The 43,471-nt window shown below is 45.0% G+C and carries 47 protein-coding genes, 1 tRNA gene and 1 other RNA gene; 25 read left to right on the top strand and 24 right to left on the bottom strand.

Annotation, left to right across the window (positions count from 1 at the left end; all coding sequences use genetic code 11):
• The 6 genes from ACYQZ0_RS00460 to gatC all read right to left on the bottom strand — a co-directional run.
• Positions 1-1,409: DNA methyltransferase (locus ACYQZ0_RS00460; RefSeq protein ID WP_459774408.1), on the bottom strand; the 1,409-nt coding region annotated here is incomplete at its 3' end.
• Entirely contained in the window at positions 1,406-1,951 is a 546-nt protein-coding gene (locus tag ACYQZ0_RS00455; protein ID WP_459774407.1) for a CDP-alcohol phosphatidyltransferase family protein, read from the bottom strand. The genes ACYQZ0_RS00455 and ACYQZ0_RS00460, both read right to left, overlap by 4 nt.
• Positions 1,920-2,588 carry a (d)CMP kinase gene (gene cmk, locus ACYQZ0_RS00450; protein ID WP_459774406.1) on the bottom strand — a complete coding sequence of 223 codons (669 nt, stop codon included), beginning with the start codon at positions 2,586-2,588 and terminating at the stop codon, positions 1,920-1,922. Before cmk ends, ACYQZ0_RS00455 begins: the two co-directional genes overlap by 32 nt.
• Position 2,589: 1 nt before the next feature.
• Complete coding sequence (locus tag ACYQZ0_RS00445; RefSeq protein WP_459774405.1) at positions 2,590-3,699, bottom strand: PilT/PilU family type 4a pilus ATPase; 1,110 nt, start codon at positions 3,697-3,699, stop codon at positions 2,590-2,592.
• Positions 3,653-4,699, bottom strand: coding sequence for a recombinase RecA (gene recA / locus ACYQZ0_RS00440; RefSeq protein WP_459774404.1), 1,047 nt, complete (start codon positions 4,697-4,699; stop codon positions 3,653-3,655). Before recA ends, ACYQZ0_RS00445 begins: the two co-directional genes overlap by 47 nt.
• Before the next feature lie 3 nt (positions 4,700-4,702).
• Positions 4,703-4,987 (bottom strand): Asp-tRNA(Asn)/Glu-tRNA(Gln) amidotransferase subunit GatC, encoded by a 285-nt coding sequence (gatC, locus tag ACYQZ0_RS00435; RefSeq protein WP_459774403.1) that lies wholly within the window; start codon positions 4,985-4,987, stop codon positions 4,703-4,705.
• A gap of 93 nt (positions 4,988-5,080) precedes the next feature.
• On the opposite strand from gatC, the gene amrS reads away from it, so the two are divergent.
• Positions 5,081-6,130, top strand: coding sequence for an AmmeMemoRadiSam system radical SAM enzyme (gene amrS, locus ACYQZ0_RS00430; RefSeq protein ID WP_459774402.1), 1,050 nt, complete (start codon positions 5,081-5,083; stop codon positions 6,128-6,130).
• 8 nt (positions 6,131-6,138) lie between these two features.
• On the opposite strand, the gene ACYQZ0_RS00425 is transcribed toward amrS, so the two are convergent.
• Positions 6,139-7,410 (bottom strand): hypothetical protein, encoded by a 1,272-nt coding sequence (locus ACYQZ0_RS00425; protein ID WP_459774401.1) that lies wholly within the window; start codon positions 7,408-7,410, stop codon positions 6,139-6,141.
• A gap of 196 nt (positions 7,411-7,606) precedes the next feature.
• On the opposite strand from ACYQZ0_RS00425, the gene ACYQZ0_RS00420 reads away from it, so the two are divergent.
• Positions 7,607-7,816: a cold shock domain-containing protein gene (locus tag ACYQZ0_RS00420; RefSeq protein ID WP_459774400.1), complete on the top strand. Its 210-nt coding sequence runs from the start codon at positions 7,607-7,609 to the stop codon at positions 7,814-7,816.
• 43 nt (positions 7,817-7,859) lie between these two features.
• Positions 7,860-8,573: a menaquinone biosynthetic enzyme MqnA/MqnD family protein gene (locus ACYQZ0_RS00415; RefSeq protein WP_459774399.1), complete on the top strand. Its 714-nt coding sequence runs from the start codon at positions 7,860-7,862 to the stop codon at positions 8,571-8,573.
• Here the strand turns inward: ACYQZ0_RS00415 and ACYQZ0_RS00410 are convergent, their stop codons facing one another.
• Positions 8,574-9,683 (bottom strand): inositol-3-phosphate synthase, encoded by a 1,110-nt coding sequence (locus tag ACYQZ0_RS00410; RefSeq protein WP_459774398.1) that lies wholly within the window; start codon positions 9,681-9,683, stop codon positions 8,574-8,576. It lies immediately after the preceding gene.
• A 151-nt stretch (positions 9,684-9,834) separates the two neighbouring features.
• Here ACYQZ0_RS00410 and ACYQZ0_RS00405 point away from each other — a divergent pair, with 151 nt between their 5' ends.
• Genes ACYQZ0_RS00405 through ACYQZ0_RS00390 form a run of 4 tightly spaced genes read left to right on the top strand, consistent with a single transcriptional unit; the run spans position 9,835 to position 14,147 of the window.
• On the top strand, positions 9,835-10,269 hold the full coding sequence (locus ACYQZ0_RS00405) for a pyridoxamine 5'-phosphate oxidase family protein (protein ID WP_459774397.1): 435 nt from the start codon (positions 9,835-9,837) through the stop codon (positions 10,267-10,269).
• An 11-nt stretch (positions 10,270-10,280) separates the two neighbouring features.
• Positions 10,281-12,317, top strand: coding sequence for a hypothetical protein (locus ACYQZ0_RS00400; RefSeq protein WP_459774396.1), 2,037 nt, complete (start codon positions 10,281-10,283; stop codon positions 12,315-12,317).
• Positions 12,318-12,338: 21 nt separating this feature from the next.
• A complete protein-coding gene (locus ACYQZ0_RS00395; protein ID WP_459774395.1) occupies positions 12,339-13,184 on the top strand; it encodes a family 1 encapsulin nanocompartment shell protein in 846 nt (281 codons plus the stop codon).
• 12 nt (positions 13,185-13,196) lie between these two features.
• The gene (locus ACYQZ0_RS00390; RefSeq protein WP_459774394.1) at positions 13,197-14,147 is read left to right on the top strand and encodes an RluA family pseudouridine synthase; all 951 of its coding nucleotides are present in this window, start codon (positions 13,197-13,199) and stop codon (positions 14,145-14,147) included.
• Here ACYQZ0_RS00390 and exbB read toward each other — a convergent pair.
• On the bottom strand, positions 14,114-14,557 hold the full coding sequence (gene exbB / locus ACYQZ0_RS00385) for a TonB-system energizer ExbB (RefSeq protein ID WP_459774393.1): 444 nt from the start codon (positions 14,555-14,557) through the stop codon (positions 14,114-14,116). The genes ACYQZ0_RS00390 and exbB overlap by 34 nt on opposite strands.
• The gene (locus ACYQZ0_RS00380) at positions 14,557-15,405 is read right to left on the bottom strand and encodes a prephenate dehydrogenase (RefSeq protein WP_459774392.1); all 849 of its coding nucleotides are present in this window, start codon (positions 15,403-15,405) and stop codon (positions 14,557-14,559) included. The genes exbB and ACYQZ0_RS00380 overlap by 1 nt, the downstream gene beginning before the upstream one ends.
• A 43-nt stretch (positions 15,406-15,448) precedes the next feature.
• Between ACYQZ0_RS00380 and ACYQZ0_RS00375 the strand changes: the two genes are divergently transcribed.
• Positions 15,449-16,495 carry a DegT/DnrJ/EryC1/StrS family aminotransferase gene (locus ACYQZ0_RS00375; RefSeq protein WP_459774391.1) on the top strand — a complete coding sequence of 349 codons (1,047 nt, stop codon included), beginning with the start codon at positions 15,449-15,451 and terminating at the stop codon, positions 16,493-16,495.
• 19 nt (positions 16,496-16,514) lie between these two features.
• Positions 16,515-18,320, top strand: a complete 1,806-nt coding sequence (gene lepA, locus ACYQZ0_RS00370) for a translation elongation factor 4 (RefSeq protein WP_459774390.1) — start codon at positions 16,515-16,517, stop codon at positions 18,318-18,320.
• On the opposite strand, the gene ACYQZ0_RS00365 is transcribed toward lepA, so the two are convergent.
• From ACYQZ0_RS00365 to ACYQZ0_RS00350, 4 genes are read right to left on the bottom strand one after another with little or no spacing between them, the layout of a single operon-like run.
• Positions 18,297-19,223, bottom strand: a complete 927-nt coding sequence (locus ACYQZ0_RS00365; protein ID WP_459774389.1) for a ketopantoate reductase family protein — start codon at positions 19,221-19,223, stop codon at positions 18,297-18,299. The two genes, lepA and ACYQZ0_RS00365, sit on opposite strands and share 24 nt — an antisense overlap.
• 1 nt (position 19,224) lies before the next feature.
• Positions 19,225-19,572 carry a DsrE family protein gene (locus tag ACYQZ0_RS00360; RefSeq protein WP_459774388.1) on the bottom strand — a complete coding sequence of 116 codons (348 nt, stop codon included), beginning with the start codon at positions 19,570-19,572 and terminating at the stop codon, positions 19,225-19,227.
• Between the two features lie 6 nt (positions 19,573-19,578).
• A complete protein-coding gene (locus ACYQZ0_RS00355; protein WP_459774387.1) occupies positions 19,579-19,884 on the bottom strand; it encodes a DsrE family protein in 306 nt (101 codons plus the stop codon).
• Entirely contained in the window at positions 19,881-20,120 is a 240-nt protein-coding gene (locus ACYQZ0_RS00350; RefSeq protein WP_459774386.1) for a sulfurtransferase TusA family protein, read from the bottom strand. Before ACYQZ0_RS00350 ends, ACYQZ0_RS00355 begins: the two co-directional genes overlap by 4 nt.
• Positions 20,121-20,160: 40 nt before the next feature.
• On the opposite strand from ACYQZ0_RS00350, the gene pheT reads away from it, so the two are divergent.
• The 5 genes from pheT to ACYQZ0_RS00325 all read left to right on the top strand — a co-directional run bounded on the left by pheT (position 20,161) and on the right by ACYQZ0_RS00325 (position 26,061).
• Positions 20,161-22,488: a phenylalanine--tRNA ligase subunit beta gene (gene pheT, locus ACYQZ0_RS00345; RefSeq protein ID WP_459774385.1), complete on the top strand. Its 2,328-nt coding sequence runs from the start codon at positions 20,161-20,163 to the stop codon at positions 22,486-22,488.
• Positions 22,486-22,647: non-coding RNA, 6S RNA (gene ssrS, locus ACYQZ0_RS00340), on the top strand. The genes pheT and ssrS overlap by 3 nt, the downstream gene beginning before the upstream one ends.
• Positions 22,648-22,684: 37 nt before the next feature.
• The gene (locus ACYQZ0_RS00335) at positions 22,685-23,245 is read left to right on the top strand and encodes a 5-formyltetrahydrofolate cyclo-ligase (protein WP_459774384.1); all 561 of its coding nucleotides are present in this window, start codon (positions 22,685-22,687) and stop codon (positions 23,243-23,245) included.
• Positions 23,232-24,899, top strand: a complete 1,668-nt coding sequence (gene rny / locus ACYQZ0_RS00330) for a ribonuclease Y (RefSeq protein WP_459774383.1) — start codon at positions 23,232-23,234, stop codon at positions 24,897-24,899. Before ACYQZ0_RS00335 ends, rny begins: the two co-directional genes overlap by 14 nt.
• 79 nt (positions 24,900-24,978) lie before the next feature.
• Entirely contained in the window at positions 24,979-26,061 is a 1,083-nt protein-coding gene (locus ACYQZ0_RS00325) for a DnaJ C-terminal domain-containing protein (protein ID WP_459774382.1), read from the top strand.
• Here the strand turns inward: ACYQZ0_RS00325 and ACYQZ0_RS00320 are convergent.
• Positions 26,047-26,790, bottom strand: a complete 744-nt coding sequence (locus ACYQZ0_RS00320; protein ID WP_459774381.1) for a PHP domain-containing protein — start codon at positions 26,788-26,790, stop codon at positions 26,047-26,049. The two genes, ACYQZ0_RS00325 and ACYQZ0_RS00320, sit on opposite strands and share 15 nt — an antisense overlap.
• A gap of 120 nt (positions 26,791-26,910) precedes the next feature.
• On the opposite strand from ACYQZ0_RS00320, the gene ACYQZ0_RS00315 reads away from it, so the two are divergent.
• The 3 genes from ACYQZ0_RS00315 to tatC all read left to right on the top strand — a co-directional run bounded on the left by ACYQZ0_RS00315 (position 26,911) and on the right by tatC (position 29,238).
• The gene (locus tag ACYQZ0_RS00315) at positions 26,911-28,140 is read left to right on the top strand and encodes a porin (RefSeq protein WP_459774380.1); all 1,230 of its coding nucleotides are present in this window, start codon (positions 26,911-26,913) and stop codon (positions 28,138-28,140) included.
• A gap of 68 nt (positions 28,141-28,208) precedes the next feature.
• Positions 28,209-28,553 (top strand): twin-arginine translocase TatA/TatE family subunit, encoded by a 345-nt coding sequence (locus tag ACYQZ0_RS00310; protein ID WP_459774379.1) that lies wholly within the window; start codon positions 28,209-28,211, stop codon positions 28,551-28,553.
• Complete coding sequence (gene tatC / locus ACYQZ0_RS00305) at positions 28,489-29,238, top strand: twin-arginine translocase subunit TatC (protein WP_487247134.1); 750 nt, start codon at positions 28,489-28,491, stop codon at positions 29,236-29,238. The genes ACYQZ0_RS00310 and tatC overlap by 65 nt, the downstream gene beginning before the upstream one ends.
• Here tatC and ACYQZ0_RS00300 read toward each other — a convergent pair.
• Positions 29,235-29,648: a hypothetical protein gene (locus ACYQZ0_RS00300; protein WP_459774378.1), complete on the bottom strand. Its 414-nt coding sequence runs from the start codon at positions 29,646-29,648 to the stop codon at positions 29,235-29,237. The genes tatC and ACYQZ0_RS00300 overlap by 4 nt on opposite strands.
• A 32-nt stretch (positions 29,649-29,680) precedes the next feature.
• Positions 29,681-31,006 carry a glutamate-5-semialdehyde dehydrogenase gene (locus ACYQZ0_RS00295; RefSeq protein WP_459774377.1) on the bottom strand — a complete coding sequence of 442 codons (1,326 nt, stop codon included), beginning with the start codon at positions 31,004-31,006 and terminating at the stop codon, positions 29,681-29,683.
• Between the two features lie 19 nt (positions 31,007-31,025).
• On the opposite strand from ACYQZ0_RS00295, the gene ACYQZ0_RS00290 reads away from it, so the two are divergent.
• The 3 genes from ACYQZ0_RS00290 to ACYQZ0_RS00280 are packed head-to-tail and all read left to right on the top strand — an operon-like array spanning position 31,026 to position 33,655.
• A complete protein-coding gene (locus tag ACYQZ0_RS00290) occupies positions 31,026-31,934 on the top strand; it encodes a DNA polymerase III subunit (protein WP_459774376.1) in 909 nt (302 codons plus the stop codon).
• A gap of 49 nt (positions 31,935-31,983) precedes the next feature.
• Positions 31,984-32,877, top strand: a complete 894-nt coding sequence (locus tag ACYQZ0_RS00285) for a PSP1 domain-containing protein (protein WP_459774375.1) — start codon at positions 31,984-31,986, stop codon at positions 32,875-32,877.
• The gene (locus ACYQZ0_RS00280; RefSeq protein ID WP_459774374.1) at positions 32,849-33,655 is read left to right on the top strand and encodes a radical SAM protein; all 807 of its coding nucleotides are present in this window, start codon (positions 32,849-32,851) and stop codon (positions 33,653-33,655) included. The genes ACYQZ0_RS00285 and ACYQZ0_RS00280 overlap by 29 nt, the downstream gene beginning before the upstream one ends.
• Here ACYQZ0_RS00280 and ACYQZ0_RS00275 read toward each other — a convergent pair.
• The 4 genes from ACYQZ0_RS00275 to def are packed head-to-tail and all read right to left on the bottom strand — an operon-like array spanning position 33,645 to position 37,056.
• Positions 33,645-34,709 carry a M24 family metallopeptidase gene (locus tag ACYQZ0_RS00275; RefSeq protein ID WP_459774373.1) on the bottom strand — a complete coding sequence of 355 codons (1,065 nt, stop codon included), beginning with the start codon at positions 34,707-34,709 and terminating at the stop codon, positions 33,645-33,647. The genes ACYQZ0_RS00280 and ACYQZ0_RS00275 overlap by 11 nt on opposite strands.
• A gap of 1 nt (position 34,710) precedes the next feature.
• Positions 34,711-36,006 (bottom strand): 3-phosphoshikimate 1-carboxyvinyltransferase, encoded by a 1,296-nt coding sequence (gene aroA, locus ACYQZ0_RS00270; RefSeq protein WP_459774372.1) that lies wholly within the window; start codon positions 36,004-36,006, stop codon positions 34,711-34,713.
• Positions 36,007-36,016: 10 nt separating this feature from the next.
• Positions 36,017-36,547 carry a hypothetical protein gene (locus tag ACYQZ0_RS00265; protein WP_459774371.1) on the bottom strand — a complete coding sequence of 177 codons (531 nt, stop codon included), beginning with the start codon at positions 36,545-36,547 and terminating at the stop codon, positions 36,017-36,019.
• The gene (def, locus tag ACYQZ0_RS00260; RefSeq protein ID WP_459774370.1) at positions 36,547-37,056 is read right to left on the bottom strand and encodes a peptide deformylase; all 510 of its coding nucleotides are present in this window, start codon (positions 37,054-37,056) and stop codon (positions 36,547-36,549) included. The genes ACYQZ0_RS00265 and def overlap by 1 nt, the downstream gene beginning before the upstream one ends.
• An 18-nt stretch (positions 37,057-37,074) precedes the next feature.
• Between def and ACYQZ0_RS00255 the strand changes: the two genes are divergently transcribed.
• On the top strand, positions 37,075-37,653 hold the full coding sequence (locus tag ACYQZ0_RS00255; RefSeq protein ID WP_459774369.1) for a phosphotransferase: 579 nt from the start codon (positions 37,075-37,077) through the stop codon (positions 37,651-37,653).
• Here the strand turns inward: ACYQZ0_RS00255 and dut are convergent.
• The 3 genes from dut to rpsO are packed head-to-tail and all read right to left on the bottom strand — an operon-like array spanning position 37,646 to position 40,685.
• Positions 37,646-38,098, bottom strand: coding sequence for a dUTP diphosphatase (gene dut, locus ACYQZ0_RS00250; RefSeq protein WP_459774368.1), 453 nt, complete (start codon positions 38,096-38,098; stop codon positions 37,646-37,648). The genes ACYQZ0_RS00255 and dut overlap by 8 nt on opposite strands.
• Positions 38,095-40,410 carry a polyribonucleotide nucleotidyltransferase gene (locus ACYQZ0_RS00245; RefSeq protein WP_459774367.1) on the bottom strand — a complete coding sequence of 772 codons (2,316 nt, stop codon included), beginning with the start codon at positions 40,408-40,410 and terminating at the stop codon, positions 38,095-38,097. Before ACYQZ0_RS00245 ends, dut begins: the two co-directional genes overlap by 4 nt.
• Positions 40,411-40,412: 2 nt before the next feature.
• A complete protein-coding gene (gene rpsO / locus ACYQZ0_RS00240) occupies positions 40,413-40,685 on the bottom strand; it encodes a 30S ribosomal protein S15 (RefSeq protein WP_459774366.1) in 273 nt (90 codons plus the stop codon).
• Between the two features lie 100 nt (positions 40,686-40,785).
• On the opposite strand from rpsO, the gene ACYQZ0_RS00235 reads away from it, so the two are divergent.
• The 4 genes from ACYQZ0_RS00235 (at position 40,786) to ACYQZ0_RS00220 (ending at position 43,433) form a co-directional block, all read left to right on the top strand.
• Positions 40,786-40,857, top strand: a tRNA-Thr gene (locus tag ACYQZ0_RS00235).
• 7 nt (positions 40,858-40,864) lie between these two features.
• Entirely contained in the window at positions 40,865-42,460 is a 1,596-nt protein-coding gene (gene recN, locus ACYQZ0_RS00230) for a DNA repair protein RecN (RefSeq protein WP_459774365.1), read from the top strand.
• Positions 42,439-42,912 (top strand): SsrA-binding protein SmpB, encoded by a 474-nt coding sequence (gene smpB, locus ACYQZ0_RS00225; protein WP_459774364.1) that lies wholly within the window; start codon positions 42,439-42,441, stop codon positions 42,910-42,912. Before recN ends, smpB begins: the two co-directional genes overlap by 22 nt.
• Positions 42,912-43,433: a YqhA family protein gene (locus tag ACYQZ0_RS00220; RefSeq protein WP_459774363.1), complete on the top strand. Its 522-nt coding sequence runs from the start codon at positions 42,912-42,914 to the stop codon at positions 43,431-43,433. The genes smpB and ACYQZ0_RS00220 overlap by 1 nt, the downstream gene beginning before the upstream one ends.
• The last annotated feature ends 38 nt before the right edge of the window (positions 43,434-43,471 follow it).

Below are 43,471 nucleotides of genomic sequence, written 5' to 3'. Positions count from 1 at the left end.
TTTCCGAATATTTCGTTCATTAAAAGCTTTACATACATATTTCCGTTGTAATCACACCTCACGAAAATGCTTCCTGTATCCTTCAAAAATTCCCTTGCAAGCCTTAACCTGTTTTCCAGCATCGTTATCCATGTGGCGTCCTTATACTTTACCGAGTAAAAGTAATCAGCCTCCTGTTCTTTATTAAAGGGAGGGTCTATGTAAATTGTTTGAACTTCTCCCTTGAACTTCGGAAGAATTGTATTAAGTGCTTGATAATTTTCGCTTTTTATAAGCCATCCGTCAAGAGCTTCATCAAGATTATCAAAAAGCGAAATTATTTCCCCTTCTAAATCCTTAAAATATTTTGTATCAACAGGTAAAAACCTGTATTTATCGTTCAGCTTTCCTTCAAATATAATATCTTCTCCTCTGAATTTTTCATCAACTATTTTTAAGCTTTTCCATTCCTGAACTTGTTTTTCAAAATTTTTATGTTTTATAATTTTTTCTATAACTTTTAGACCGCCTTCTCTTTCTGCAATTCTGTTAAGCGTAATTACGTAGTTAGAATTAAGAACAAATCTCGGTTTGTTCCATACTTTTACTAATTCCTCTTCAAATTGAGATATAAAGTTTATAATTTTAAGTGCTATATCCCTTAGGACTTGGATTTGTTTAATTCTTTTTTCATTCCATACGTTTGAACCTTTAAAAAGGTATCTGTATAGCCAGAGTTCAAACTGCTCTCTTAAGAACTCCCTTGGGTTTTTATTCAGGAAAAAATCTACCTCCCCCTGTTTCTCAAAAATTCTGAATGCTCTTTCAAGCTCCTCTTCACCTAAATCTATTCCATTTTTCTTTAATTCTTTTAAAATCTCTTTTTTATTCGTTTTCCTTCCTCTTTCCGAGTATTTAACTGAAAAAATAACATTCTTATCATCACTTATCTCTTTAAGTTCATAAATTAATTCCCTTTTCTCATTAGCCTTTTTATATTCAATATCTGAGGCATCAAAATGAAATCTAATGCCATTCAATTCTAAATTAAGACTTTTAAAAATTTTATCGGTTTTTATGTAATATAATCCACGAGTTTTCCAAAATAGAATTACATCCCTCTCATCGGTATATATCTTTTCGTAAATATCCTTATAAAGCGGTGTTTTAGCAAAGTATATGGAACCGCTTTCGGAAAAATACACGCTGAAGAAATCGTACAGCTTATCAAAGAGCTCCTCCCTGAATTCGGGAAACTCTTTTAAAGCTTCTTCTATATCCCGCTTAAGTCTTGGATATACAACTTTTTCGTAATATTTTGATTTTATCTTCATTAAGTTTATATAGCCTGACTTTCCTTCTACCTTTTCTCCTATAAAAAGTTCTTTTAAAGCTTTAAAAAACTTTCTCTCCTTATCATCACTTTTCATAAATTAATCCTCCCAGATACATATTTATAATACCTGAATAGGTAATGAAAGAGCGATATCACTATGAATAATACGGTTAATGGTTCTAAAACCATAAGAAGATTTTGTAAAATTGGAATGGCGTTTACGTTTAAAGTTGCCGTTAATACTAAACATATAGATACGAAAAAGGTTGTTAATTTTCCGTAAACGGACGGTGAAGGAATTAAGTTCTTCCTTAGAAGTATAATTCCTCCCGTGATTAAGAGAGTATCCCTAAACAGAAGCAAAAAGAAAATTATAGGATTTAAGGTGTAGTTGGATAGGAAAGTGTATGAAAATAGGGAAAAAGCCGTAAAAATTTTATCACCCAGAGGGTCAAGAATTTTTCCTTCTTTTGTTTCTTGTTTTAATTTCCTGGCTATATATCCGTCGAGGAAGTCTGTTAATGCGAGAGATGATATGAGAATGAGAGAAAATAAATAATTTTCCTTTAATACGAGTAGGGGAATAAAAGGTGAGAGAAGAATTCTAAGTATGCTTAGAGTATTCGGGATGTTCATATATTATCTTCATTACTTTTTTAAATACTTCTTCGATATTCATTCCCGTAGTATCAACAATTATAGCATCTTCAGCAGGTCTGAAGGGATACTTGGGTCTTTCCATATCCCTTTTATCCCTTTCAAGAATTTTTTGTAAAACTTCTTCGTAAGAAATATCAATTCCCATTTCCCTCAGTTGTTCGTATCTCCTTTTAGCCCTTTCCTCGGGGGAAGCGGTTATAAAAATCTTCACATCCGCTTCGGGGATTATATGTGTTCCAGCGTCCCTTCCTTCAACAACCATTTGTTTCTCATCTATTATCTCCCTGAACAGCTTATTTATCCTTTCCCTGAACTCGGGAATGGCGCCCAGTTCAGAGGCTCTTTTTCCTACTTCCTCGGTTTTCAATAAATTTTCCTTCAGTTCTTCTCCTTTAATCTTTACGATAGTCTTACCTATTTCTGGTATCACCTCAAAGCTTTTCTTAAAAACTTCTTCAAAATTCTCGGGGGGGATATTTTCTTTAACGGATATATAGGCTAATGTCCTGTAAACGAGGCCCGTTTCCAAATAAGGTATTCCCAACTTTTCGGAAATATACTTCGCTATCGTACTCTTCCCGCTTGCGGAAGGTCCGTCTATTGCTATCTTCATATTATGTAATGAATATATCATCTTCTCCCGATACGCTTTCGCTACTTATACCTTTCAGCCTGAGTTCAAGGTCCGCGGGTCTTCTCGCATAAAGGAGTGCGGTATCGAGGTCTATCAATCCTTTTTTATAAAGCTCTTCAAGGTGCTGGTCAAAGGTTTGAGAGCCGTAAACAGACTTACCTTTTTCTATTAGCTCGGGAATTTCGTGGAGTCTGTTTTCCAGAATGGCTTCCTTTATTGATTGGGTCATAATCATAATTTCAACTGCGGGGATTTTACCTCCCCCTTTCTTCGGAATTAATCTTTGCGAGTAAACCGCTATAAGCGTGGATGCGAGCATCTGTCTTATCTGCTCTCTATGTTCTAAGGGAAACATTCCAACAAACCTGTTAATAGTTTCTACAGCGTCAAGGGTGTGAAGGGTTGAGAAAACGAGGTGTCCCGTCTCCGCAGCGTGGAGTGCAGTTTTCGCGGTTTCGGGGTCCCTGATTTCACCCACCATTATTACGTCTGGGTCCTCTCTCAGTGCTGCCCTAAGCCCAAGGAAAAAGCTTTCCGTATCCCATCCAACTTCTCTTTGAATAATAAAGGACATAATATCCTTGAAAAGGAACTCTATCGGATCCTCAATCGTTATTATAACTTTCCTGAAACGTTTGTTTATCTCGTTAATAATTGCTGCGAGGGTTGTTGATTTTCCCGAACCTGTAGGTCCCGTAACCAGAATAAGCCCTGCCGAATGTTTTAAGGCGGTTTGTAACATTACAGGAGGCAAGTTAAGTTTTTTGAACTCGGGTATTTCAAAGGGAATGACTCTCAGGGCCATACCGAAAGTTCCCCTCTGTTTGTAAAGGTTTACACGGAACCTTGAGACCTTAGGTATAGAGTAAGAAAGGTCAACTTGACCTTCTTCCTCAAGTTCTCTCCTCTTTTTTGGTTGATTTTTCAGTATATCGTTTATAAAGATTTCAAAAAGTTCTATGGAAATAGGGGGAAACTCCTCAAGGGTTTCCAGCCCGTTTGGAGTCCTGATTACGGGCTTTGAGCCCACCTTGAGGTGAATATCACTCGCTCTTTTCTCCAACGCTGTTTTCAGTATCTGGTCTAACAAGTCCCGACACCTCTCTTACTTTTCTCTCTATTTCCTCAAGCATTTCGGGATGTTCAAGCAGGTATTTCTTAGCCTGTTCCCTTCCCTGTCCCAGCCTCTTTTCTCCGTAGCTGTACCAGGAACCGCTCTTCGTTATAACTCCGAGATTTGCAGCAGTATCAATGATATCGCATATCCTGCATATTCCTTCACCGTATATAACGTCAAACTCCGCCTCCTGGAATGGGGGCGCGAGCTTATTCTTAACAACCCTAACCTTCACTCTGTAGCCTTTCTTTTCTCCTCCTTCCTTAACGTCTCCGAGTCTTCTCACTTCAAGTCTCATATCGGAAAAGAACTTTAATGCCCTTCCACCGGGTGTTGTCTCCGGATTTCCGAACATCACTCCTATCTTCTCCCTTATCTGGTTTATGAATATGAGTGCGGTGTTGCTTCTGTGAACCGCACCTTTAAGCTTTCTCAGTGCCTGGGACATGAGCCTTGCCTGTTTGCCCACCTGGGCTTCTCCCATCTCGCCCTCAAGCTCGTCCTTGGGAACGAGTGCAGCTACGGAGTCAACGACTATAACATCAACCGCTCCGCTGTTTATTAGACTCTCCGCTATTTCAAGGGCCTGCTCTCCATAGTCGGGCTGGGATATGTAAAGATTATCAACGTCCACACCAAGCTTCTTAGCATACTTGGGGTCAAGAGCGTGTTCCGCATCAATGAATACCGCTACTCCTCCCCTTTTTTGGGCTTCCGCTATTACGTGAAGTGCGAGGGTTGTTTTCCCGGAGCTCTCAACACCGAATATCTCGGTTATTCTACCCTTCGGGATTCCTCCGACTCCCGTAGCTATATCAAGGGAGATGGAGCCAGTGGGTATAGTTTCAACCTCAACGGTCTCAACAGCTTTAAGGGGCATAACCGCCCCTTTGCCGAAACGCTTCTCAATACTGCTTAAAGCTACCTCAAGAGCCTTCATCTTCTCAGATAAGTTTTCAGAAACCCTTGCCATCTATTACACCTCCACAACTCTCGGAACTACAAAAAATCCGTCTTCCCTCTCGGGAGCGTTCATAAGGGCCTTCTCCCTGTCAAGGGAAGGCCTCGGTTCATCCTCTCTCATAGGAGTCGTTTCCGAAGAAAGAATGAAAGGTTCTACTCCTTCTGTGTTCACTTCATTTAGCTTATTCACGAACTCAAGTATATCCCCGAGCTGTTTTTGGAAAAGCTCTACTTCCTCCTCCGTTAGCTTTAGTCTTGCGAGATGTGCAATCTTCAGAACCCAATCCCTGTCAACCATTATGAAATATAAATTATATAATCTAAAGCAAAAGCAAGTGCTTATATGAGTTCAGTCAATAATATTGAGTGTTGAGTTGTTAAATTTAAACTTATGAGAGTTGAGGCAAAATGGTGGAAGAAAACTGAGGACGGAAAAGTTGAGTGTTATCTCTGCCCTGTAAGTTGTAAGTTGAAGGATGGGGGAGTGGGCTCCTGCGGTGTGAGGGCAAACATCGGAGGAAAACTCTACACATTTACCTACGGCTCCCTTATATCCGCTGCTATAGACCCCGTTGAGAAGAAGCCTCTATTTCACTTCCTCCCCGGACACAGAACGTTAACGATAGCGACGCCCGGTTGTAATCTCCACTGCAAGGGATGCCAAAACTGGGAAATATCCCAGGTTCCCAAGGGAGAAGTATTCAAAAACAGGTTTTACGACGAGACTTTTGTTCCCCCGGAATTAATAGTCGAGAAAGCCCTTGAACACGGATGCGAAAGCATATCTTACTCCTACTCGGACCCAACGATATTTGCGGAATACATGCTTGACGTAGCAAAGAAGGCAAAGGAAGCTGGACTAAAGAATATAATGGTAACCGCGGGATTCATAAATCCCGAGCCCCTTGAGGAAATAGACAAATATATGGACGCGTACAGCATAGACCTGAAGTTCTTTGACGATAAAGCTTACAGGGAGTATTCAAAGGGGAGACTCCAGCCCGTCCTTGAGACGATAAAATACGTGTTTAGCAAAGGAAAATGGGTTGAGCTAACTACCCTTATAGTTCCGAAGTATCTAACTGAAGAGCAGATAAAGAAGATTGCGGAATGGATAGGAAACGAGCTTGCACCCTGGGTTCCCTGGCATCTATCAAGGTTCTTCCCTCACTACAAGGCTACGGACCTTCCTCCGACACCAGTTGAGGAGCTTATAAAGGCTTACAATATAGGAAAAGAAGTAGGACTTGAATATGTTTTCGTCGGAAATCTTCCGGGAAACAATTATGAAAGCACATACTGCCCCAAATGCGGAAACACGGTAATAGGAAGGACAGGATACTTTATCACAGATGTAAATTTAAAGGAAGGCAAATGTAATAAATGCGGATACGAAATTAAAGGAGTTTGGGAAAAGAACCCCGCCCCGAGCGGGGTTTAAAGGAATTTTTAGAAGTTATAGAAGATGGAGAGGGTTACGTCGGTGTAGGAATCGTCCGCCCCTTGGCCAACGTTTACATCATCAAGCTTAACGTTATCTACAGCAAGAGCTATTCTGTTAGCGTATCCCTTGATGTAATAGTTTACACCTATACCCCAGGTTGTGAGCTTGGGCTTAACATCTTTACCGCTGAAATCTGTAACTTCACATCCCTTTCCGTCACACTCGCTTCTTACATACTTAACTACAAGTGCTGGCTTTCCGAGGAATATCTTTTGGTCGTAGAGGAGTTGTCCTTGAACGAGCCATCCGAATCTGTCGTCGTCTTTCCATCCTTCATAGTTGTTATGTTTTACATAACCAATTTGGAGGTTAGGAACAATTGTTTCAAACTTTTGTTCCCACATTACGTCAACGCCCCAAGATGTTTGGTCATCTATGTCAGGGTCTCCACCAGACCTATAACCCTGGTGAGCATAAGAAAGACCAACTGTAAGAACATCTTTCTTTCCTACGTAGGTATTCTTAAGAACGTACCCTTTCTCAGGTTTGTATCCGAGCATCGTTGGTGTGAACTGAACCCTTATAGCAAATCCTGTTTTAGGTTCACCCGCAGCATTTGTTTCATCATCTGTATCAAAGATACCAGCATAATACTTGAACATTCCCCCAGCTATATTACCCCAGAATGTTACGCCTGCACTTCTTGAACCACTCCTGAAAGGCTTATGAGCCAAAGGATTTGTGAAAACATGCTTAGCGGTGTAAACTTGATTTTCTACAGTATCAAGGATTTTTACCTTACCGTATGTCGGACCCGTCGGGAAGAGAACACTCCATCCACTTTGTAATCCGCTGTGTCTCTCAAAAGGAACCTTGTATGAACCAGCTATGATGTTGAACTCGGGAGCAAATGCGAGATTGATATAGGAGTCAAGGATTTCAATGTCAGAATCTGAATTGCCATCACCATTCACATCAAGTAACTTGTTTACACCTATAAATTCCGTTTGAAATCCAGCACTCAGGATTTTGTTGAACTTATACTTGAAGTAAATCCTTGCATTTCTGTGGCTGAATTGGAGGTCGCTTTTGTCATTCTTAAGGGTATCAATATCTTTGTAATAATCCCTTTCTCCACGTAAGGTTGCGTCTATGATTCCCCTTGCACCGAACTTAAGGGTCTGGTTTTCATCAATCTTAATCGTTACCGCGTTTGCGCTTTGTGCAAGTACACCTAAGCTGAATACAGCCCCTGCGAGGAGCAGACCTTTCTTCATAACTAAACACCTCCCTTTAGGTTTCTAAAGCTGGAAATAATTATATAGCATCCTTTTATAGTTTGTCAACTATTTTTTGAGGAAAATCACTTGAAAAATTTAAGTATATGAATATATTTAAATACAGGTTCTTCAGGGGAGGGAATTCCTTCCTTTGAGAACCTACAAGCTAAATTCTACAGGAGGTTTTGTCGTTATGTCGGTCAGAGGTGTAGTTAAGTGGTTCAGCAAGGACAAGGGCTACGGCTTTATAACGAGAGAGGATAACAACTCGGATGTCTTCGTTCACTTTACGGATATCTTAATGGACGGTTTCAAGACGCTCCAAAAGGGCCAGCTCGTTGAGTTTGAAGTTGTTGACGACACAAAAGGACCAAGGGCAAAGAACGTAAAAGTCCTCGGTTAAACCCTTTCTCTTTTTTTCTTTCCTTTTAAAATTTCTTTATTTGATGTTTCGTGTTGGTCAGGTTTCTTACCTGAATACGGTTCCCCTGTTTTATAAACTCCGTTCCTTTGAAGTTATCAAGGAAGTCCCCTCAAAACTCGTTGAGCTTTTAAGGAAAGGAGAAATACAGGTGGGTATTGTTTCCTCGGTTGAGTTTTTCTTTAATCCTGAAAAGTATTACATACTTCCCGATATATCTATATCCTCAAGGGGAGAGGTTTGTTCTGTTAAGCTCTTTTCAAAGAAGCCCATTCAGGAAGTTGAAAGGGTAAGCATAACGAAGGCTTCACTTACCTCCCGTTATCTTCTTCATTACATAATGGAAGAGAAGTTCAGAAAAGAAATTATTGAGGTCTCAGAAGGGGAGGCAAAGCTCCTTATAGGTGATGAGGCCATGGAAACGGACCAGTATCCCTTTATATACGACCTCGGTAAGGAGTGGTATGAAATTCATAAACTTCCCTTTGTTTTTGCTCTCTTTCTCGTGAGAAGGGATGCGGACCTGAATAAAGCAAAACTACTTTTAAAGGAGATAAAGGAGAGCCTTAACGAGTTTTTCAGTAATTTCCCGAAGGAGTATAGGGATTACGAGTATTACTTTAAGGAGTGTATTGATTACTCCCTTAAGGAGGAGCACTTAAAAAGCCTGGATATATTCTTTAATTACCTTTCTAAAAAGTTTAAAAGGGAGAAACCAAAGCCCCAGTTTTTGAAATAATTATCTTTCTCTTTCTCCCCTTATGAACTCTTCAACCATCTTCTTTGCCTGCCAGTCGGGATATTGTATGGGCGGGTGTTTCATCGTGTAAGCGCTTATTGAGTACAGCGGTCCCGCTACTCCCCTGTCCCTTGCGAGCTTAGCACATCTTATCGCATCTATCATTGAACCTGCACTGTTGGGAGAGTCTTCAACGTCAAGCTTTAGCTCAATATACATGGGAACGTCGCCGAAGAGTCTTCCTTCCATCCTGATGTAAGCTATCTTCCTGTCATTGAGCCAGGGAACCCAGTCGGAAGGTCCTATATGAACGTTTTCCCATCCGAGGTCGTAGGGAAGTAGTGATGTTACCGCTTCGGTCTTTGAAACCTTCTTAGTCTTCAGCCTTTCCCTTGCAAGCATGTTGAGGAAGTCCGTATTTCCTCCGAAGTTAAGCTGGTAAGTTCTGTCAAGCTTAACACCTCTGTCCACGAATAGCTGTGTTAGAACTCTGTGAACGATTGTAGCTCCTACCTGTGACTTTATATCGTCTCCCACTACGGGTATTCCAGCTTCCTCAAACCTCTTTGCCCATTCGGGGTCCGAAACTATGAATGTGGGCATTGCGTTTATGAAGGAAACTCCAGCCCTTAAGCAAGCTTCCGCGTAAAACCTTGCAGCCTGTTCCGCTCCTACGGGAACGTAGTTAATGAGAACGTCCGCCTGGGTTTCTTTTAGAACCGCTACAACGTCCTCGAGCTCGTCTTCCTTTTCGTCCGCAAGAACGAAAGTTCTTTCGGGAGGATACTCTTTCATGTGGGGAGCAAATCCGTCAAGAACCTTCCCCATCCTTACCTTTACGCCCATATGGGGAACGTCCGGTTCAAAAACTGCTGTGCAGTTCGGGGGTGCGAATATAGCTTCCGAAACGTCCTTTCCGACCTTCCTTGCGTCAATGTCCCATGCTGCAACTATCTCAATGTCCCAGGGCTTGTAACCGCCTATGTCCTCGTGCATAAGCCCGCTGACGTCAACGGTTCCCTTCTTCTTGTAGTAGTAAATTCCCTGTATGAGGGAGCTCGCACAGTTACCCACTCCCGCGATAGCCACCCTCACCTTCTTTTCTGCCATTACGTCACCTCCTTTTAGTTTTTTTGCCTTCAAATAAAGGCTTATAAAATTTTATCTATCCAATATAAAATTATATACCTCAGCTTTTGAAAGGTCAAATTTCACACCTGTGTTTAAAATATTGTTAGAAAAATTTTAAGGAGGTGTGAAAATGCTACCCAGAGATTTAATAGATTTGATGAGGGATTTAAACGTCTTCCCCGTTGTAGTTTCAACGGTTGATAAGGAAGGAAATATACACATAACCTTCATAACATGGGTCTATCCCGTTGATGAGAGAACGATAAGAATCGCGGTAAGCTCAAAGGCTAAAACCTCTCAAAACATAAGGGAAACGGGAAAGGTCGCAATACAGATTTTCGCCCCAGACAAAGCTCTCAGCTGTTACGGAAACGCCAAGGAGATAGTTGAGAAAATAGAAGATATTCCCTTTCCCGTCTCGGTGTTTGAGGTTGAGATTGACACCGTTGAGAACTCCCTCTTTCCCGGAGCTACGATAACGGGAATAATTCCCTTTGCTCATACGGGGAATGTCCTAAAGATGACCGAGCTTGACGATAAAGTTCTCCGTGCCCTGAAGGCTTAATTTATATTTTTGTGCTTCTTAAAGTTATAATTCCGAACGGACGGACTAAACTCGTTCAAGCGGGTAAAATTCCCGAAAACCCAATAGGAAGAAGAGTGATAATAAGGAACTACGAAAACGGAAAGTTTATAACCGGTATAGTAATAGGAAAAGCTACGGGTGAAGCGGAGGGAGAAGTTTTATGCTTTCCAGATCCTCTTCCCTTCGTTCTGCCCCATGCTTTTGAGGTTGCGAGGGAGCTTGAGAAAAAAAGCACGGATTTTTACACAAAAATTCTATGGGATTTCCTCCCCTCTCAGTTTGACTGGTATGAGGAGGAGTTTGTTTATCTCAAGAGACAAAACCTAAAATCTGTGGACCCGGAAACGTTAAAACTCGTTGAGTTCCTGAGAAATAAGGAAAGAGTCCCATATGAAATTTTAAAGAAAAGTTTTTCCTGGAAATTAATACATTTCCTTTCGGAGAAAAAAATAATAGAAAAGAAGAAAGAGTGGATAATTCCCGATATAACTGAAGAAGCTTTCCTTTTAGCCGTTCCCGTTGAGAAAGCTATAAAAGGTCTTAGGTCGGAAGAGAAAAAGAGATTAATTGAGTTCATAGAAAAAAATCCCTTATCCTCAAGGGAGGATATAAGAAATGCGGGATTTGAGACCGCATACCTGGGAGAGTTGGTAAAGAAAGGAATTCTAAGAAAGGTTAGACTTCCCGTTCAAAGACTCTTGAAGATAAAAGCTAAATCGGACGACGAAGTTATAAAAAGGGAAAAAGAAAGAATACTCATAACTGGAACTTACGAGTTTGTTTTCAAAAAAATAAGGGAAATTACGGATAAAAATCTAAAAAATAAAAAGAATACACTTATAATTTCCACAGATGACGGAGAATTAAGAGAGACGGTAAGAAGACTGAAGAAACTTTACGGAGAAAAGGTTATAGAAATAAGCTCAAGAGTTACACTAAAGCGTTTGTTTAAGAACTGGTTCAAGGCTTACGAGGACGGATACGTATTCGTGGGAAAGTATAAGGCTATCTTTCTTCCTTTTATCCGTCTTGAGAGCATCATGCTTCTGAACGAGCTGAGAAATACGAGGTATCCCATAAACAACCTTGATATAAGGGGTGCCCTTTACCACCTTTCAAAACTCAAAGGGGCACATCTTATATTCTGTTCTCCTAACTACTCGTTAGAGAGTTTCTATTTACTAAAGAGGGGATTTTTTAAAGAATTTATCTCAGAGGAGTATAAACCTGAGGTTAAAGTTTTTAAAGTAAAAGAAGAAATAATTTCCGAAGAAACCTACAAAGAGATAGAGAAAAATAAAGAGAAAAATATTCTTTTTATAATTCCCCGGGAGGGATACGGATACCTATACTGTCCGAGGTGTGAGTCTCTTGCTGAATGTCCCAAATGCGGAACCTTTCTCGTTTATAGCAAGGAAAGAGGCTTAGTTTTCTGCAGACTTAATGCAAGCCATTATAAAAGTGAGAAAAAGAGTTGTCCCGTATGCTTCGGAAAGACGGAGGTTGTAAGCGTCGGAATAGAAAAGGTTAAGGAGGTTATATATAAAAACTTTGGTAAAAGAAAAAACTTTTTCTTCTCAACTTCTCCCGAATGGACGAAAGCTTACGATGTTGTTGTCTTAATTGACGGAGAAAGATTTCTGAACTATCCGAGTTTCAGGGCAAGGGAGAGGCTTTTATACTTCTTCTCAACCCTTTACAGAATTGCAAAGGAAAAGCTTATAATCCAAACGCGAAACCTTACCGATGAGGAGATAAAAAACCTTGAAAGTAAGAAGCTGGAAAAACTTTACGAAGAAGAGCTAAAAAGAAGAAAAGAGGAAAATCTCCCCCCCTACGGGCACGTTGTAATAATTGAAAGCGAAAGGGATGCATCGGAACTCATTAGGGAAAAGGTAGCGGAAAAGTTTGAAGCGATTTACGACCCCAGAACGGGAATATGGAGCTATCTCGTAAAGGTGAAGGAGCTAAAATTAGTAAGGGAGAAGTTGAGGAAGGTGAAGGGCTTTAACGTTATTATGTATTAAGTTATTTTTAGGAGGTGGGAAATGGAGTTTTTGCAAAGGGAACAAGCCCCTTTAACCGCGGACGAATGGGAACAGATAGATAAAACGGTTTACGAGGTTGCGAGAAATACACTCATAGGAAGGAAATTCATTCCCGTGGTCGGACCGATAGGTGCGGGACACCAGGTTATATCTTACGATGTCCTTTACGGGGTTGAACCGGGTGTTTGTGAGATAAGACCGGGCCAAGAGTATGAGGTTTGTGAGCCCATAAGAACGGGTATAAGGAAGCATGTTCCCATACCAACTCTTTACAAGGATTTTGTAATATCCTGGAGGGACTTGGAACACTGGAGGCAGTTTAACCTCCCGATAGATACGACGAACGCCGCGGCTGCGGCAAGCTCTCTGGCTGTAGCAGAAGACACGCTCATACTCTTCGGAAGCAAGGAGCTCGGAATAGAGGGGCTTCTTACTGCTGAAGGTATAAACGAGGATAAACTCTCCGACTGGAACGAGGTGGGAAATGCCTTCAGCGACGTTGTGAGGGGAATATCAAAACTCGTTGAGAAGGGATTTTACACGAACTACTACTTAATAGTTAATCCCAAGCGCTACTTCCTGTTGAACAGAATTCACGACAACACGGGACTCCTTGAGCTTGAGCAGGTAAAGAAGGTTGTTAAAGACGTCTTCCAGACACCGATAATGCCCGAGGATAAGGTTTTACTCGTTTCCGCCTCTCCCGCAAACTTTGACATAGTAGTAGCCCTTGATGTGAGCGTTGCCTTCGTTGAGACCGCAAATATGAACCACACCTTCAGGGTTATGGAGATGGTCGTTCCCAGGATAAAGAGACCCGAGTCCATTCTCGTCTTTTCCGCTTAATTTATTTTCTTTATGAAGATATCCGATGCGGTTGAGTTTACCGCTCAGAAGGAGGAAAGGCTTGACCGCTTTCTCGCAGAGAGTTATACCGATTTCTCAAGAAGCTACATTAAAAAGCTCATAGAAAAGGGCTTCGTTTACGTAAACGGGGAAGAGGTAAGGAAACCCTCAAAGAAGATAAAAGGGGGGGATAGGGTAACCCTGTTCATTCCAGAACCCGAGGAACTAAAGGTTGAGCCCGAAAACATACCGATAGATATAGTTTACGAGGATAGGGATATAGCGGTAGTTGTAAAGCCCTGTGGTCTCGTTGTTCACCCCTCCCCGGGATACACCTCGGGAACGCTTGTGAACGCTCTCCTTTACCACATAAGGGATTTGTCCTCAATAGGTGGTGTTGAGAGGCCGGGGATAGTTCACAGGCTTGATAAGGAAACAGCGGGTTTAATGGTTGTTGCTAAAAATGATATGGCCCACAGGGAGCTTGTCAAGCAATTCCAGGAACGGAAGACCGAGAAGTTTTACAAGGTTCTCGTTAAAGGAGTAGTTGGGGAGGATTACGGGATAATAGATAAACCGATTGGAAGGCATCCCGTTGACAGGAAGAAGTTCTCGGTAAACGAGGGAGGAAAGGAGGCATTAACCGAGTTCTGGGTTTTGAAGAGATATGAGAAGCTTGATATAACTTTATTAAAGGTAAAGATACATACGGGAAGAACGCACCAGATAAGGGTTCACTTCTCGTCAATAGGACACCCTGTTCTTGGGGACAGAACTTATGGCTTTAAAAGGAACTCGGTCCCCGAAGAGCTCCTTAATCTTTTGGGCAACTGCAATATGCTTATAGCTTACAGGCTCGGCTTTTATCACCCTCTTTCGGGTAAATGGATGAGCTTTGAGATTGAGGAACCCGAAACCTTCAGAAGCGTTCACCTCTGGCTTGAGGAACACTCCCCTGATTGAGCCTCATACTCAAGGAGCTTTTCCCTTATCTTTCTAAGGAGGAAGTTGTAAAGCATTGAGGAAGGTATTGCGACCAGGAGTCCCATGGCTGTAGCCTTAAGCGCAAGGGCAAGCCCCACCATAATCTCCCTCGTGTTAACAAAACCTTTTTCACCTATAGTGTAAAAGGTGAGGATTATACCGAGAACGGTTCCGAGAAGACCTATATAGGGTGCATTTGAGGCAACGGTCGCTATTATATAAAGCCTTTTTGTTAAATCCTTCTCAAGTAAGGCCTTTGAAGGGTATTGTTCTACCTTTACGCTTCTTATGAATAGGTATCTCTCAACGGCTACCGCAAGGGCCAAAAAGCTCATGAAACCGAGGATGCCTATAATCCCGTAGTCAAGGTATTTCTTTAACTCTTCCATTAGTCTATCTCCATCCTCTTCGTTTTTACCTCGTTCAGGAACTCGGTAAGCTCCTCCTCTTTCTCTTCTTCTACGAGCTTCCTGAGATAGTTCAGGGACTCAATAAATCCGTCTATGGACCTCAAAAGATTTTCCTTATTCGCGAGGAATATATCCCTCCACATGACCGGGTCGCTTTTGGCTATCCTCGTAAAGTCCTTAAATCCCCCTCCGGGATACTTGAAGAGGTCAACCTCCTTTGTTGACATACGTATTAATGTATCAACGAGGGAGAAGGCAACCGCATGGGGAAGGTGGGAGACGACACCGAAAACGTAATCGTGAAGGAATGGGTCCATATACTCAACAATTCCTCCAACGCTCTCCCATACCCTTCTCACTACCTCAAGACGCTCCTTATCCGTCTTCTCGGTAGGCGTTAGTATTACCTTCTTCCCTTCGTATAGGTCGGACATGCTGAACTCAACGCCCGATTTCTCAGTTCCCGCTATCGGATGCCCTCCCACGTATTTACTTCCGAGTATATCCTCAAGCTCGTAAACGAGGCTTCCCTTAACGCTTCCCTGGTCCGTTACGATTACCTCCTCGTCAAGGATTTCCCCGAGCCTTTTTGCTATCTCGGGAAAGGTTCTCACGGGAGAGGAGAGCATGACGAAGTCGGGATTGAACTCCCCTGCCTCATATAAAATCGTCGTTCCCCTGTCTATTATCCCGAGGTCTTCCCCCTTTCTTATGCTTTCGGGATTTATATCGTATCCGTATATCTTCCCTTTATAACCGTGTTTCCTGAGTGCAGATGCAAAAGAGCCGCCCATAAAACCTACGCCTACGATTAGAACCCTTTCCATCAATTGTTAGATTTTAACCTTATTAATTTAAAATGTTTTACCTATGAACATAAGAATCCCCATCATAGGACTGGAGTTCGGAGAAGAGGAAAAGGAAGCACTCATCAACATTCTTGAGAGCAAGAGAATAACCCGGGACGGGTGGACCGAGAAGTTTCAGGAAGAGTTTTCCGAGTTTCTGGGTGTTGATTACTGCTCAACGGTCTGTTCGGGAACCGTTGCCCTCTTCATAGGTCTTAAAGCCCTCGGTGTTAAAGATGGGGAAAGGGTTGTTGTTCCCGCATTCAGCTTTATGGCAACTATAGACGCGGTTCTTCTCGCAGGTGGAAGGCCTGTGGTTGTTGACATAGACGAGTATTACACTATTGATTTAAACCAGCTTGAGGACGCTGTGAAAAAGTATAAACCGAGGGTTGTTATTCCCGTTCACCTATACGGACAGCCCGCGGATATGGAAAACATAATGTATCTCTCGGAAAGATATGGCTTTTACGTTCTTGAGGACTGCGCCCAGGCTCACGGAGCTGAGTATAAGGGAAAAAAGGTCGGCTCTTGGGGACATATAGGGGCTTTCAGCTTTTACGCCTCAAAGAACGTCCCAATGGGAGAGGGAGGAGCCCTCACGACGAGCGATGAAAACATTTATAAGGAGATAAGGAAATGGATTGATTTCGGAGAGCATCCCGCCTTTAACGTGAGGATAACCGAGTTCCAAGCTGCCCTCGGAACGCTTCAGCTCAGGAAATTAAGGGAGAGGAACGAAAGGAGGAGAAACATAGCGAGAATTTACACGGAGAACCTCAGCGGTTTATACGAGGTTCCGAGGGAAAGGGAGGGAGCTTACCACGTTTACCACCTTTACACCCTTCGCCACGAGAGGAGGGATGAGATAGTTAAGAAGTTGAGGGATAAGGGAATAGACGCGAGGGTTTACTACGATTACCTTCTAAACGAGATAAGGGAGTCTGAAAGCCTCCCGACACCCAACGCATACAGGTTTAAGAGGGAGGTTTTCGCCGTTCCCGTTCATCCCTTTCTCAAGGAGGAGGAGGTTTACGAGGTCGTAAACAGTTTGAAAGAGAGTTGTTGAAAAAATATCTTTATAAACCATGGAGGATTTGAGCAAGGTCAGGAACTTCTGCATAATAGCACACGTTGACCACGGAAAGAGCACACTCGCGGACAGACTCCTTGAGTTCACGGGAACGATAACGGAAAGGGAGAAGAGGGAACAGCTCCTTGACACCCTTGACGTTGAGAGGGAGAGGGGAATAACCGTTAAGATGCAAGCGGTCAGAATGTTTTACAAGGCGAAGGATGGAAACACATATAAGCTTCACCTGATAGACACGCCCGGGCACGTTGATTTCTCTTACGAGGTTTCAAGGGCTCTTGCCGCTTGCGAGGGGGCACTTCTTTTGATAGATGCATCTCAAGGTATAGAAGCTCAGACCGTTGCGAACTTCTGGAAGGCAGTTGAGCAGGACCTTACGATAATTCCCGTTATAAACAAGATAGACCTTCCCTCGGCGGACGTTGATAGGGTTAAGAAACAGATTGAGGAGGTTCTCGGGCTTGACCCCGAGGAGGCAATTCTCGCCTCCGCCAAGGAGGGCATAGGAATAGAGGATATCCTTGAGGCGATAGTTAACAGAATTCCGCCCCCGAAGGGAGACCCCAAGAAACCCCTTAAGGCGATTATCTTTGACTCCTATTACGACCCATACAGGGGAGCGGTTGCCTTCGTCAGGATATTTGACGGGGAGGTGAAGCCGGGAGACGAGATAATGCTCATGTCAACGGGAAGAACTTACGAGGTCACAGAAGTCGGAGCCCAGACACCCAAGATGACTAAGTTTGAAAAGCTTTCGGCAGGAGACGTTGGATACATAGCAGCATCAATAAAGGACGTTAGGGATATAAGGATAGGGGATACGATAACTCACGCTAAGAGACCCGCTAAAGAACCCGTTCCGGGATTTCAGCCTGCAAAACCCATGGTTTACGCGGGTATATACCCCGCGGAAGATACCACATACGAGGAGCTCAGAGACGCCCTTGAGAAGTATGCTATAAACGATGCCGCTATAGTTTACGAGCCCGAAAGCTCCCCTGCCCTCGGTATGGGATTCCGTGTAGGTTTCCTCGGACTCCTCCACATGGAGATAGTTCAGGAAAGACTTGAGAGGGAATACGGGGTGAAGATAATAACGACAGCACCAAACGTTATATACAGGGTTAAGAAGAAGTTTACCGACGAGGTTATAGAGGTAAGGAACCCGATGGACTTTCCCGATAACGCGGGACTCATAGAATACGTTGAGGAGCCTTACGTTCTCGTGACGATAATAACACCGAAGGATTACGTCGGACCCATAATACAGCTCTGTCAGGAAAAGAGGGGCATTCAGAAGAACATGAGCTACCTTGACCCAAATACCGTTTACCTTGAGTATGAGATGCCCCTTTCCGAGATAATAGTTGACTTCCACGATAAGATTAAGTCCGTATCAAGGGGATACGCCTCCTACGACTACGAGTTTATAGGATACAGACCCTCCGAGCTTATTAAGCTCACGGTTCTCATAAATAAGAAACCTGTTGACGCCCTTTCCTTCATAGTTCACAAGGACAGGGCGCAGAAGTTCGCAAGGAGGGTTGCGGAAAAGCTGAAAGAAACGATTCCGAGACAGCTCTTTGAGGTTCACATACAGGTGGCAAAGGGGGGTAAGGTTATAGCCTCCGAGAGGATAAAGCCCCTCAGGGCTAACGTGACAGCAAAGTGCTACGGGGGAGACGTGACGAGGAAGAAGAAGCTCCTTGAAAACCAGAAGGAAGGTAAGAAGAGAATGAAGCAGTTCGGAAAGGTTCAGCTCCCTCAGGAGGCCTTCTTAAGCGTTCTTAAGGTTGAATAACTCCTTTGCCTTTACCATCTTCGTTATAAACTCGTTAACGGGTGTATTAACTCCGCACTTCCTTCCGAGCGTAACTATCGCCCCGTTAAGAGCGTCTATTTCAGTTTTTCCCTTCTTTATATCCTCAAGCATTGAAGGGAAATGCTCAGCGGTAGGCGGAACGAGCTTTTCGTAAAAAACCCTCTTGTATTCTTCCGCACTTTTCCAGAAAGTCGGTATATTACAGGCCTTTATAACATCAAATATCTCCTCTATTACCCTGTCCATCAGCTCCTTTGTGTAGGGATTTTCCGCAAGCTTCCCGTAATTCACCTCAAAAAGAGCTCCCAGTGGATTTAACGCGCTGTTATAAATCACCTTATCTATCAGGTATTTATATACATCCCTCTCATACCTCGTGGGTATCCCCGCTTCGGTAAAAATCCTCGCAAGCTTCTTTAAAAACTCCTCTTTTATCTTCCACGAAGGGTCTCCAATAACAACGTCGTCCGCAGATACCGTAATCCTTATATGCCCGGGCTTTATAACCTTTGAGCCGAAAATAATCCTTGAGAGGATAACCCTACCATCACCGAAGAGCTCAACCGCCTTCTCGTAATTCCCATATCCGTTCTGGGCAATCATTACGTAATTCTTCTCATTAACGAGAGGTTTTACGCTTTTTAGAGCACTTTCCGTATCGTAGGATTTTACCGAGATGATGATTAAATCGGGAGTAAAGGGAACTTCTTGAACGCTTGTGTATGTTTTCACGGGAACCTCAAACTCACCCCATATACCCTCAACCTTTATGCGGTTTATGGGATTTCTTCTAACAAGCCCTACCGCTTCGTAGCCGGCACGCGTCAAAAAAGCGAGGTAAGCGCTTCCTATCGCTCCTACACCTACGATAAGGAACTTCATATCACCATACGAAAACAAAGTCAGACTCTTTTATGAGTTTCTCTATCTCTTCCGAACTCATTACGTTTACGCTTTTAACCGCCAGCTGGTTTTTCGTTATGCCCCTGTCGTGAAGGGATTCCTCTTCCGCAATAAGCGTGAGGTTTATAAAATCAAGGGTTTCCCAGAACTTCTCGAGGCTGTCTATACCGAGCTTTTCGGGTTCCCACTTCGTTAGGAAGTAAACCCCGTCCCTTATGCATACAAAGTAGGTTTCGTTGTTTATTCCCGTTGCTGTTGCAACCCTCATAGCCTCGTGGGACTTCCAGGAAAAGGGGTCACCCTTGAGTATGTGGACAACTTTCTTCATTATTCATTAATTAAAACACAACACCTTATCAAAATCCTTAAGCATTCTTGACATGTTGTAGGTTGAACTGCTCTCCGCCCAAGGGGGAGATTCTTTCACGCCCCTCTGATGGGCTGAGTGACTGCAAAAGAGAACTCTTGCACCGAAGTTTTTTAATTCTTCCGCATCGGGTCTGAGGAGGTAGTAAACCCCGTTCCCAGAAAGGAATATAACAACCTCGTGTCCCTTTTCGCACAGCTTCCTCGTTAAGTTTCTTACCGTGTTGTAGTCCTTGGCGTAAGGCACGCTCGTTATGAATATGAGAACCTTCATCTCACCTTCCTTATTATTATCTCCCAGAGATTATCGCCTATCTGGTTTACCTCAATAACCTCCTGACCTTCTTCCCTCATGCTTTTGGGGACGCTTTCTGCGGAAGGGGGATAATCGACAATCACCCTGAGAACCTGTCCGGGCTCCATCGTCTCAAGGGCGAGCTTGCTTTTCACGAACGTAAAGGGGCAGACTTCACCCCTTATATCAAGCTCCTTGTCAAACTTCTTGTCCATAAAACTTAAATTTACAACTCCTCGGGTAAAATAATCAATTATGAAAGTTCCCTACACGTGGCTATCCGAATTCGTAGAGCTTGACGGAATAACACCCGAAGAGATAGCGGAACAGCTTTCCCTGAGAAGCGTTGAGGCAACCGTTGAGACCTTCGGCATAGATATAGACGGCGTCGTTTTCGGAAAAGTTGTTGAAGTTAAAGAACACCCCGAGGACAGGAGGCTTAACCTTTTAAAGGTTCAGGTTCAGGAACACCTTTTTGTTGACGTTGTTACCGCTGACAAAAGCGTAAGTAAGGGGGACGGGGTATTAGTTGCCCTCCCGAACGCCAAGGTAGGGAATATGTGCGTAACTGAGAGGAAGTTTGGGGACGTTGTTTCAAAGGGAATGCTCCTATCCGCGCAGGAGCTCGGGCTTGAGGAAAAAAGCGAGGGCGTCCTGAAGATTAAGGAGGAGTTCAAACCCGGAACTGATGCGAGGGAAATCTTAGGCTTTGGAGAGAAGATTATAGAGATAGATATAACACCAAACAGGGGGGATATGCTCTCGGTAAGGGGTGTGGCAAGGGATATAAGTGCCATATTCGGACTGAAGAAAAAGGAAGAAGAACAAGAAAGCTTTTCGGAAACAGGGGAGCTTTCAATAGAGATAAGGGACAAAGACTGCGGGAGATACAGGGGTGTTGTAATTGAGGGCGTTAAGATAGGGGAGTCTCCCATAGAGATAAAGAAGAGGCTGTGGCAGTGCGGGATAAAGGTTATAAACAACGTTGTTGATATAACGAACTACGTAATGCTAAGGGACGGACAGCCCCTTCACGCCTTTGACCTCTCAAAGGTTAATGGCGGGATAGTTGTGAGAAGTGCCCACAAAGGGGAGAAGCTCATAACCCTTGACGGGGAGGAAAAGGAGCTTGATGAGGACATACTCGTAATAGCGGACAGGGAAAAGCCCCTTGCTGTAGCGGGGGTGATAGGTGGACTTGAGAGCGGAATAAGCGAGAAAACGACATCCATTCTCCTTGAGAGTGCCTACTTCAACCCCTACAGGGTGAGAAAAGCCTCAAAAAAACTCGGCATAAACACGGAAAGCTCTTACAGATTTGAGAGAAACGTTGATATTGAGAGGGTGGACAAGGCTCAGGATTATGCGGTTTCCCTAATCCTCAAGTATGCAGGGGGGAAGGTTATAGCTGTTAGGGACATTTACCCCCGGAAATACGAACCAAAGAAGGTATTCCTTCCTCAGGGGAAGTATATAAGGTATGCGGGAGAGCCGTACAAGAACGAGGAGGTTAGCAGAATACTGAATGCCCTTGAGATACCTCACGAGATTATGCGTTGCGGTGTAGAAGTTTACGTTCCCTCCCACAGAAGCTTTGACATAACAAGGGACGTTGACATCATAGAGGAGATAATGAGGATAAAGGGATACGGGAGCTACACTTCCGAAGTTCTTAAGCTTCCCTCCTTCTCAAAGAATCCTGAGGACTACGAGGAAAAGGTGAGGGCTTACCTGAGGGATAGGGGATTTTACGAGGTGATAAACTTCTCCTTTGAGGACGGGAAGCTTTACAACCTACTCGGTCTTCCTCTTCCCGAGGTTGAGGTAATAAACCCCCTTAACCCGACCCAGAGGTATATGAGAAGCACCCTTATAACCTCCCTACTGAGAACCGCTGTTTACAACGACAGGAACTACAACTACGACCAGGCCATTTTTGAGCTCGGAAAGGTTTTCAACAAAGAAGGGGAGGAAACGAGGCTCGGACTGCTTGTAAAGGGAAGAAAGAAAAGGACCCTCAAGGAAGAGCTGTGGACCCCTTACGAGTTTAGCGAAGCAATACACGGGATTTTTGAGCTTCTCGGTATAGAACCGATTATTGAAAGGGAAGAAGAGAGATTTCTTCATCCGTATATATCCGCTTCACTCTTTGTTGACGATGAGAAGGTAGGATTCTTCGGAAAGCTCCATCCCGAGATAACGAAAGCCCTTGAGCTGAGGGGAGACGTGTTCATTGGAGAGATAAAACTTGAGAAAGTCTTAAGTAAGGTCAAGAAGCCCACATACAGAAAGGTTTCAAAATTCCCACCCGTTGTAAGGGATATAGCCCTCATAATGGACAAAGAGTTTAATGTGAATAAATTATTAATTGACATTAAGTCGCAACTGGGAGACCTGCTGGAAGAGGTTAGGGTTTTTGACGTTTACACGGGCGAAAAGGTAGGGGAAGGCAAGAAGAGCGTTGCGATAAGACTCGTTATGAGAAGTGCGGAAAGGAGCTTGAAGGACGAAGAGGTTAACGAGCTTGTCAGGAAGCTTGTTGAAGAGCTTGAGAGAAGGTATGGTATAAAGCTCAGGGCTTAGGGTCTGCCCTGTTCGTGGCACGGAAGCTGTCAATGGGGCCTACACCGTGGGTTGTAGGGAAGTCTTCTTCGGGAGCTCCTTAGGGACTCCCGAGGGACTACCCACCTAAGAGTTTTGAGGCCCACGGCACTTCCCGTGCTACGGCAGGGTGGATTCCCCTCTTGCCTTCCCCTCCTGGAAACAGGAGGCGGAAGAGTTGTTAAAGGAGAGCTTAAGAAAGAGGATTTTACATAAACGTATAGGTTTATCGGAAGAGGAGAGGCGTTTACTTTCAAGGAAGATAGCTGAAAATCTGAGCTCTCTCCCCGAGTATAAAAGGGCAAAAAGCGTTCTCTTATACTGCCCTGTGAAGGGAGAGCCCGACCTTACATCCCTCTTTCCCGAGCTCATAAAGAGAAATGCCTTAATCCTTCCCAAGGTAAAGGGAGAGGAGCTTGAGCTTTACAGAGTAAAGAATATCTCCTGCCTGAGGGAAGGAAGTTTCGGCATACCCGAGCCCTCGGAAGGAGAAAAGGTATCACCCGAGGAGGTTGAGCTTTTTGTTATCCCCGGCGTTGTGTTTGATAAGGAAGGATACAGGCTCGGCTTCGGAAAAGGTTATTACGACAGACTTCTAAAGGGCGTGAAGTCTCCCAAGGTAGGCGTTGCTTACTCCTTTCAAGTTGTTGATAAACTTCCCAGAGACCCCTGGGACGTTCCCGTTGATATTATTATCACCGAAAAAAACATAAGGAGGTTGAGAAATGGAGTTCATTAGTATCCTTTTGGTAATCGTAGCTGTTGCAATTGGTGTGTATCTTGGCAAAAACGTTTTAGGAAGGAAAAGCGAACCCGCTCCCATCTACGTTCCTCAGCCCGACCTCGGAGAAGCGAAGGAAAAAGCGGAAAACATACTGAAGGAGGCAAAGGAGAAAGCGGAAAAGCTGATAAGCGACGCCAAAGAGGAGGCTAAGAAGATAATAGAGGAAGCGGAAGAGAGGGCGGAAAAGCTCCTGAAGGAGGCGAAGGAAGAGATAGAAAGGCTGAAAGAGGAGATTGAGAGAAGGAAGAAGGAGCTCAAAGAGAGGGAGGAAAGCATACAGGCTAAGGAGAGACACCTTGATAGGAGATGGGAGAGCATAGAGAGAAGGGAAGAGGAGCTCCTCCACAGAGAAAGGGAGTTAAAGGAGCTTGAGAGAAGCCTTGATAACTTCAGGGAGGAGCTAAGGGAAAGGGAAGAGGAGTTGAGAAGGGAAAGGGAAGAGATAGAGGAGCTAAAGAAGAGGGAGCTTGAGGAACTCCAGAGGATAGCCCAGCTAACGATAGAGGAAGCGAGACAGGAAATCCTGAAGAAGGTTGAGGAAGAGGCGAGAAAGGATGCCATAAAGCTTATGAAGGCCATTGAAGAGGACGCAAAGAGGAAGGCTGAGTTTGAAGCCAAAAAGGTTATAGCAACAGCGGTTCAGAGACTTTCCCCTCAGATAGCCATAAACTACACAACGACAACGGTTGAGCTTCCGAGCAACGAGTTTAAGGGAAGGATAATAGGAAGGGAAGGAAGGAACATAAGAACCTTTGAGATTCTCACGGGCGTTGACCTCATAATAGACGACACTCCCGATATCGTCACCATATCCTCCTTTGACCCTTTAAGGCGTGAGATAGCAAAGGAAGCCCTCCAGAGGCTCATTGCGGACGGAAGGATACACCCCGCAAGGATAGAGGAAGTCGTTGACGAGGTAAAGAGGGAGTTTGACGAGAAGATAAGGAAGCTCGGAGAGGAAACCGTTTACGAGCTTGAACTCCACGACATAAATCCGGGCCTTTATTACTACATAGGTAAGCTCTACTACAGAACCAGCTACTCCCAGAACGTCTTACTCCACTCAAAAGAAGTCGCCTACATAGCCGGGTTGATGGCTGAGGAGCTCGGGCTTGACGCGAAGCTCGCAAGAAGGGCTGGACTCCTCCACGATATAGGGAAGGCTATCTCCCACGAGCTTGGAGGTTCTCACACCGACATAGGCGTTGAGCTTGCAAGAAAATACGGAGAACCCGACGCGGTTATAAACGCTATAAGGGCACACCACGACGAGGAGCCCGTGAGATATCCCGAGGTTGCACTTGTCTGCGCCGCTGATGCACTCTCCGCTGCAAGGCCGGGAGCGAGAAGGGAGACCCTTGAGGCTTACATAAGAAGACTTGAGAAGCTTGAAGAGATAGTCAAATCCTTTAAAGGAGTTGCCAACGCTTACGCTGTTCAGGCGGGAAGGGAGGTAAGAGTCATAGTGAACCCCGAAGAGATTTCCGATGAAGAGGCTTACCTCCTCTCAAAGGAAATAGCAAGGAAGATTGAAGAAGAGCTTGACTTCCCGGGACAGATAAAGGTTGTCGTGATAAGAGAAACCAGGCACGTTGAGTATGCCAAGTGATTCCCTTTCCCCTCTTTTATACCTTTATTAAAAGAATTAATTGAAGCATAAAGCCTTTTGATAGAAATTCTTAAAATTGATGGCTACGCAGATTAAGGATTATTACGAGATTCTCGGAGTGAGCAGGGACGCAACGAAGGAAGAGATAAAGAAGGCCTACAGGAAGCTCGTAAGGATATATCACCCCGATATAAATCCCGACCCGAAGGCTGCCGAGAAGTTCAAGGAGATTAACGAGGCTTACCACGTTCTCGTTGACGACGAGAGACGTTCCGAGTATGACGCAATACTGAGCAGGAACGACGTCGGGAAGTTCAGGGACTTTCTTGAATACATACAGGAGTTTGTTGAGAGCATAATACAGGGGGAAAAGGGAAAGAAGAGAAGGCCGAGAAAGGGACAGGACATAAAGATGAAACTTCCCCTCACCCTTGAGGAGGCCGGGCTCGGTTGTGAGAAGGAGATTACCTACAACAGATGGGCGGACTGTCCCGACTGTGAAGGAATGGGAGTAAGGGGAGAGGCGGAAACGGTTGTGTGTCATGCCTGCAACGGAGAAGGAAGAAGAGTAAGCGGTATATTCAACTTCCCGAGGCCCTGCTCCGTTTGTAAAGGAAAGGGCTTCATAATAAAGAACCCCTGTCCCACCTGCTACGGAAGGGGAAGGGTCTCCGTTCAGCACAGGATAAAGATAACAGTTCCACCGGGAACGGAAGAGGGAGAGGTTTTAAAGGTTCCCGAAAAGGGACACCTCGGTTATTTCGGAGGAAAGCCCGGGGATTTATACCTGAAGGTGGTTCTGAAGGAACACCCCGTGTTTAAGAAGGTGGGAAAGGACCTCCATATGGAGAAAGTAATAAGCTATCCCGTTGCGGTTCTTGGAGGAACGGTTAAAGTCCCAACCCTTGAGGGAGAGGAGGAAGAGGTTTTCATACAGCCCGGGACCGAGTGCGGAGCGACAAAAACAATTCCCGGAAAAGGATACCCATACAACGGCGGAAGGGGAGACCTCATAATTCACATAAGGATAGGCGTTCCTAAAAACATATCAAAGAAGGAGAGAAGGTTAATAGAAAAGCTTGCGGAGCTTATGGGAGAAGAAGGAATATACAAAGAAGAAGGATTTATGGACAGGATAAAGGGGCTCTTAAAGAAGGATTAACTCCTCAGCCTTTTCCGCTTCCTTCTCCTTATTGAACCTTGGGGAGAAGAAGGTTATCGCCACGTTCTCATTTTCCCTGAGTGCTTCCTTTACCGCTTCCTTATCCCTGTAAGTTTTTATAAGGGTCCTCCAGGAAAAGAAGTGGTGAAGATGGTGGAAGTCCGAGTTAGCAACAATCCTGCAACCCGCGAGGTTTACCGAGTTAAATAAATCGAACTGATTGGCGACCTCCCATACGTCAAAAAGCTCCTTAAAACTCTCCATGTTCTCGTAAAGATGTTTTGAGAGGTGCTCCCTGTCGCTTTCCTTCTTTTCGGGATGAGCTGCTATGCTTATCCCTCCCCTCTCCCTCACCAGCTCGGTTATGGCCTCAACGCTCATGAAGGGGTCTATGTATTCTTCAACGTCAAGAACGACTATATGGTACTTATCCGTGTTATTCGTGACTTCAAAGCCGGGAATGAGTATCATTCCGTATTCCTTCCAAGCCCTCTTTGACTCTTCCTTCAGGAGCTTTATGTAATCCCTAAAGTTTTCAATTGTTATTGAAGGAACTTTTGTCCCCCTCTCCTTTAATCTCTTTAAGTATTTCCCGTCAAAGATGTGGTCCGTTATCGCAATGACATCAAACCCCGCCTCCCCGTAGAGGTCAACCACCTCCCTCAGCGAAAGACTTCCATCGCTCATATTCGTATGAATGTGAAAATCACAGAGGAGCCATTTCTCCATCTCACACCTCCTGTAAAAACCTTTAATGCCCCTGTGTTAAGCCTTTATTAAGGGAAAAATTAACAGAAAATTAACAAATTTTTAGGAAAATCCCATTAAAATTCAAACGGAGGTAAGGAAATGCGAAAAACAGCTTTAATATTTGCGGTTATCCCCTCTCTTATTTTTGCTTCAGACGATGCATTAAACGACCTTATCAAAAAGCTTGAGGAAAAAGGTGTTTTAACCAGCGAAGAGGCTAAGGAGATTAAGAAAAAGTCAAAGTTTCATCCACATTTAAAGGTTAAGATAAGGCTCCAACCGAGAATTGATGCGGGAGACATATACAAAGAAAATGACGATTATAAGACGAAAAGCGATTTTTATCTGAGAAGGGTAAGGCTTGAGGTTTCAAGAACGTGGAAGAAAATACCTTTAGGTAAGAAGCTAAAGCTCAACTTCACCCTGAAGGCGGACAAAGCGGACAGGCATTACGACTTTAAGAAGGGGAAAAAGTCTTATCACGCTCCTGAAGCTGGTGTTAAGTATGCCTACGCGGATTGGGTAATAAGGGACGAGTTCGGGATAAGGTTCGGTATAAAGAAGCTTCCCTACTCAAGGGTATCCCTCACATCCTCCTCAAGACAGCTCCTAATAGAAAGACCCTTCTCAACGGAAGACGCTAAGAAGTGGCTCGGAGAATACGACAACAACCATATACTTTTCCACGGAAAGATAATGAAAGGAGTTATAAGGTATATGCTCGCCATAGGAGATGGGGGTTCAATAGAAGATGAGAATAAGACAGGTGGAAGCGTCAGTGCGGATACAGAGTTCGGAAACCTTTATGCAATAAGGCTTGAGTTCTCACCTCCGGGCTTTGTGGAAAAGAAGAAGGACGACACGGGTATAGGGGAGAAGAACAAGGGGAATGTTATCAGCGTAGGTGTTTCCTTTGCGAAGAACTCAAACTTTGACGTTACAAAGGACTCAAGAACTTACAAAGACGAAGAGGGAACCGTTTGGGGAGCGGATATATTCGGGAGGTTTGCACTTGGACCCGGTGTTCTTACCGCTCAGGCGGAATACGTTCACATGGAATACGACAAGCTTGATATGAAGGAAAAGGGCTGGTATATTCAAGGAGGTTATCTCTTTGACCTTGCAAACTTCGGAAAGCTTGAGCCCGCATTCAGGTATGAACACGTTAAGTATGACTACAAGGATAAGGACAAGGATATATACACCTTAGGTTTTAACCACTATATTAAATCCCATAAGGTAAAATGGAGTTATAACGCCGTTTTAATTGATAACGAGAAGGAAGACGACCAGGTGGTTCATCAGATACAGGCTCAGTTCTACTTCTGACCCCTGCGGGGAGCCGGAGGGTTGGGGGCTCTCCTTTTTTCCCTTTTTAAACTTAAAATAAACTTACTATGGAACTTCAGCTTCTCTTAATCCTCATAATAGCTTTTATTTTCTTAGGTCCCGAAGGTATGTTAAACGTTGCAACAAAGCTCGGTGAGCTTGCAAGACAGGCGAGGGAGCTTATAGACCAGATAAAGATGGAGGCTTACGTTCAGGAACTTAACAAGAAAATAATGGAAGAGGAAAAGGAACTAAAAGAGGAAGAACCTCCCGAGGACATAGCGGAGGAGCTAAAAGAGGAGCTTGAAGATGTTTACGAAGGGGAAAAAATAGAGGAAAATGAAAAAGATGAGCGAAAGGGAAAAGCTTCCGGAAATGCCTCTGACGGAACATCTGAGGGAGCTAAGGTATAGGTTAATCGTTTCAATAGTAGCCTTCCTTATAGGTTCCGGAGTTTCCTTCTACTTTGCGAAGAATGTGTTTGAGGTTCTGAAAAGGCCCGTTATGGAAAGCTACCCCGACGTTGAACTAATAACCCTTTCTCCGACGGAGCCCTTATTCATTCTCATAAAGATATCCCTTGCGGTGGGCTTCATACTCGCCTCCCCCGTCATACTCTACCAGATGTGGAGGTTCATAGAACCCGCCCTGTATTCTCACGAGAAGCGTATGTTCATACCTTTGCTTCTCGGCTCAATAACTTTATTCCTCCTTGGAGCCCTGTTTGCCTACTTCGTTGTTCTTCCCCTCGCCCTTAAATTCCTCTTGGGACTCGGTTTTTCCCAGCTTCTCGCAACCCCTTACCTCTCGGTTGATATGTATGTGAGCTTCGTTCTCAAGATGGTTATAGCCTTCGGCATAGCCTTTCAGATGCCGATAGTTTTATACGTCCTCCAGAAGGCGGGAATAGTAACACCCGAACAGCTCTCAAGGTTTAGGAAATACTTCATTGTTATCGCTTTCCTCATAGGCGCTATCATAGCACCAGACGTATCCACCCAAGTTCTTATGGCTATTCCCCTTATACTTCTTTACGAGATTTCGGTTTTCCTCGGAAAGCTATCAAGGAGAAAGGGGAAGGAGATTGAGAAGGCTTAGGACTTGTTGAGTTTTATAAAGAGCTCGTAAACGATATCAACGGGAATACTGACCGCCTCGTTCAGCTGTTCCTTGCTCAAGGTCTCAAGCTCCCTGAAGAAGTGGTAAAGCTCAAACAGCTCCGCTATTGTGCAGTACAGGTCCTTCTCACACTCCCTCAGTTCTTCAACCGCTTCCTCCTTTTGTTCGGTCCTCAGGCTTTGTGCCATCTCTTCGCATCTCTTTATCTCCTCAAGGACCTCAAGGATATACTTTTCCATCTTCTCTTTGTAGTCTTCCACCGTTTCCTGTAAAACGTCCTCAACGTTTAGCCCCTGACTCAGTTGTTGGTAAAGCTCCTTAAGTTTGTAGTGTTCCTCAACCTTCGTCATGCATTTATCAAGGATTTCCTTTATGGGCTTCTTTGCCATATCACACCTCCCTCAATTCTTGAATATAAGGTTTAAAACTCCCTTAACCACTCCTCGGGAACTCCGAAGTTATCCCTCACCTGTCCCTCTCCGAGTATTACGAACTTCGGTATAGTTAGCTCCTCAAGTGCCATGGGACCCCTTGCGTGAATCTTGTCGGTTGATATTCCCATCTCTGCCCCGAGACCAAATTCGTTTCCGTCCGTGAACCTTGTTGAGGCGTTAACGTAAACCGCGGCTGAGTCAACCTCCCTCAGGAACTTCATAGCCTTCGTGTAGTTCTCGGTTATTATAGCGTCCGAGTGCTTTGAGCCGTATTTCTCTATAAAGGCTATAGCCTCGTCTATATCCTCAACAACCTTAACCGCAAGGATGAGGTCTAAGAACTCCTCGTAGTAATCCTCTTCCGTTGCGGGCTTTGCGTTTACAAAGGAGAGCCTCGGTTCGCTCTTTATAACCTCAAGGCTTTCCTCATCGCATCTGAGCTCAACGCCCGCCTTTCCGAGGTAGTAAGCCATTCTCGGGAAGAACTCCTTAAGTATCTTCCTGTTTATCACGAGATTCTCAACAGCGTTGCACACGGAAGGTCTCTGAACCTTTGCGTTATAAACTATGTGATATGCTTTGTTGAGGTCCGCCTCATCGTCAACGTATATATTACATACGCCTTTGTAATGCTTTATTACGGGAACCTTTGCGTGTTCAACAACAGCCCTTATTAAGCTCTCCCCTCCCCTCGGGATAGCGACATCTATCTTTCCCTCCATCTTGAGGAGCTCCCACACAATCTCCCTTTCCGTTCTGTCTATGAACTGAACCGCTTCCTCGGGAAATCCCGTTTCCCTGCAGGCTTCCCTTATAAGGTTAACGAGTGCCCTGTTTGAGTTTACAGCCTCCTTTCCTCCCCTGAGGATTACCGCATTTGAGGACTTCATACAGAGGGAGCTCGCCTCTATCGTTACGTTTGGTCTTGACTCGTAAACGATGAAGATAACCCCGAGGGGAACCCTCATCCTACCGACCTTAAGCCCGTTGGGAAGATTCCACATCTTTATTATCTCCCCCACGGGGTCGGGAAGGCTCGCAACGTCCTTCAGAACCTTTATCATCCCGTCAATTCTCTTGTCGTTCAGAACGAGCCTGTCTATGACAGCGGGCTTGAGTCCCATCTCCTTCGCTTTCTGTATATCCTTCTCGTTTTCCTCCTTTATGTAATCCCTGTTTTTATCTATAAGCTCCGCTATCTTGAGGAGTGTTTTATTCTTAACTTCCGTTTTCAGGGAGGAAAGCTCCCTCAGAACACTTCTGGCTTTTTCTACCTTTTCCTGAGCGTAGCTAAGAAGTTCCTGGGAAATCATAAAATTAAATTATATCGGTATGGAAAAAAAGTTCCTTGAAAACCTTATAAAACTCGGAAGAATACCCGGAGGCCTTCTCTTTTACGGAAAGGAGGGAAGCGGAAAAACATATACCGCTTTTGAATTTGCTAAAGGCGTTTTATGCCTGAAAGGCGAGCCCTGGGGTTGTAACTATTGCCCTTCCTGCAAACACGTAAACGAGCTAAAAGAAAAGTTCTTTAAAGGGGAAACGGAAGACCTAAAAGTTTATGAGGAGAAGGACGGAAAGAAACAGTTCGTTTATCTGATGGGAGAACACCCCGACTTTATAGTCGTAATTCCCCACGGGAACTACATAAAAATAGACCAGATAAGAAAGACAAAAGAGTTCGCCTATATAAGACCCGCCCTCAGCAGGAGAAAGATAATACTTATAGACGATGCCCACACAATGACTAACCAGTCCGCGAATGCCCTTCTCAAAGTCCTTGAAGAGCCACCGGCGGATACGACGTTCATCCTCACGACCTCAAGGAGGTCCGCAATCCTCCCAACGATACTTTCAAGAACCTTTCAGGTTGAGTTTAAAGGCTTCACGAAAGAGGAGGTTATAAGGCTTGCGAATGTTGACGAGGAGATAGCGGAGCTCTCGGAAGGTAGTCTAAAAAAAGCCCTCCTCCTCAAGGAAAAGAAAGGTTTAATAGATAAGGCAAAGAAATTCCTTGAAAAGGAACCTTACGAGGTCTATAAAATAGCTACGGAGTTTGAAAACTGGGAAGCGGAGGAAAAAAGGCTCTTCCTTGACCTCCTTGAGACATTTCTTATGAGAAAACCGAGCGAGGAGACGTCTTTAGTTCTTGATAAGATTAGGCTCATGAAAGAAGGGATTCCGAGGGGGATAAATGGAACCCTCTGGCTTATTGAAATTTCCGCCAATACACTCTCCTGATTGCTTAGAGTTTTAATCTGTTTTAACTTAATCCTTAGGAGGTCTGAAGGTGGAATACTTGAAAATTAGATACATAGATACGAACAAAATAGGTACGCTTGTGGGGGTTAAAGAGCCCCTTAAAAAGAGCCAGAAAGTAGTTATAGAGGACCCCGAAAAGGGTGAGGATATCGTTGAGGTTCTCGGATACTCAAAGGAGCCTCCGAAGAACGACCTAACTCCCAGTTTTGTGAGAGTGGCTACGAAGAGGGACCTCACCCAGTTTGAGAGAAATCTAAAGGAGAGCGAGAGGGCCTACGAGATATGCAAGGAGAAGATAAAGGAGCACAAGCTTGATATGCATCTTCTTAAGGCTTACATACCCCTCAATAGAAAAAAGGTTTTCTTCTACTACATAGCGGAGCAGAGGGTTGACTTCAGGGCGCTCGTGAGGGACCTCGCGAAGATATTCAAAAGAAGAATAGAGATGAGGCAAATAGGAGTGAGGGATGCGGTTCAGATGAAGGGATGGGTGGGGAGATGCATGAGGGAGACCTGCTGTTCAAGGTTCATGGAAAGCTTTGAGTCCATATCCCTGAGGGATATAACGGAACAGAACCTCCCCCTTTCCCCATCAAAGTTTACGGGTCCCTGTGGAAGGCTCGTCTGCTGTATGGCCTTTGAGAGGGAGAACTACCTCGTTAAGTTCCTCCTTCCCGAGGTTGGAACGAAGCTCTGCTTCAACAAACAGGAGGTGATGCTAAGGGAGGTTGACCCCATAAGGGAGCTCGTGGTAATTGAGTATGAGGAAAGTGGAAAGAAGATAGAGCTCGGCATAAGGGACATACTCCCCAAGGGATACGAAAGAGTTCTTGAGCACTGCAGGGCTTGTGGAAGCTGTTGCAGGAGGGGAGTTTACGAAGAGGCAACGGAACATGAGATTATCGGAAGTTCTACGGAGTGAGCTGAACACCCTCTTCTTATTTGAGCTTGAGGACCGCTACACCGTTGAGTCGGTATTTTACAGGGGGGATACACTCTGTGTATCAACGCAGGTGGGATGCGGTATAAGGTGTCCCTTCTGTGCTTCGGGAAAAAACGGCCTAATAAGGAATCTTACAGCTGATGAGATTTTCGGTCAGTATGAACTCCTTAAAAAAAAATATCCCATACGGAAAATAGCTGTAGCGGGAATAGGCGAGCCTCTTATGAACTGGAAAAACGTAAGGGAAGCCTTTTTTAAGTTCAAGGAAAGGGGGCTAAAGGTCTCCTTCTACACGACGGGCTTTCCCACTAAGCACCTGAAGGAGCTTCTTCACCTTCCCCATTCGGGACTCACCATATCCCTTCACGCAACGGACGAAAAGCTCAGGAAACTACTCATTCCCCACGGGGGAAGCCTGAAAGAGTTAATAAATACTCTGAAAGAAGAGCTTCCGAAACTCTCAAAGAGAAAGAGGAATAAGGTAAGCCTTGCTTATCTTCTTCTGAAAGGTGTAAATGACTCTGAAAGGGCTTTAAGGGAGCTTGCTGGCATTGCGAGGGAGCTCGGTGTTGGCATAACGCTTCTTTACTACAATAAAACCTTTAACGAGTTTAGGCCCGTATCTCCTGAGGAGTATGAGAAAGCCTTCCTGCTTCTCAGGTCCTACGGAATCAGGGTTACCCTCTCAACGAGGTTCAGAAGGGATAAGCTGGGAGGGTGCGGAACACTTGTTGTAAACAGGAACGCTAAAGCGTAATAAGCTCAAGGCTTACCTCCGACAGAGGCTCTCCCACGCCCTTTTTTACCGCAACGATATTTTCAAGCCTAACGCCGAACTTACCGGGAAGGTATATTCCGGGCTCTATCGTGAAAACGAGACCTTCCTCTATCGGTGTTTTACTCTCTTCTCCCTTGTAGTAAACCCTCGGAAACTCATGTATCTCCACGCCGACCCCGTGTCCCGTTGAGTGGGTGAAGAACTGCCCGTATCCCTTTTTCTCTATATACTCCCTTGCTGCTTTATCAACGTCCCCCACCGTGTTTCCTGCCTTTGCCTTCTCAAGGGCCCTCAGGTGGGCTTCCTTTACTATTTCGTAAACCTTCTTAAACTCCTCATCGGGCTTCCCTATGTAAAGGGTTCTCGTAAAATCGGTGCAGTATCCCTCCCAGAGGAGTCCCATATCTATAAGGAGGGGGGCCTTCTCCTTTATCTTATTCCTTGAAGTTTCCCAGTGGGGTATTGCGGAATGCTCCCCGCTTGCGACTATTGCGGGAAAGCTCTCTCCCTCTCCCCCGAGCTCAAATATCTTTCCAACTATGAAGCCCCTAACCTCAAGCTCGCTCATACCCGGTCTTACAAACTCAAGAAGCTCCCTATAAATCCTGTCGCTCCTTCTCACCCCCTCCTTCATTATCTCTATCTCCTGAGGTGTCTTTATTGCCCTAATTTTCTTCAGAAAACCCGAAAATCCTATCCATCTTACGTATTTAGATTTGAGGCTTCTCTTGAAGGTGCAGCTCACCCTGTCCTCTTCAAAACCTACGTATTTTAGTCCCCTTTCCCTCAAGAACTTCTTTATGAACTTAAAGGGAATTCCCTTTATGAGGTGAACCTCCCAGTCTTTTAGCTCCTCCTTTGCCCTCTCGTAATATCTCGCATCGGTAAGGAGGTGCTTCTCTTCGGGTGTGAGGATGACGTAAGCGTGGGTTGAGCGAAAGCGGGAAAGGTAAAAAACGTTAGGTTGAGAGGAAAACATAAAGGCGTCAAGTTCCTTTTCCTTTATTAAATCCTGAACCTCTTTTACCTTCATCTTAGAACTCCACAACTTGAAGGATATGTTCCCAGAACTGGGGATAAGATACAGCTACACACTCGGGGTGGTCTATGATTAACTCATCGTCTATCACAAGCCCCGCAATCGCAAAGGCCATAGCTATCCTGTGGTCCCTGTATGTTTCTATTCTCGCACCCCTTAACTCTTTTGCTCCCTCAATTGTGAAGCCGTCTTCAAGCTCCTCAACCTTTACACCCATCTTCCTCAGGTTGTTAACTATAGCCCTTATCCTGTCGCTCTCCTTGTATCTCAGCTCCTTTGCTCCCCTCACCTCCGAAACCCCTTCCGCAAAAGCCATAAGAACAGCGAGTATAGGAATCTCGTCAATCAGCGACGGAACCTCTTCGGGATATACTTTTATTCCCTTTAGGCTTTCGGCGGGTCTAACGAGAAGGTCCCCTATAGGCTCGTTTGATATCTCCCTGTAGTTTACAACCTCAAAGTTCCCCCCCATCTCCTTAAGCTTTCTGTAAAATCCGTCCCTCGTGGGGTTAAGTAAGACGTCTTTTAGGAGGATTTCTCCCTCGGGTGCGAGGGTTGCGAGTGCGGTAAAGTAGGCGGCGGAAGATGGGTCCGCAGGGCAGTGAACCTCAGTCCCCTGAAGCTCCTGCCCTCCCCTTACCTTAACTATATGCCCCCTCTCTTCTGGGACTGTTATCACCTCCGCACCTAAGAGCTTAAGCATTCTCTCCGTGTGGTCCCTTGAGAGGTAAGGCTCCACAACTTCCGTCATTCCCTCCGCTCTCAACCCTGCAAGCAGGAGGGAGCTCTTCACCTGAGCGGAAGAGCGTTTATTGAAGAAGGATATGCCTTTTAGCTTTCCTCCCCTCACCGATAGGGGAAGCCTGTTTCCCTCCTCCCTTCCGTCAATCTTTGCCCCCATCTCCCTCAAAGGTTCGACAACCCTTAACATCGGTCTGTTCCTTAAGCTCTCGTCCCCGGTAAGGACGCTGAAGAAGGGCTGTGTTGATAACACGCCGAGCATTATCCTCGCGGTTGTTCCCGAGTTTTTCGCATCAAGAACATTTTCGGGCTCTCTAAAAAGGTAGTTCCTTCCCTTTATGAGTATCTCATTCTCTCCTTCTTCAACTTCCGTTCCGAGCATCCTCAGTATATCAAGGGTTGCCTTCGTATCCTCCGAAATTAGGGGATTTACAACCCTCGTCTCACCGCTTGCGAGGGAGCCGAGGATGAAAGCTCTGTGGGTTATTGACTTGTCCGACGGAACTCTGAGTTCTCCTTTTACCCTCTTTATTTTTTCAACCTTTTTCATAGTTAAAAGTTTACTCAATGTAAAGCGAAAGGTAGGGAATGCCGAAGCGTTTTCTGAGCTCGTCTTTAACGAGCTCCTTAAAGAGCTCCTCGTCCTCCTCCCTTACATCCCTGAGCTTATAAACAATTCTTTTCTTCTCCTCCTTCTCAAGGCTTTCCCACAACCTCTTGAATATCCTTCCCTCAACCTCCCTGAGGATTCTCTCAGCCTCCTCCTCGCTTGAGGGCTTTGGAACTTCCGAGACGTTTATTATATCCTCCACAAGACTTAGCTTCTCCTTAAACCTTTTCAACCAGTTGAGCTCTTTCCTCTCCTTTCTCTTTTTTAGCTTGTAAAGCTCAAGAACCTTCTTTATGCACCTGTATGCGGGATACTTTTTCCTTTTCAGAGGATTTACACCCTTCAGACATTCCTCAAGGCCTTCCTCAATTACCTCCTCGGGAATTTTGTATTCCTCCCTTAAAATCCTTATAACCTTCTCATCCCTCGGAGAGAGGAAGTGAACTCCCTTCAAGCGTTTTAAAGTCTCAAGGGCCCCCATCAAGCCCTTTCTTTAAGAAGTTTCCTATACTTCTCGAGGGCCATTCTCCTCCTCCATCCCTTAAGCCTATCCACGAAGGTAATACCCTTCAAGTGGTCAAGCTCGTGCTGAAAGACTATTGCGGGAAATCCTTCAAGGGTGAGCTCAACGGGCTCCCCGTGTTCGTTTAATGCCTTTACCTTAACCTTTTCATACCTTTCAACCTCAACGCTCAGCCCTGGGAAGGATAAGCACCCCTCCTTATACTTTATCTTTCCCTCCCCGCTCTCAATTTCTGGATTTATCAGAACGAGCTTTAAGGGGGGAGCGTCCTCCTTGGGAGATGTATCTATGACCATTACGCTGAGGGGAACGCCAATCTGGTTTGCGGCGAGCCCTACACCTTCGGCGTTATACATCGTTTCAAACATATCCCTTATAAGATTCTGAACCTCTTTATCTATTACATCAACCTTCTCGGTTGGTTTTTTCAGGATTTCGTTCGGGTATATAACTATGTCCCTTACCATTCTTATTAAATATATGCTATGAGGTTTGAGGACTTCAAAAGATTCCTCAGGGAGGTTCAAGAGCTCGGAGAGGGCTGGAGGGGAAGGGTTTATAAGGCGGTTTACAACGGGAAGAAGGTTGCGGTAAAGGTGGCAAAAGCTCCCGATAAGGTGAAGGCCATTCAGAAGGAGGCGGAAATTCTTGAAAAGTTAAAAGGTCTTGAAGGCTTTCCCCAGATTATCGCGAAAGGTGAGGACTTCTTCGTTTACGAGTTCATAGAGGGAAAACCTTACGGGAAGCTAAAATTGAACGAAGAGGAAAAGAAAAGGATTTTAAGGGAGGTTCTCGAGAGAGCCTACATCCTTGACAGGCTCGGGATAAACAGGGACGAGTTCAGCGACATAAGAAAGAACGTCCTCGTGGACGAGAAAGGAAATGTTTACGTAATAGACTTTGACAGGGGAACCTTTAAGAAAAATCCGTCAAACGTGAGGCAGTTTCTCCAGATACTGAGAAGGGAGGGCTTTATATCCCAAGAAGAGGCCATAGAGCTCGGAAAGAGGTATAAGGAAAATCCCGAGAAGGTAATTCAGGAGATTAGGGAAATTCTCACTTAGTTCCCGTGCTCCCGAAACCTCCTTCTCCCCTCTCGGTTCTTGAAACCTCTTCAACCTCAATAACTTTAACCCTCTGGATAGGAGCTATAACGAGCTGGGCTATTCTCTCCCCCCTCTCTATAACAACCTCTTCGTTTCCAAGGTTTATAAGGATTACCTTAACTTCGCCCCTGTAGTCCGCGTCTATAGTTCCCGGGGCGTTCAGAACCGTGAGGCCTTTCTTCAGTGCCAAACCGCTTCTCGGTCTCACCTGTCCCTCATAACCCTCGGGTATCTCAAGAATGAGCCCCGTAGGTATGACTACTCTCTCAAGAGGTTTAATCCTAATTGGTTCGTCTATGGCTGCCCTCAGGTCAAGTCCGGAGGAGTGGGGAGTTGCGTATGAGGGAAGGGGAAGGTCCTCCGCGTGGGGAAGCCTTTTAACTTTCAGTAAAACCCTGTTCATACCTCTGTAAAGCGGGGTCTTCCCTGTTCGTCTATGTCAAGAACCTTAACCTTTACGTTCTGACCCACCTTATAACGCTGTCTTGCGTCCCTCACCTTTTCCTTCATCTTTGAGACGTGAAGGAGTCCCGTCTTCCCGGGTGAGTATTCTATAAAGGCTCCGTATGGTTCAACCCTTACGACCTTTCCCTCTATCACCTGACCGGGCTTTAGGGCTTCCTTCTTTTCCCCGTCCTCAATACCTATCGTTGTAAACCTCGGTCTTCCAAGCTCGTCAAGGTCAAGAACCTTAACCTTTATCTGTTCGCCCACCTTATACTTCTCGGTTGCACTCTTTACGGGCTCCGCCATCTTTGAGACGTGGAGAAGCCCTATCTTACCCGGCCAGAGTTCTACGAATACGCCGTAAGGTTCCACCCTGGTTATCGTTCCCTCGTAAACGGCCCCCACTTCCACTTCTCTTACTATATCCTCAACCATCTTCTTTGCCTTCTCAAGGTCTCCGCCGGGATATACGAAGAGGTAAACCCTTCCCTGCTCTCCTACCCAGACCTTAACGCCCGTCTCGTCGTAAATCTTCTTAACCGTTGAACCGCCCGGTCCTATTATCAGGGGAGCCTTCTCCTCGGGAACGGTTATAACTTCAACCCTGGGTGTGTAAGGATTGGGCTCTTTCCTGGGTTCGGGAATGGCCTCATACATCTTCTCAAGTATGTGAAGCCTTCCTTCCCTTGCCTGCTTTAGGGCATCAAGCATTATCTCCTTCGTAATTCCCTTTACCTTTATGTCCATCTGGACAGAGGTTATACCGTCCCTCGTTCCCGCGACTTTGAAGTCCATATCACCAAGGTGGTCCTCATCTCCCAGTATGTCCGAGAGTATTACGTACCTGTCCTTCTCAAGGATTAGGCCCATAGCTATGCCCGCAACGTGCTTGTTATCCTTTATGGGAACTCCCGCGTCAAACAATGCGAGTGAAGCACCGCACACCGTTGCCATTGAGGTTGAGCCGTTTGACTCAAGGATGTCCGAAACCACACGGATGATGAAGGGATAATCCTCCTCGGGAGGAAGAAGGGGCTCTATAGCCCTTTCCGCAAGGGCTCCGTGTCCTATCTCCCTTCTCCTCGGGGGACCCCAGGGCTTTGCCTCACCTACCGAGAAGGGGGGCATGCTGTAGTGAAGCATAAACCTCTTGAAAACCTCCCCTTCCGCTATTGTTTCAATTATCAGGGCTTCGTCGGGTGTTCCGAGCGTTACCGTAACGTATGCCTGAGTTTGTCCGCGGGTGAATATGGCGTTTCCGTGAGGTCTCTCAAAGGGGTGAACCTCTATCCATATGGGCCTTATCTCGTTGGGCTTTCTTCCGTCTATCCTGACACCCTCTTTGAGTATCTTTTCCCTCATTAACCTGCTTTCAAGCTTCTTGTAGAAATACTTAACGTTAAACTGGAGCTCCTCGGGAATTTGGTGAATTTCTATGAACTCCTCAACAATCTTGTCGAGAGTGTCGTATCTCTCCTTCTTGTCCTTTATCTTGAAGGCCTCAAGAATCTTGGGTGTGCATTCTTCCTCAAGGGCTCTCAGAATATCCTCAGGAAGCTCAAGCCTTTCGTACTCAAACTTAGGTTTTCCTACCTTTTCCCTCAGCCTTTCTTGGGCCTCTATTACTTCCTTTATCGCCTCAAGACCGAAGAAGAGAGCTTCCGCAAGAACCTCTTCGGGAATCTCCTTTCCTCCCCCTTCAACCATAACTATAGCGTCCTTCGTCCCCGCCATTACTATCTCAAGGTCCGCCTCCTTCCTCTGTTCGTATGTTGGATTTGCTATGAACTCCCCGTTTACCCTGCAGACCCTCACACCAGCAACTGGACCCTCAAAAGGTATCCTTGATATATGAAGGGCCGCTGAAGCCCCCGTTATCGCAAGGACATCGGGGTCGTACTTGTCGTCCGCCGAAAGTGTGAGAGCGGTTATTATAACGTCGTGGAAAAATCCCTCCGGGAAGAGGGGTCTTAAGGGTCTGTCTATCACACGGGATACGAGAATCTCCCTGTCGGTGGGCTTTCCCTCTCTCTTCGTAAAACCTCCCGGAATCCTTCCGTATGCGGAAGCCCTTTCCCTGTAATCAACCGCGAGGGGGGTAAAATCAACCTCGGTGTTCTTCTCCTCTGACATAACCGCGGTGACGAGAACCGCGGTCCCGCCCTGCTTTACTACAACCGAGCCGTCCGTGAGCTTGGCGTAATGCCCAGTTTCTATAATGATGGGCTCTTCCGAGTTTCCTATCCGTGCCCTTTCCTCCACCTTCATCTTTACTTAACCTTCAGGTTGAGTTTTTGGATAACCTCTAAGTATTTTGCATAATCCTTCTCCCTGAGGTATTCAAGGAGCTTCCTTCTCTTGTTAACCATTCCGATAAGTCCCCTCCTTGAGTGTATATCCTTCTTGTGTTTCTTCAAGTGTTCCGTAAGCCTGTTTATCCTCTCGGTGAGGATTGCAATCTGAACCTCGGGAGAGCCCGTATCGCTCTCGTGCCTTTGGTATTCCCTTATGAGATTCCACTTAACGTCTTTAGGCAGAACCATCTCTTCCCATACCTCCGTAAAGTATTTAAGGCAATAAAATATTTTAATACAAATTGCGGTCTTGAATTCCCATACCTTATCCGTTAAATTTTAATAATTAGCCGGCGTAGCTCAGCGGTAGAGCGCGGGCTTCGTAAGCCTGAGGTCGTGGGTTCGAATCCCACCGCCGGCTTTTTCCTATGATTGGAAGGCTCTACATAAAGAACTTCTTTCTCATAAGGGAAGCGGAAATCATATTCGGGGAAGGTCTAAACGTCATAACGGGGGAAACCGGAACGGGAAAATCCATGACCATATCCGCCCTTTCCTTCCTCATGGGTGCCCCCGGAAACTACCCCGAAGGAACCGCGGTGGAAGTTGAGCTCCTCGGAGATGAAGAGGTAATCTTGAGAAGGGAGGTAAAGAAAGGAAGGAGCAGGTATTTCCTCAACGGTAGGGGAACGACCAAAAGTGTTGTATCCGAGATACTAAAAAGCAGAGTATCAATACAGGGACAGAACGATTTTATAAACCTTCTCAGAAGCGATTTCCACAGAAAGGTTCTTGACACATACGCAAACCTGGACCTCAAGGAGCTTGAAGAAAGTTATATCCTCTGGAAAAAGAAGGAAAAGGAGCTTGAGGAATTCCTCAAAAAAAGAGAGGAGTTCATAAAAAACAGGGATTACCTTGAGTTCAGAATAAAAGAGCTTGAGGAGGTAGGAATAACCCCAGAAGAATACGAGGAGCTGAAGGAAAAAGAGAAAAACATAAGAGCTTCCCAGAAGATAGCGGAAGCCCTCTCAAAAAGCATCGGCTTACTTTACGAGGGGGAAAACTCCGTTTACACAAACCTCGGACATATCTTAAAGGAAATATCAAGGCTTTCAAGTATATCCGAGGATTTTCGGAAACTGGAAGGGAGAATAGAAAAACTAAGCGAAGATGTTTACGAGATTTACTCCCATCTTCTTGATAAGTTCCCAAACTTTGACGAGTTTGAACTTGAAACTATAAACGAGAAACTTTACAGAGCCCAGAGACTTGAAGAAAAGTACAGAAAGCCCTTTACTCAAATATACCAAGAAGTTGAAAAAATGAAGGAAGAGCTAAAAGACATGGACCTTGATTCCCTTGAGGAAAAATTGAAAAAAGAAACGGAAGTTTTAAGAGAAAAATACTTCAGAATAGCGAGGAAAGTATCAAGGATAAGAAGGGAAAAAGCAAAGGAACTTGAAAATGAGCTTGAGAAAATACTCAAGGAGTTAAACCTAAGGGATGCAAAGCTCAGGTTTTCCATAGAAGAAACTACGCCCTCAAGGCACGGCATAGACAAAGTAGAGCTCCTCTTTTCCTCCTATGGAAAGGACGTAAGGCCCGTAGGGGAAACAGCATCGGGAGGGGAGCTCTCAAGACTCTTTCTCGCGCTCTCAACGGTTCTGCCCGTAAGCGAAACCTACGTGTTTGACGAGATAGATACGGGAATAAGCGGAGAGACCTCCCTGAAGGTTGCTAAGTTCCTGAAAGATCTATCCAGAAAGATGCAGGTCATAGTGATAACCCACTCCGCCCCTCTGTGTGCTGCGGGAGACCACAACTACAGAACCGAGAAGAGAGTTCTAAACGGGAAAGCGGAGGTAGAAATAAGGGAGCTGAGCGAGAAGGAAAAGATAGAAGAAGTCGCGAGACTTATGGGAATAAGGAGCGAAAAGACGATAGAAGGAGCTAAGGAGCTCTTAAAGCTTTTTAAGGAAAATGGGATAAATTACTTAGGATGGGAAAAAGCGAGAAAATAATCCCGATAGCGGAAAACAAAGAGGCAAAACAGAAATACGAAATCCTTGAAACTTACGAAGCGGGCATAGCCCTTAAAGGCTCAGAGGTAAAATCCCTGAGAAATAAAGGAACCGTATCCTTCAAGGATAGCTTTGTTAGAATTGAGAACGGGGAAGCTTGGCTTTACAACCTTTACATAGCACCCTACAAGTACGCGACCATAGAGAACCACGACCCCTTGAGAAAAAGAAAGCTCCTCCTTCACAAAAGGGAAATCCTCAGGCTTGCGGGAAAGGTTCAGGAAAAGGGACTCACTATAATCCCCCTGAAACTTTACTGGAAGAACAACAAAGTTAAGGTTCTCATAGCCCTTGCAAAAGGTAAGAAGCTCCACGACAGGAGAAGGGAGCTGAAAGAGAAAGCCATAAAAAGGGAGCTTGAAAGGGAGTTCAAAGGTAAAATACACCTCTGATGAAAAAGCTGGAACAGTTCTTTGAGAACTTCTTATGGCACTCAAGACTTCTCGTCCTCATAGCGGTATTGGCATCCCTGATTGCATCGCTCCTTCTCTTTTTAGCGGGAATTTACGAGATTTTTTACCCCGTATATAAACTCCTGAAGACAGGAAATGTTGCGGTATTCCAGAAAAAGATACTCGGCTCCGTTATAGCCTCCCTTGACCTCTTTCTCATAGCGACATTCCTGATAATCTTCGCCCTCGGAATATACGAGCTCTTTATCTCAAAGATAGACCCTGCGGAGAGGGACGAAAGAAGCTCCCGCATACTCATAGTGAGAAACCTTGAGGACCTGAAGACGAAGCTCGGAAAAATCATAGTTATGGTTTTATCCGTTTACTTCTTCAAGCAGGCCCTCAACTACGAGTTTACGGGCTCCATTGACTTCCTGTTTTTCGGAATAGGACTCGTAGGAATAGCGGTAGCCCTTTACCTTTCTCACAAGGAGTCCCACGAGAACAAAACCCACCATTAGCTCTTGACAAATGGGGAGAAGGAGGATAGAATGAGAAA

Source organism: Aquifex pyrophilus, from assembly GCF_054656935.1.
This window is presented reverse-complemented; position numbering and strand designations above follow the sequence as displayed.

What these genes read in the sequence shown, in the direction of transcription:
- recA (WP_459774404.1), bottom strand. Translation starts at nt 4,699, where the DNA reads ATGGCAAGGGTTTCTGAAAACTTATCTGAGAAGATGAAGGCTCTTGAG.
- ACYQZ0_RS00320 (WP_459774381.1), bottom strand. Translation starts at nt 26,790, where the DNA reads ATGGAGAAATGGCTCCTCTGTGATTTTCACATTCATACGAATATGAGC.
- ACYQZ0_RS00310 (WP_459774379.1), top strand. Translation starts at nt 28,209, where the DNA reads ATGGAACTTCAGCTTCTCTTAATCCTCATAATAGCTTTTATTTTCTTA.
- ACYQZ0_RS00375 (WP_459774391.1), top strand. Translation starts at nt 15,449, where the DNA reads ATGAACATAAGAATCCCCATCATAGGACTGGAGTTCGGAGAAGAGGAA.
- ACYQZ0_RS00455 (WP_459774407.1), bottom strand. Translation starts at nt 1,951, where the DNA reads ATGAACATCCCGAATACTCTAAGCATACTTAGAATTCTTCTCTCACCT.
- ACYQZ0_RS00380 (WP_459774392.1), bottom strand. Translation starts at nt 15,405, where the DNA reads ATGGAAAGGGTTCTAATCGTAGGCGTAGGTTTTATGGGCGGCTCTTTT.
- ACYQZ0_RS00425 (WP_459774401.1), bottom strand. Translation starts at nt 7,410, where the DNA reads ATGAAGAAAGGTCTGCTCCTCGCAGGGGCTGTATTCAGCTTAGGTGTA.
- def (WP_459774370.1), bottom strand. Translation starts at nt 37,056, where the DNA reads ATGGTAAGGGACATAGTTATATACCCGAACGAAATCCTGAAAAAACCA.
- amrS (WP_459774402.1), top strand. Translation starts at nt 5,081, where the DNA reads ATGAGAGTTGAGGCAAAATGGTGGAAGAAAACTGAGGACGGAAAAGTT.
- pheT (WP_459774385.1), top strand. Translation starts at nt 20,161, where the DNA reads ATGAAAGTTCCCTACACGTGGCTATCCGAATTCGTAGAGCTTGACGGA.
- ACYQZ0_RS00325 (WP_459774382.1), top strand. Translation starts at nt 24,979, where the DNA reads ATGGCTACGCAGATTAAGGATTATTACGAGATTCTCGGAGTGAGCAGG.
- smpB (WP_459774364.1), top strand. Translation starts at nt 42,439, where the DNA reads ATGGGAAAAAGCGAGAAAATAATCCCGATAGCGGAAAACAAAGAGGCA.
- recN (WP_459774365.1), top strand. Translation starts at nt 40,865, where the DNA reads ATGATTGGAAGGCTCTACATAAAGAACTTCTTTCTCATAAGGGAAGCG.
- ACYQZ0_RS00360 (WP_459774388.1), bottom strand. Translation starts at nt 19,572, where the DNA reads ATGAAGAAAGTTGTCCACATACTCAAGGGTGACCCCTTTTCCTGGAAG.
- ACYQZ0_RS00405 (WP_459774397.1), top strand. Translation starts at nt 9,835, where the DNA reads ATGCTACCCAGAGATTTAATAGATTTGATGAGGGATTTAAACGTCTTC.
- ACYQZ0_RS00415 (WP_459774399.1), top strand. Translation starts at nt 7,860, where the DNA reads ATGTTTCGTGTTGGTCAGGTTTCTTACCTGAATACGGTTCCCCTGTTT.
- ACYQZ0_RS00275 (WP_459774373.1), bottom strand. Translation starts at nt 34,709, where the DNA reads ATGAAGGTAAAAGAGGTTCAGGATTTAATAAAGGAAAAGGAACTTGAC.
- ACYQZ0_RS00315 (WP_459774380.1), top strand. Translation starts at nt 26,911, where the DNA reads ATGCGAAAAACAGCTTTAATATTTGCGGTTATCCCCTCTCTTATTTTT.
- ACYQZ0_RS00300 (WP_459774378.1), bottom strand. Translation starts at nt 29,648, where the DNA reads ATGGCAAAGAAGCCCATAAAGGAAATCCTTGATAAATGCATGACGAAG.
- ACYQZ0_RS00255 (WP_459774369.1), top strand. Translation starts at nt 37,075, where the DNA reads ATGAGGTTTGAGGACTTCAAAAGATTCCTCAGGGAGGTTCAAGAGCTC.
- ACYQZ0_RS00280 (WP_459774374.1), top strand. Translation starts at nt 32,849, where the DNA reads ATGAGATTATCGGAAGTTCTACGGAGTGAGCTGAACACCCTCTTCTTA.
- cmk (WP_459774406.1), bottom strand. Translation starts at nt 2,588, where the DNA reads ATGAAGATAGCAATAGACGGACCTTCCGCAAGCGGGAAGAGTACGATA.
- ACYQZ0_RS00290 (WP_459774376.1), top strand. Translation starts at nt 31,026, where the DNA reads ATGGAAAAAAAGTTCCTTGAAAACCTTATAAAACTCGGAAGAATACCC.
- ACYQZ0_RS00220 (WP_459774363.1), top strand. Translation starts at nt 42,912, where the DNA reads ATGAAAAAGCTGGAACAGTTCTTTGAGAACTTCTTATGGCACTCAAGA.
- tatC (WP_487247134.1), top strand. Translation starts at nt 28,489, where the DNA reads ATGAGCGAAAGGGAAAAGCTTCCGGAAATGCCTCTGACGGAACATCTG.
- ACYQZ0_RS00245 (WP_459774367.1), bottom strand. Translation starts at nt 40,410, where the DNA reads ATGAAGGTGGAGGAAAGGGCACGGATAGGAAACTCGGAAGAGCCCATC.
- aroA (WP_459774372.1), bottom strand. Translation starts at nt 36,006, where the DNA reads ATGAAAAAGGTTGAAAAAATAAAGAGGGTAAAAGGAGAACTCAGAGTT.
- ACYQZ0_RS00350 (WP_459774386.1), bottom strand. Translation starts at nt 20,120, where the DNA reads ATGGACAAGAAGTTTGACAAGGAGCTTGATATAAGGGGTGAAGTCTGC.
- ACYQZ0_RS00390 (WP_459774394.1), top strand. Translation starts at nt 13,197, where the DNA reads ATGAAGATATCCGATGCGGTTGAGTTTACCGCTCAGAAGGAGGAAAGG.
- ACYQZ0_RS00365 (WP_459774389.1), bottom strand. Translation starts at nt 19,223, where the DNA reads ATGAAGTTCCTTATCGTAGGTGTAGGAGCGATAGGAAGCGCTTACCTC.
- ACYQZ0_RS00410 (WP_459774398.1), bottom strand. Translation starts at nt 9,683, where the DNA reads ATGGCAGAAAAGAAGGTGAGGGTGGCTATCGCGGGAGTGGGTAACTGT.
- exbB (WP_459774393.1), bottom strand. Translation starts at nt 14,557, where the DNA reads ATGGAAGAGTTAAAGAAATACCTTGACTACGGGATTATAGGCATCCTC.
- ACYQZ0_RS00265 (WP_459774371.1), bottom strand. Translation starts at nt 36,547, where the DNA reads ATGGGGGCCCTTGAGACTTTAAAACGCTTGAAGGGAGTTCACTTCCTC.
- rny (WP_459774383.1), top strand. Translation starts at nt 23,232, where the DNA reads ATGGAGTTCATTAGTATCCTTTTGGTAATCGTAGCTGTTGCAATTGGT.
- dut (WP_459774368.1), bottom strand. Translation starts at nt 38,098, where the DNA reads ATGAACAGGGTTTTACTGAAAGTTAAAAGGCTTCCCCACGCGGAGGAC.
- rpsO (WP_459774366.1), bottom strand. Translation starts at nt 40,685, where the DNA reads ATGGTTCTGCCTAAAGACGTTAAGTGGAATCTCATAAGGGAATACCAA.
- gatC (WP_459774403.1), bottom strand. Translation starts at nt 4,987, where the DNA reads ATGGTTGACAGGGATTGGGTTCTGAAGATTGCACATCTCGCAAGACTA.
- lepA (WP_459774390.1), top strand. Translation starts at nt 16,515, where the DNA reads ATGGAGGATTTGAGCAAGGTCAGGAACTTCTGCATAATAGCACACGTT.
- ACYQZ0_RS00395 (WP_459774395.1), top strand. Translation starts at nt 12,339, where the DNA reads ATGGAGTTTTTGCAAAGGGAACAAGCCCCTTTAACCGCGGACGAATGG.
- ACYQZ0_RS00420 (WP_459774400.1), top strand. Translation starts at nt 7,607, where the DNA reads ATGTCGGTCAGAGGTGTAGTTAAGTGGTTCAGCAAGGACAAGGGCTAC.
- ACYQZ0_RS00295 (WP_459774377.1), bottom strand. Translation starts at nt 31,006, where the DNA reads ATGATTTCCCAGGAACTTCTTAGCTACGCTCAGGAAAAGGTAGAAAAA.
- ACYQZ0_RS00355 (WP_459774387.1), bottom strand. Translation starts at nt 19,884, where the DNA reads ATGAAGGTTCTCATATTCATAACGAGCGTGCCTTACGCCAAGGACTAC.